This is a genomic window from Leminorella grimontii ATCC 33999 = DSM 5078 (assembly GCF_000439085.1).
GTDB classification, from domain to species: Bacteria; Pseudomonadota; Gammaproteobacteria; order Enterobacterales; family Enterobacteriaceae; genus Leminorella; species Leminorella grimontii.
This window is the reverse complement of record NZ_AUUA01000003.1, coordinates 230,687-287,560: the sequence shown is the minus strand read 5'-3', so window position 1 is coordinate 287,560 and position 56,874 is coordinate 230,687. Positions and strand designations below refer to the sequence as shown.

The following is a 56,874-nucleotide window of genomic DNA, read 5'->3' as shown; positions in this document are numbered from 1 at the left end:
CTCCGTCGTTCATGATCGACCTGGCGCATAAGGATTTGGGTATCGCGCTGGACGTCGCCAACCAGCTTAAGGTGCCAACGCCTCTGGGCGCGGCGGCGCGGGAGGTTTACAGCTTGGCTCGCGCGGCGGGAAGAGGGCGGCAGGACTGGACGGCCATTTTAGCTCAGGTTCGTCAGCTTGCGGGGCGAGCAGCTGATTAACGTAATTCATGAAGAACAGAGAAACACTAAGAGAGACAACTATGCCGTACATATCGGGAAAACAGATGATCCAACGGGCCTGGCTGGGCGGTTACGCCATCGGCGCCTTCAGCGTCCACAATGCCGAAACCATTCGCGCTGTGCTTTTGGCCGCGAAGGAAGAGCGCGCGCCGGTGATGCTTCAAATCGGCCAACGGGTGATAAACACCTTGGGATTACAGCCGATGAAGGCAATGGTGGACGCCTTTATGACCGAGTGCGACGTGCCGGTGTGTATTCATCTGGATCACAGCCGCAGCTTTGAGCAAACCATGCAGGCCGTGCGCGCCGGTTTCCATTCGGTGATGTTTGACGGCTCCCACCTGAGCTTTGACGAGAACGTGAGAATAACCCGTGCGGTCGCCGACGTTTCACACGCTTTGGGCATAGGATGTGAAGGCGAAATAGGTAAAATCGGCGGTACGGAAGACGATATCTCCGTTGATGAAAAAGAGGCCTTTATTACCAGCTGTGAAGAAGCGCTCTCGTTCTCTCAGGGCACTACCGTTGACTATTTGGCCGTTTCCATCGGCACTGCGCACGGTATCTACAAGCAGGAACCCAAGCTGGCGTTCGGTCGACTGGCGGAAATTCGCGACGCGGTGAAAAAACCCATCGTGTTGCACGGCGGCTCCGGCGTGCCCGACGAGCAAATTCGCAAAGCCGTTGAGCTGGGCGTAGCGAAGGTCAACGTGGATACCGAACTGCGTCAGGCCTTTACCGAAGGCGTGTTGGACGTGCTGGGCAACGATCCGCATGAATACACGCTGGCCCTTTCTCTTGGCCGCGGAACGGACTTTATGAAAGAAAGAGTAAAAGAAAAAATTCGCCTGTTTGGAAGCAGTAACAGAGCGGCGGACTTTTAACGCCGCCTTGCAACAGGCTGACTCCGGTTTCTTTTTTATTAGATAAGGTTGCCATTATGAGTAAAGTGACAAATGTCCTGTTCTCGGCCGTAGGCCAGGTAGTAACGGAACACCGCGACGTTGAGGATAAGGCGCTGGCGCCCGGTGAGGTGCGTATCGCTCCCGTTTATATGGGCATCTGCGGCTCCGATCTGCACGTTCTGGCCGACGGCCATCCGTTTGCCAAGCCGCCCATCGTTCCCGGCCATGAAATTGCGGCAAGGGTGACTGAGATTGGCTCGAATGTGACCAACGTCAGCGTTGGCGACCACGTGGTGGTCGACCCGATTATGGCCTGCATGGAGTGCCGCGCCTGTAAGGCCGGGCGCTTCAATCTGTGCGAGCCGCCGCAGGTCGCGGGCTTCCGCGCGCCGGGGTTTGCCCGCTCTTCTCACGTCGTGCCGGCCCGCAATCTCCATATCGCACCCAAGTCGCTGCCGCTTAGCGTGCTGGCCTTCGCCGAACCTGCGGCCTGTGCGCGCCATTGCGTAAACCGGCTGCCGGAAGCGGCGCGGGAAATCGTGCTGGTGATTGGCGCGGGCACTATCGGCCTGTCGGTGGTTCAGGCGCTGCACATTATGGGGGCGCAAAAGATTACCGTCGTTGAGCCGGACGCCAAGAAGCGCGAACTGGCGCTGAAGTTCGGCGCTTCCAGAGCGCTGGCTCCGGGCGAACTGAGCTCCGACGAACGCTTTACCGGCGTTATCGACGTGGTGGCCGCTCAGGCGACGCTGATGGAAGCCTGCACCAAGGTGATGGCGGGCGGCACCGTTATCTGCATGGGCGTACCGAGCGGAAACCGCGAGATCCCGCTGCCGAGCATGCAGCGCTTTGAGCGCGACCTGCTCAGTTCCGGCATGTACGTTCCCGAAGACTTTGACGCGGTGATTGAGTGGCTGGCCGACGGCCGCTTTGATACTCGCGATCTGGTGACGGACGTTTTCCCGGTCGAGCAGGCGTCGCAGGCCTTCGCCAGAGCGAAAGAATCGGACTCTATTAAAGTGCTTATCCAGTTCGATAAGGACTGATTGACTGACGCCCTTGGCTCTCTCCATACGGGGGAGCCTGATTTCAGACTATAACGACAACAATAACACTATTACTGAAATAGTAAGGACACCTCAATGACGTGCTCTACAGCCTTAACGTCTTATCGGATAAGCCGTCCGCAGGACGTGATCGACATCGTTAACCGCAATTCTGCGCTTCGCTCTAACATTGGCATCGTTTTAATCGCGCTGGGAGGCATTCTTATCGATGCCTATCAGGCGGCGATGGTGGGTTTTGGCAACAAATACATTGCCGCCGAGTTCGGCATTTCTCCCGGCCTTGCCGCGACGGTCAACGCTTCAGTGCTGATTGCCGCGCTGGTCGGCGGGCTGCTGGCTAACCGGGTTATCAATACCTTTGGGCAGCGCAGGGCGTTTCTGATTGGTATGGGCCTGTGTACGCTGGGGGCGCTGTCGGTCGCCTTTGCGCCAAACATCTGGTGGGTGCTCGTCGCCCGCGTGATTATGGGCTTTGGCTTAGGCATCGACTTCCCGCTGGCGACCAGCGCGGTAGCTGAACTTCGCGGAACGTCGTCGAAGAAGTCGGGTTCATCGGTAAACCTGTGGCAAATGGGATGGTACGTGTCTACGACGATAGTGTATCTGGTGCTGATCCCGCTGCATTTTGCCGACGTCACGGAAAGCCACCTGTGGCGCTACGGTATCTTTATTGGCGCCGCGTTTGCCGTGCTGGTGATGATCCTTCGCTACGTTTTTATCGGCGAGTCTGCCATGTGGGCGGCTCGAGTAGGTCAGTACGACCTTTCCTGCCGAATACTGAAAGCGCGCTATGGCATTGACGCCGAGGTCGCCGAAAACGTTCAGAAGGCGCAGCAGGTTGAGCAAAAGGCCAAGATTGAAGGCGCTTACTCCGTTTTGTTCAATAAGACCTACCGCCGCCGCACGATCTTGGGCTGCATCGTCGCGACGATGCAGGCGTGGCAGTACAACGCCGTGGGCGTTTACCTGCCGCTGACGCTGGCGGGCATTCTCAGCGGCGGCCTGTCCGGCGCTTTGACGGGCTCGGCGGTGGTTAACGCCCTGTGCGGCGTAACCGGCGGTGCTATTGGTTCGCTTATCGTCAGCAAAGTAGGTTCACGCCGCCAGTCCATGATTGGGTTCGCCATGGTGACGATTGCGCTGCTGGCTCTGGGGGCGCTTGCGACCACTAACCCATGGCTGTCACTGGTACTGTTGGGCTCTATCATCTTCTTCCACTCAGCCGGACCGGGAGGGCTTGGCATGACGATTGCGACGCTCTCCTACCCGCCAAGCATTCGCCCCGCCGGGGTTGGCTTTGCTCGCGCCATCATGCGGACTGGCGCCATTGCCGGGCTTATCTTCTGGCCGATGCTGTGGGGAAGCCTGAACACTCAGGCCTTCTACTGGCTGGCGATTGTTCCTTTCATTGGCTTTGCCACCTGTCTGTGTATCCGCTGGGAGCCGATTGGCGCCAACGTTGACGCCGAGGATGAAGCGGTGCTGGCAGAGCTTAGTGAAAATCGTTCTCGACATGAGTAACGCGCGTCGCCGGCGTTTTGCGCCGGCGGCCTCCGCCGTAGAAGGAAGCAAGCGATGAAGACGAATAATAATAACGGCGCCTCCAACAATCGGCTGTCAGACGCGGCGATGCGTCGGGTGGTCGCCGCCAGCTTTGCCGGCGCGCTGTTGGAATGGTACGACTTCTTTATTTTTGGCACGGCGGCGGGTCTGGTATTCGGGCCGCTGTTCTTCCCACAGGAAGATCCCATCGTAGGCACTATTGCCGCCTTCGCTACCTTTGGCGTAGGCTTTTTGGCGCGTCCGCTGGGGGGCATTGTTTTTGGCCACTATGGCGACAGAGTTGGCCGTAAGGTGACGCTGATTTGGACACTGATTATCGTCGGCCTGTCGACGTTCCTTATCGGCCTGTTGCCGACCTACGCCAGCGCGGGCGTATGGGCGCCGGCGCTTCTGGTCGTGCTGCGGCTGGTTCAGGGCTTCGGCCTGGGCGGTGAGTACGGCGGTGCGGCGCTGATGACCATTGAGTCCGCGCCTGAGCACAAGCGGGGCTTTTTAGGCTCTTTGCCCCAGACGGCGGCTTCGGCGGGCATTATGCTGGCCACCGGCGTATTTGCGCTGTGTAACTGGCTTTTGACGCCGGAACAGTTTATGGACTGGGGGTGGCGTATTCCTTTCATGCTGTCGGCGGTAATGCTGGTGGTAGGAATGTATATCCGCCTGCATACCGAAGAAACCGGCGATTTTAAAAGCGCCAGGCGTGAAAACATGGTGCAAAAGCGTGAGATTCTGACGGTGCCGATGAGCGAAAGGCCGTCGGAGGAGGTTCTTAAAAAAGAATCTCTGCCGATCGTCGAGCTGTTTCGCAAGCATCCGCGCAACATTTTTCTGGCGCTGGGCGCGCGGCTGGCCGAAACCGTCTCTTCCAATATTATCAACGCGTTCGGCATCGCCTATCTCTCAACGCAGCTGGCGATGGACCGACAAATCCCTCTGACGGGGATGCTTATCGCCTCTGCGATTGGGCTGATTTCCTGCCCGCTTATCGGCTGGCTGTCCGATCGCTTTGGCCAGCGCGCTTTTTATACCGCCGGTGCGGCGTTTTGCATCGTTTTCGCTTTTCCGTTCTTCTGGCTTCTGGGAACCCAGCAGCCGCTGGCTATCTGCCTGGCGATGATTATCGGCTATAACTTCGGCCCGACCATGATGTTTGCCGTTCAGCCGACGATGTTCACCCGCATGTTCGGCACTAAGGTTCGCTATACCGGCCTCTCCTTCGCCTATCAGTTCTCCGCCATTTTGGGCGGTATGACGCCGCTTATCGCCTCCTCGTTGCTGGCGCTCGGCGGCGGTAAGCCCTGGCTCGTGGCCGCTTACTTCGCGTTGATTTCCGCCGTTTCGTTTATCTGCGTACGGCTTATTCGCCAGCAGGAAACGCAGTAGGCGAAGACCGTTTTTTAAAGAAATAAGGATTGGGTTATGACAATAAGCACAGAAGAAAGCCCCTACCTGGCGGTTCGCCGCGCGTTTGACGCTCCCTGGCCAGGGCCGAGAGGGGAGAAAATCGAGATTGCCAGCGGCGATTTGCGGGCGGTTATCTATCCGCAGGACGGCTGCCGGATCGCGTCTCTCAACGCGTTTGGCTATGAGCTGCTGCGCCAGTGGAACCCGCAGCGAAGAGCGTTTCAGTACGGCTGTTTCCCCATGATGCCGTGGGTTGGTCGCATGGGCGGAGCCGAGTTGAATTTTGAAGGAAAAAGCTACCCGCTGCCGATGAACAAACCGCCCCACGCGCTGCACGGCATGGCCTGCTTTGGCGCGTGGGAAATTGTTGATGCGTCGCCGACCGAGGCCGCGTTCAGGCTGAAGTTGGATAAGCCCTGGCCGTGGAAGGGCGAGGTGATCCAGCGCTTTTCTCTGAAGGATAACGCGCTGACGGTTAGCCTTTTGGTTAAAAGCGATGGAGAGCGCTTCCCGGCAGCGGCCGGCTGGCACCCGTGGTTCGCCAAATGGACCGGCGACGAGGAATACGTGAGCCAGGCGCCGGTGGGTGCGGCTGACGAACAGCTGCAAGTATCATTTAGCGCCGACTGGCAGGAAGAGCCTGGTGACAACGAGCTGCCCACCGGCAGGCGCATCGCACCGAGGCCTGGCCCGTGGGACGACTGCTTCGGTTTTGAAAACGGCATGTCCGCCGAGCTGCTCTGGCCGGGGAAAGTGCGCCTGACGATGAGCTCGAAAGCGCCATCGATGGTGGTGTTCGACAAACAGCCCGACGCCGCCTGCGTCGAGCCGCTGTCTGGCCCTCCAAACGGCGTAAACACCGCGCCGACGGTAGTGACTAAGGATTCACCGCTGTTTATTGAGAGCCGTTGGGAGATTGCTTCGCTGTAAGCTAAACGGGGCTCTAGTGAGCCCCGTCTTCAGATGGCTAAACCACCTCCAACTGCCCCATCATGCCAAGCGTTTCATGCTCAAGAATATGGCAGTGGTACATGCGAATGCCCTTATGATGCTGGACCATCCTGATGCGCACGCGCTCGTAGGGTTTAAGGTTGACGGTGTCTTTGTGCCCCACGTAGTCGGGTTTTCTCACCTGGTCATTAAGCCGATAGTCCACGACGGTGAACTGCGTGCCGTGCAGGTGGAAGTTGTGGTCCATGTGGGAGTTATTGAAGATTTCCCACTCTTCAACCTCGTTTACCCGGCTGGTTAGATCGATGCGGTTAAGATCGTGCTTCTTGCCGTTGATCAGGAAGTTCATGCCGGACATGCCTTTGCCCATTTCCATAGTTTCCGTGTATTCCAACGTTTTTGTCGCCGTAGGCTGGCCTAGCGCAGGCAGGGTGCGAAGCGGGTTCGGCAGCGTCGGCATATTCCCCTGCGTCATAGAGACTGCCGCCAGAATACGCTCGCCCTCTACGCCGCTGCAGCCCATCTTGCCGCGGTCGTAGGAGAGTGAGCGCAGGTTCTGTTGGCCGGTATTGGTTGGAACAATCAGCACTTCGGCCCGCTCGCCCGGCGTCAGCAGCAGCGCGTCAACCTTGTGCGGTCGCTCAATCAGGCCGCCGTCGGTGCCGATAACGTAAACGTCGGCATCGCTCAGCGCCAGGTTGAGGTAGCGGCCGGAGCAGGCGTTCCACAGTCGAGCGCGGGTTGCGCCGTTGAGCGACATTTGCGGGCGAAGCGCGCCGTTAATCAGCACGAACTGGCCTTCGCGGCCGTTCATCCAGTCCATCATCGAGTTGTCGGCGATCTTTCCATCGGCATTAAGCTTCAGGTCCGAGATAAGCCAGTCCTGTACCGGAATGTGGGACAGTCCGTCCTGCTTCGGCTTGACGATAAAGGCGCCCGCCAGCCCGCGAAAGGCCTGCTCGGCAACGGTGTTGTGGCCGTGGGGGTGATACCAGTAGGTGCCCGCCGAGCCTTGCGGCAAGGTGAAGCGATAGGTGCGGCTTGCGCCGGGGGCGACTTCGTCCTGTGGGTTGCCGTCCTGATCGGGTGGGACGGGCAGGCCGTGCCAATGGAGCGTCGTCGGCTGGGGCAGCTCGTTTTTAAACGTGATTTCAACGGTGTCGCCTTCAAAAACCTCTATCGCCGGGCCGGGGATCTGGCCGTTGTAGGCCCAGAATTCGGTCATCAGGCCGTCAGCCAGCTCAACGCTAACGGGTTTTGCCGTAAGGCTAGCGGTGAATACGCCGCCTTTACCGCTGCGGTTGGCAAGCTTGGGCAGCGCGGGAAGCGGATTTCCCTGCGGCAGCGCCGATTCCGGCAGCAGCTTGCTCGCTCCCATATGGCTGCTCATACCGCCGTTTGGCATGTCGTGGCCCTGCATTTGTCCGTGGTCCATGCCGTGCCCGTTTGATGAGTGGTCCATCGCTCCTCGCTGCGCCATAACGTTGGTGGCGGCCAGGGCGCCTACGGCGGCGGCGATCTTGGTTAAAAACAGTCTGCGATTCATATAAATATCCTCTCTTTTCCGCACGGTAGCGGAGCAGGCGCAGAGCAAAACCCTGCGTCAAAAAGTTACGTTATCTTGGTAATAAAAATAGATTAAAAACGATAACTTCTGGGAGGATGCGGCTCGGGAGACAGCGAGCGGGAAAACTTACGCTGGTTGTCGACGCGGTACGGCTCGCGTTCCGCTTCGCCGCTGAACGTGAGCGAAACGGAAGGAAGCGCAAAGATGCACTGCGCGCAGTGGGCGGCGTCAATGCAGTGGGTTTGACAGGACGTATCGGCTTTTGCTGCTGCGTGATGGTGTTCTGACACGCTAGCTTCCTGACCGGCATGAGCACAGCCGAACGCCGGTGCGGAAAACGCCGCGCCGGAAAACAGCAAAGCCAGGATGAAAAACGTGCCGGTCAGCCAACGTAAATGCATAGCAGCAAGCGCAAAGCCTCAATAAAAGAAAAGCATTGCGGTGAATGTTAACCGTGAGTTACACGCGTTGCAACGCGATTTGCGTTTCTTTAAATAAGGCCTCTTTCAGCATGAGCGGTTTGAAAGAGGCCCTCGGACTACTGTCTTCGCCTGAGAAGAAGCAGGCTGAGCAGGAGGAAAGCGGCGCTGGGCAATAGCGCCCCCAGCATTGAGGGAACGTTGTAGATACTGCTGAACTGCCCAAAAATCTCGTTGAGCACGTAAAAAACGAAGCCGCAGGCGATGCCCGTGACGACCCGCACGCCCATCGGCACGCTGCGAAGCGGCCCGAAGATAAACGACAGGGCCATCAGCATCATCACCGCAACAGATATCGGCGTGAAAATTTTCTTCCAGAACAGCAGAGAATAGCGGTTGGCTTCCAGCCCGCTTTGCTTGAGATACTGGCTGTATTCATACAGCCCGCTGGCGGACAGAGATTCTGGGTTCATAGCGACCACCCCTAGCTTGTCCGGCGTCAGGTTGGTTTTCCACTCTTCGTTTAGCGTTTGAGTGCCGACGATTTTATTCGTCTGGCTTAGGTCTGACTGGTCTACCTGAGACAGTATCCAGCTTTGCTTGTCTTTATCGTACGTCGCCGTACCGGCGTAGCGCACTGATATCAGCTTACGCGCATTGTCGAAGTGGTAGATGCTGACGCCGGAGAGCTCGTTTTGATCGACGACGTTCTGAATGTAGATGAAGTCGTGATTATCCTTTGCCCACATGCCGTCCTTGGTAGACAGCAGCGAGCTGCCGTATAGCATCTGGGCGCGCACGTTGCGCGCCGTCTGTTCGCCGATGGGGGCGACCCATTCGCCGATGGCCATCGTCAGCAATACCAGCGGGATCGCCGTTTTCATCACGGCGCTGGCGATCTGCAGCCGCGTGAAGCCGGAGGCCTCCATGACGACCAGTTCGCTGCGGGTCGCCAACATGCCCAGGCCCAACAGCGCGCCGAGCAGCGCCGCCATGGGGAAAAACACTTCGATGTCCTTCGGCACGCTTAGCAGCGTATAAAGCCCTGCGCCCCAGACGTCATAGTCGCCTTTGCCGGTTTTGCGCAGCTGGTCGACAAACTTGATAATGCCTGACAGGCTCACCAGCATGAACAGGGTGGCCATAATGGTGCTGAAGATAGTCCGACCGATGTAGCGATCCAATACGCTAAACATAGTTATGCCGCTCCCTTCAGTTTTGCACGCAGGCGGCGCATAGGTATGGAGTCCCACAGGTTGAGCATAATGCCCAACGCCAGATAGGCAAGGTTGACGACCCAGGTCCACATCATAGGGTCGATTTTCCCGCGGGCGGCGTTGGACTTAAGGGAGCTTTGCAGCAGGAAATAAAGCAGATACAGCAGCATGGCCGGCAGCATGCTGACCACTCGCCCTTGACGCGGGTTCACTTCGCTTAGGGGAACGACCAATAGCGCCATCAGCGGGACGGAGATGATAAGCGTCAGACGCCAGTTCATTTCGGCCTTGGCCTGATGGGTATCGGTATCCATCAGCGTGCGGAAGCTGGCCTGCTCTACGTCGCCGTCGTCCAGCGTCACTTCCTGATGGCCGATGACGGCCTGATAGTGGTTAAAGTCGGTAATGCGGAAATCGCGCAGCATGGCGGTGCCCTCATAGCGAGTGCCCTTATCCATGAAGATACGCTGGTTGCCGAGGTTATCTGATTCAATGTGGCCCTTGTCCGCCACTACGACGGAAGGGCGCTGGTTGCCGGAAGGGCGAAGCTGCGCCAGAAAAACGTCGTTGAACTGGTTGCCGTCTACGCTGCCGACGAACAGTACGGCGTTGCCGTCCTGCGAGGTTTGAAACTGCCCTTCGACCAGCGCGCCGAGGCTGGGGTTGGCTTTGGCGTCGGCGATGATTTTTTCCTGACTGATGGCCGACATCGGGCTAAACCAAAGCGCATTGACGGCGGCGGCTACGCCCGTTACCACCGAAAGCGCGAGCGCTGAGACCAGCAGAACGTTTTTACTCAGGCCGCAGGCGTGCATAACCGTGATTTCGCTTTCCGAATACAGCTTGCTGAAGGTCATTAAAATGCCAAGAAACAGGCTTAGCGGCAGTATAAGCTGCGCCATTTCCGGAACGCCCAGGCCAAGCAGGGAAAACACCAGGTTTGCCGGAATATCACCATCAACGGCCATAGACAAAACCCTGACCAGTTTCTGACAGAAGAAAATCAGCAACAGGATGAACAGGATCGCGACTTGGCTCTTGAACGTTTCTCGGATCAGATATCTAATGATTATCAAGTTAAATACGCCTGTGAAAACTTGTTTTTTTGCAGGAAAGCCGATACTTTCTTGGTTAATTCGCTATTTTTACTAACATCCACCATAATGGCAGGCATCTCGTAGTAATAAATAGTAGAGCTAATAATAGTATTAATACGCAGAAATATTAACACGAAATGTGTCGTGTTAATGAAAACTTCAGGTGGGCGGTGAGCCGATGGTCATTTTATCCTCAACCGCTTGGCCTTGTCTCTTTAAGATTCAGGAGAGTGCATGGAGTTCAGTGTAAAGAGCGGTAGCCCGGAAAAACAGCGTAGCGCCTGTATTGTCGTCGGCGTTTTTGAACCTCGTCGCTTGTCGCCGATCGCCGAACAGCTGGATAAAATCAGCGATGGCTACATCAGCGCGCTGCTGCGCCGCGGCGAGCTTGAGGGCAAAGTCGGTCAGTCTCTGCTGTTGCACCATGTGCCCAACATTTTGTCTGAACGCATTCTGCTTATCGGCTGCGGTAAAGAGCGCGAGCTGGACGAGCGTCAGTATAAGCAGGTCATTCAGAAGACCATCAACACCCTTAACGATACCGGCTCAATGGAAGCGGTGTGCTTTTTAACAGAGCTGCACGTTAAGGGGCGCAACACCTACTGGAACGTGCGTCAGGCGGTAGAGACGACGAAAGAGACGCTCTACATTTTCGACCAGTTGAAGAGCAATAAGGTTGAGCCGCGCCGCCCGCTGCGCAAGCTGGTGTTCAGCGTGCCGACTCGCCGCGAGCTGACCTGCGGCGAGCGCGCTATCGCCCACGGTCTGGCGATTGCCGCCGGCGTGAAGGCGGCGAAAGATCTGGGCAACATGCCGCCGAACATTTGTAACGCAGCCTATCTGGCCTCTCAGGCGCGTCAGTTAGCGGACGCCTACAGCGACAGCATGGCCACGCGCGTGATCGGCGAACAGCAGATGAAAGAGCTGGGCATGAACGCCTATTTAGCGGTGGGCCAAGGTTCGCAGAACGAATCCCTGATGTCGGTGATTGAATATCGCGGCAACCCGGCGGCTGACGCCAAGCCTATTGTTTTAGTCGGCAAAGGGCTTACCTTTGACTCCGGCGGCATCTCCATCAAGCCTGCGGAAGGCATGGATGAGATGAAGTACGATATGTGCGGCGCCGCGTCGGTTTACGGCGTAATGCGCGCCGCCGCCGAACTTGGGCTTCCGCTCAACATCGTTGGCGTTATGGCCGGCTGTGAGAACATGCCGGGCGGGCGCGCCTATCGCCCCGGCGACGTGCTGACGACCATGTCCGGCCAGACGGTCGAAGTGCTTAATACCGACGCGGAAGGGCGGCTGGTGCTGTGCGACGTGCTGACCTACGTGGAGCGCTTCGAGCCTGACGTGGTTATCGACGTTGCGACCCTGACGGGCGCCTGTATCGTTGCGCTTGGCCACCAGATTTCCGGGCTTATGTCCAACCATAATCCGCTGGCTTCCGAGCTGCTTAACGCCTCAGAACAGGCGGGCGATCGCGCGTGGCGTTTGCCGATGAACGACGAATACCAAGAGCAGCTGGACTCCAATTTTGCCGATATGGCGAACATCGGCGGTCGTCCTGCCGGTGCGATTACCGCTGGCTGCTTCCTGTCCCGCTTTACCCGCAAGTACAGCTGGGCGCATCTGGACATCGCCGGCACCGCCTGGCGCTCCGGCAAGGCCAAGGGCGCAACCGGCCGCCCGGTCGCGCTGCTGACGCAGTTCTTGTTGAACCGCGCCGGTCAAAGCTTTGAAGAGTAACAGCGCTGAAGCACCGCTTCAGCCCGCTGCGCGCCGCAGCCTTAACCGGTAGCGGCGCAGGTTTAAATCCTTCAGAGGCCCGTTCGCGGGCCTCTGACCATTACGTGAAGAGATTCGCTACCGGCCGTTATGAAGAGTGCGACATTCTATATATTGGAAAACGATGACCTGTCGGCAGGCCTGACGCCCGTCGAGGCGTTAACCTGCCATCTTGCCGCGGAGCGTTGGCGCATGGGGAAACGTATCCTTATCGCCTGTGATTCTCAGGCGCAGGCCGAGCGTCTGGACGAAGCGCTGTGGGCTCGCGACGCGTCGTCGTTTGTTCCCCATAGCCTGGTTGGCGAGGGGCCGAAGTACGGCGCGCCGGTTGAGCTGTGCTGGCCGGGCAAGCGCAGCAATATGCCTCGCGATCTTCTGATTAATCTGCAAGTAGCGTTTCCCGACTTTGCCACCGCTTTCTATGAAGTGGTAGACTTTGTGCCCCATGAGGACAGTCTGAAACAGCAGGCGCGCGAGCGTTATAAAGTGTATCGCAGCGTCGGTTTTAACCTTTCGACGGCAACGCCGCCACCTTTTTGAACGACATTAAGAAGACCATGGAAAAAACATACAACCCGCAAGAGATTGAGCAGTCCCTGTATAAGCAGTGGGAAGAGAGCGGCTATTTCAAGCCGAACGGTGATAAAGACAAAGAAAGCTACTGCATCGTCATTCCTCCGCCGAACGTCACCGGCAGCCTCCACATGGGGCACGCTTTCCAACAGACCATCATGGACGCCATGATCCGCTATCAGCGCATGCAGGGTAAAAACACGCTTTGGCAGGCAGGAACCGACCACGCGGGCATTGCGACCCAGATGGTGGTTGAACGCAAGATTGCGGCGGAAGAGAACAAGACCCGTCACGACTACGGACGCGAAGCCTTCATCGACAAGATTTGGCAGTGGAAGGCGGAGTCCGGCGGCACTATTACCCGCCAGATGCGCCGTCTGGGCGCGTCCGTTGACTGGGACCGCGAGCGTTTCACCATGGACGAAAGCCTGTCTGACGCGGTGAAAGAGGTGTTCGTTCGCCTGTACAAAGAGAATCTGATCTACCGCGGCAAACGTCTGGTCAACTGGGATCCGAAGCTGCGCACCGCGATATCCGATCTGGAAGTGGAAAGCCGTGAAACCAAAGGCTCTATGTGGCACCTGCGCTATCCGCTGGCGGACGGCGTCAAGACCGCCGAAGGCAAAGACTATCTGGTGGTTGCTACCACCCGTCCGGAAACGGTGCTGGGTGATACCGGCGTGGCCGTTAACCCGGAAGATCCTCGCTATAAGGATTTGATCGGCAAATTCGTCGTTCTGCCGCTGGTTAACCGCCGCATTCCTATCGTCGGCGACGAGCACGCCGATATGGAAAAGGGCACCGGCTGCGTGAAGATAACGCCAGCGCACGACTTTAACGACTATGAAGTCGGCCGTCGTCATGCCCTGCCGATGATCAATATTTTCACCTTCGACGCCGAAATCCGCGACGTCGCCGAAGTATTCGACACCAACGGCGAACCCAGCGAAGCTTATTCTGCCGAACTTCCCGAAGCGCTGCGCGGCTTAGAGCGCTTCGCCGCTCGCAAAGCGGTGGTCGCCGCGTTTGAGGCTGCCGGTCTGCTTGACGAAATTAAACCGCACGACCTGACGGTGCCTTACGGCGATCGCGGCGGCGTGGTGATTGAGCCGATGCTGACCGATCAGTGGTACGTTCGCACCAAGCCGCTGGCCAAAGTCGCTATCGAAGCGGTAGAAAACGGCGACATCCAGTTTGTGCCGAAGCAGTACGAGAACATGTATTTCTCCTGGATGCGCGATATTCAGGACTGGTGTATCTCTCGCCAGCTGTGGTGGGGCCATCGTATTCCCGCGTGGTACGACGCCGAGGGCAACGTTTACGTTGGCCGCAACGAGGAAGAAGTTCGCAAAGAAAACGGCATTGCGCCGGGCGTTGCGCTTTCTCAAGACGAAGACGTGCTGGATACTTGGTTCTCCTCCGGTCTGTGGACTTTCTCCACGCTGGGCTGGCCGGAAAACACCGAAGATCTGCGTACCTTCCACCCGACCGACGTACTGGTCAGCGGCTTTGACATCATCTTCTTCTGGATCGCGCGCATGATCATGCTGACCATGCACTTTATCAAGGATGAAGACGGCAAGCCGCAGGTGCCGTTCAAGCACGTTTACGTTACCGGGCTGATTCGCGATGAAGAAGGGCAGAAGATGTCCAAGTCCAAGGGCAACGTTATTGACCCGCTGGATATGATTGACGGCATCTCGTTGGAAGACCTGTTGGAAAAGCGCACCGGCAACATGATGCAGCCGCAGCTGGCGGAAAAAATCCGCAAGCGCACCGAGAAGCAGTTCCCGAACGGCATCGAGCCGCACGGCACCGACGCGCTGCGCTTCACGCTGGCGGCGCTGGCTTCAACCGGCCGCGACATCAACTGGGACATGAAGCGCCTGGAGGGGTACCGCAACTTCTGTAACAAGCTGTGGAACGCCAGCCGTTTCGTGTTGATGAACACCGAAGGCCACGACTGCGGCCAGAACGGCGGCGAAATGGCGCTCTCTCTGGCGGACCGCTGGATCCTGGCCGAGTTTAACCGCACGGTGAAGGCCTATCGCGACGCGTTGGACGGCTATCGCTTCGACATGGCGGCCGGAATCCTGTACGAGTTCACCTGGAACCAGTTCTGCGACTGGTATTTGGAGTTGACAAAGCCTGTGATGAACGGCGGCTCCGAGGCTGAGCTGCGCGGCACGCGCCACACGCTGGTGCAGGTGCTGGAGGCGCTGCTGCGCCTGGCGCACCCGATTATCCCGTACATTACCGAGACCATCTGGCAGCGCGTGAAGACGCTTAGAAACATTACGGCAGACACCATCATGCTGCAGCCGATGCCGGAATACGACGAGCGGCTTAACGACGAGCAGGCGCTGGCCGATTTGGAGTGGATCAAGCAGGCGATCGTCGCGGTGCGCAACATTCGCGCCGAGATGAACATTGCGCCGAGCAAGCCGCTTGAGGTGCTGCTGCGCGACGCCGACGCCAATGCGGCAAGGCGCGTTCAGGAAAACGAATCCTTCATCAACACGCTGGCGCGCCTGACGGGCGTTACCGTTCTGCCCGCGGGCGACAAGGGGCCGGTGTCGGTCACTAAGCTGGTGGACGGCGCCGAGCTTTTGATCCCGATGGCGGGGCTTATCGATAAAGAGGCCGAGCTTGAGCGTTTAACCAAAGAGGTGACGCGCATTGAGGACGAAATCGCCCGCATCGAGAGCAAGCTGTCGAACGAAGGCTTCGTCGCCCGCGCGCCGGAGGCGGTAGTCGCCAAAGAGCGCGAAAAGTTGGTTAGCTACGCGGACGCCAAGGCTAAGCTTTTGGAGCAGAAGGCGACGATTGCGGCGCTGTAAGTTGTCGTTAATGTAAAATAAACGCCGGAAGAATAACCTTCCGGCGTTTTTGTTTCTACGCTCAGGCCAGCTATATCGACGCGGAATTAATTCCGTCTAATTCAATAACGCCATGGCGAACGGTAAAACAGACTTCTAGCGCCAGATAATCCTGTTCTACGGGAGCCATAGGGGAATACTCTGAATCCCAGCAAACATAGTTATTATCAGGATTCACTGTTGTAAACGTTAACTTATTTAGCTTTTCAAAATTCATTGTTTGCTCTTATTGATTCCAGATAGCATTCCACCAAACTGAACTACGCCAATAATAGCATTTGTTCCCCATAAGGAACGTGAACATCATGATACTGATGGTTTTTGCGCTGCGATACGGCTGTTGACAGTGCTCTTTTTTTAACCTAGAGTGAAGACAAAGGGTGAGCGGGGTTTCCCCCGCTCTGGCGCTCTAGTTAGCCGGCAAGCTTATTACCAGAAGCACCACGATGATGACTAACCTCATCATGTCCCTTTCCTCTTTAGACCCCTGCTTCGGTAGGGGTTTTCCCGTTTCAGCCCCTTGCTGATCCTTTGTAGTAAAAGAATCTCTTCGTCCGCAGTCGATGTATCTTATTAATGCGGATATTTCACATAGAGGTGGCGTTTAATATATCGATGATTAAATAAGGCCTAGCATTACATCTAAGCAATACTCAATCAGCCTGATAAGTGATGCCAAATATATGCCGAAGGACAGCATTACCCAGTCGAGCTGGGCTCGTAAATAGCTCACGGCTGTTTATTGCGAAGCGTTGCGCAACTTTGAATAACAATAGGAGAGGAGGATTAGCCCTTAAATAAGGGGCAAGCGTTTATTTATATTAAGCGTTAGGCGTTCTGCTAACGAAGTAACGTTTCAATAAGCGGCCACGCCTCACTAAGCGAATCAATTTGCCCATCGGCAATGCCAAATCGCCTGTCGGAACGGGCTTCTGGCGCCGGTATTACGATAACCCGCATCTGGGCCGCCTTGGCGGCTATCGCACCGTTGACCGCGTCCTCAATCACAATACAGCTTTCTGGCTCAACGCCGAGCGCCTCTGCGGCCAGCAGGAACACGGCAGGGTGCGGTTTTCCGTTGATTAGCCCTTCGGCAGAAACGAGATGGGAGAAGTAGTGGGTCAGGCCGAGGGCGCTCAATACGCGTTCTATCTGCTTTTGAGGGGAGGAGGAGGCTACCGCCAGCGGAATGCCGTGCCCGCGTAGCGCGTTAAGCAGCGTTTCTACGCCGGGCATAGGCTCAGGGGCGGATTGAATGCGGTTGCCAACTTCGGTCACGATGTCCGATACGCGTGCCGATATTTCTTGCAGCGGCAGGCCGTAGCGAAGATGGTGCATCGTGAGCACCTTATCAATACGAACGCCTGCGGTGTCCCTAAAGTCTTCATCGGTCAAGCGTATGCCGTAGCGATGAAGATAGATCTCTTTTTCCACCTCGACCCAAACCGGCTCTGAGTCAACCAACACGCCGTCCATATCGAAGATTACGGCTGTCTTCACGTCGCGCCCTCCGTTCTGATGATGTTAATTCCCGCCTGACGATAGCGATAATAGACGTCATCGGGCAGGAGCGCATCGCTGATGATGCAGCTTATCGACAGCAGGGTGGCGACACTGTGGGGCTTAACCTGCTCAAACTTGCTGTGGTCGGCCAAGAGTATCGTCTGGCGGCCGCGCGGAATAAGGGCCTTCTTGACGCCCACCTCAAATACGGTCGAGTTGGTTATTCCATCGTCCAGCGACAGCGCGTCGCAGGACATAAACACTTTATCGGCGGAAAACTGCTTTAGCATATCAACCGCCAGGCTTTCCCCGACGGAAAAGAAGCCGGGGCGGATCATTCCGCCGATGATGTAACTTTCCAACTGGGTGTAGCTGCCGAGCTGGTTAGCGACCTTCACGTCGGTGGTGATGACCTTAGCGGATACGTCAGACAGCAGCTTGGCCAGCGCCAGACAGGTTGAACCGGAGTCCAGCAGAATGCAGTCGCCGGGGGTAATCATGGCTCTGGCGGCTTTGGCGATTTCCTGCTTGGCGACCCGCTGCATGCTCTGTTTGACGTCGAAGATGTATTCCTGATCGACGGTGGATTCGTCAAATTCAATACCGCCGTGGCGCCGCACCATACCGGGGTAACCCTTTGCAATAATGGCAAAGTCGCGTCGCACGGAGGCTTCCGCATAGCCAAACAGCTCTATTGCCTGTCGCGTAGTAATACTCTTGTGTTGCCACAGGTAGTGTAAAAGATTGCGCATTCTGTCTGAGCGTTTGTCACTCATTGGCTATCTCCCTGAACTGGTCTATGCGGCGTGGATAATCGTTAGCGCTGAAAATCGCTCGGCCTAATACCAGATGCCGCGCTCCGGCGGTAAGCAGCATTTTTGCCGACGGCAGAGTGATGCCGCCGTCAGCCCATATTTCACTTGTTGTAAATATCGACGCGGCCTGAGCAACTTTATGCACCAGGCGTTCGTTGAAGGCAAGCTTCTCGCCGTCCGGTTCGCTGGTCATTATCATGACGCTGTCGAGACGGTTGGCGAGGTAATCATAGGGGGCAAGCGGCGTCGCCGGGTTGAACGCCAGCCCCGCTTTGGCGCCGATTTTTCTTGTCGCGGTCAGAATCTCTGACGGATTGTTCAGCGTTTCCGCATGCGCAAAAATCCACTTGGGGCGCAGCGGTGCAAGCCAGGTTACCCAAGGGAAAGGATCGGCCACCATCAGATGGACCGACAGCGGCCAACACGAGGCCGCTGAGATTTGAGTCGCCGTCTTAAGCCCGAAAGTGATATTGCGGATAAAGCTGCTGTCCTCGATGTCCAGATGCAGGGAGGCGATCTCCGAGCCGCAGAGCAACCGTATTTCCTCACCCAGCGCTAAATGATTGGCCGACGCCAGCGAAGGGTGTATGTAAACGACGCTCATAGCGCCAGCGCCTGTAACAGGCGGCAAAGCGAACGATCGTCTTCGGCGCTTTTTATCTTTTCGAGCGTTTCGCTTTGCTCTAAAAGCATCGCGATCCTTTGGATGGTCTTTATATGTCGCTGAGCGTCAGTCGCGCAGATGCTGATAAGCAGCCAAACCGGATCGCACTCTTCGTTTCCAAAAGGAATCGGCTCTTCCAGCGTGGTAAACGCGATACCGTTGCTGAGCGCACCCTGCTCAGGCCGAGCGTGGGGCAGGGCAATACCTGGCGCAATCAGATAATAGGGGCCGTATTCCAACGTGTTGTCGATGATACCCTGTCCGTATTCTTCTCTGGCGTAACCCAGCTCGACCAACGGGGCCGTTGCCAACACGATCGCCTCGCGCCACGAGGGCACGCGGCGTTTCGCCTGTGTGGTGCGACTGTCCTTAATCAACATGGTTGACTCCTTTTAGGGTTGGGATATTGTTAATGCCCCCGAAATCACTTTTGGCGAAGGCTTCGGGGGCCGGTATTTACCGGGATGTAGCCTAAGCGGGGCAGACGCTTTCCGTCTGTTCCCGCTTATTGCCTGATGCGGCGGACGCGTTCCATAAAGCGAGCGACGCGATCGCCGTCGACAAAGTTCTCAAAAATACCGTCCTTCTTGAAATGGGTCGCCGTGACGCAGCCGTCGGCGATGGCCAGCTGTTCGTCCACGTTTTCCAGGCAGACGCCGGTGTTTGCCAGCACGACGGTGTCCGGCACGGTATCTTTCACCAGCTTGAGCGTCGCGGTATCGGTTTTACTGCCGGCGGTCAGTCCGGAAACGCACAGCGCATCCGGGCGATTGTTAAACACCGTTGATTTGGCGATAGCGCGAATGTCGCGTTCTCCCAGATATACCGCCGCCTCAGGTACGATGTTGAACAGGGTTTTAACGCCCTGTGCGCCGATACGATGCTGGTGGCGAATGGTTTCTCCGACGTTGGTGTTCCAGATGCCGAAGTCGCTGGCGTAGGCGCCAGTGAAGATTTCTCGAACGAACAGACCGTCGACCGCTTTCGCCAGATCGAACGAGGCGACCGGATCCCAAAGCACGTTAACGCCGTAGGGCACCTTGATTTCCGACTTTAGCTGACCGACGATCCGCGCCATTGCGGCGGAGGTTTCCGGTTTGACCTTGGTCAGATAGGGCATGCTGAACTCATTGGAAAACATGACGGCGTCGACGCCGCCGCTTTGCAGCGCCATCAGGTCGTCATAGGCGCGATCGACCACCCAGTTCATGCCTTTGCCTTCGTCAAACCCCGGATCTCCCGGCAGGGCGCGGAAGTGACACATGGCGATGACCGCTTTTTCAGTCCCAATGACGGATTTAAGCCAACTCATTATTGATAACTCCTCTTCATGATGTCTTTATTTCGCCGTCACGCTGACAGCTCTTTGTTTCTAAGACCCAGCACCACCAGGCAGACGATGCCGACGGCGATAACCACGCCGATAGCGCCCAGCGCCATGAGCTCGGTTATTGACCAGCCGAACATATTGCCGACCGACAGCGCAGAAATAGACGCCCCGTCGGCTGCAAAGCTAAAGCCGCCGCTTCGGGCCATCTCGGTGAAATAGGGGGCAAAGCGAGTTGCGATAAGCAATACGGTAATCATTACGATGATGCCGCTGACCAGCGTGCGAAGAAGATCGCCGCGGTGAATAACGGTCGCCATACAGATAAAGAACGGCGCAACCGGTAAATCCGCCAGCGGCAGCACTTTGTTGCCCGGTAGAATGCTTGCGATAAGCAGCATAATAGGGATAAGCAGCAGGCCGACGGCGATGGTGGTCGGATGGCCTAAGGTTACCGCCGAGTCCAGACCGATAAACACTTCCCGCCCGTGGAGGTAGCGCTGGAAGAATTTACGCGCGCCGTCGGAAATCGGCATCAGCCCTTCGACAATCAGGCGGATCATGCGCGGAAACAGCACCATGATAGCCGCGACCGTAATCATCAGGCCGGCGGTGCCCTTAAAGTTCTCGCCCGCCGCCAGGCCGAACACCAGCCCCAGTACGACGCCGATAATTACCGGGTCGCCTATCATGCCGAAGCGCTTTTGAATCTCCGTTGCGTCTACGTTGCGCCCTTTCAGGAAAGGGATGTAGCCGTAGAGTTTGTCCAACAGGATAAACAGCGGCACCGAACTTGAGCCATAGCCTTGAGGAATAGAGATGCCGTCCAGGCCGACGATGCTTTGCACCCGCTTGGCGGTGAGGTCAGCCATCTTCAGCGACAGCGCGGCGTGGCAGATAGCCCCTAACACGCCGTAAATCAGGCTGCCGGTCATCAGCTGAACGATGGAGCCGGTAATGGCGAAGTGCCAGTAGTTGTAGATGTCCACGTTCATGGTTTTAGTCAGGCGGGTGACCAGCATGGCGACGTTAAGCAGGAATATCACGGGGATAATCATGGCGCCGATAGCGGTAGCGTAGCCGACGCCGGAAGCGGGGCCTGCGCCGACGTCCAGTACGTGCAGCGTCAGGCCGAAGCGCTCAATCATTACTTTAATCGGCGGGCTCAGGCTGTCTATCGCCATAACGATCACAAGCCCCATGCCGACAAAGCCGATGCCCACGGTGACGCCGGCCTTAATGGCCTGCAGCAGCGGGATCCTGAAGATGAGGCCGATAACGATCATCACGATCGGCACAAATATCGTTCCGCCGAGTGAGAGGATATAGTCAAACATGTCGCCTCCTGCCTATTGGCTCAACAGGGCTTTGACTTGCTCTTTCAGCGCTTCGTCATTAATGCCGGTTAAAAGCGGCGCGCCGTTTAGCGTGGGAATGCCGTAGTCTTTATCGACTTTCATCGACGTGATGATGAGGTCCATACCGCTACAGTTGTAGGGAATTTCGTTTAAGCAGCACTGGGACATCGTGACCGCAATGCCTTGGGACGACAGGTAATCCTGCACCCGCTGGGCGATCATCGTTGAGGTGGACATGCCTGTGCCGCAGGCCACGAGTATCTTTTTCATGATGTTATTCCTCGTTACGTTAACGTGGTGGCAACGCTTGGCCCGAGCGTTAGGGTAATGGCGATGCTCGGCCAAGGCGTGGGTGTGACGGAAGTGCGCTATCAGAGCGCGGGTTTGGCGGCGATGGGAAAACGTTCGCCTTTTTCTTTTGCAACAAAAGTCAGTAGGTGAATACAGTCCGCCAGATCGCGTAGGCTAGCGACTTCGCTGGGCGAATGGGTATAGCGACAGGGAATCGACAGGCTGGCGCAGGGAATGCCGTCCTGCTCCACCTGAATGTAGCCGGTCTCAGTGATGACGCCCGGCGCGACTTCCCGCTGTACGGGAACGCCGTGCTCTTTGGCAATCTGCTCCAAAAAGGCGATGAGCGCGGGCGGCGTAATAAGCCCGGCCAGCGTGCCGCGACCGTGGTAGTTCAGGCAGGTGATGCCCGGCCCTTTATTGATAACGACGTCGGAATAGTCGGCCAGATCGGGCGTGTCGCATGACGGCGTGATGTCGATGCCGATGGCCAGATCCGGGTTAACGCGCTTGAGCACCGGCAAAATGCCGCGAATGTTGAACTCTTCCTGTACTGAGGCAACCAGATAGAGCGCGATATCCAGCTCCTCTTTTGCGACGGCGTCCGCAACGCCCAACAGGGCGGTGCAGCCCAGGCGATCGTCCAGGGCTTTGCTGCAAATCATATCGTTGCCTAGGGCTACCGGCGGGTTGTAGAGGCTGACCGGCGTACCGACCTTAACGCCCATGGCTTCGGCATCTTGCTTACTGGACGCGCCGATGTCTATCCACAGTCTGTCGATCCCCGGTGACTGGGTGCGCTCGTCGCCTTTGCTGAAGTGGTAGGACTTAATGCCAATGCAGCCAGGTACCGGGCCAAATTCTCCGGCCAGTCGAACCGTTGAGCCGGGCATGGTTATCTGCGCCGGGCCGCCCACTCGCTCAAAGCGCAGAAATCCGTTGGCTTCAATTTTTCGCACCATGAAGCCGACCTCGTCCATATGGGCGAAAATCATGAGTCTGAACGCGTCGGGCTTCTGGCTGCCGTAGCGGGCGACCACGTTACCCAGCCTGTCCTGCCAGACTTCGTGTGCGTGCTGCTCAAAGTTGCTTCGCATCTCTTTGGCGATGGCGCCTTCGTGGCCGGAAATACCGTCCAGCGACAGCAGGCGCGTTAGCGTACAGCAAATATTAAAGGCCATCTTTCCCCCTGTAGCGCCGGGATGTCACCGGCAACGTTCAATCAATCATTTCGTGAACGGTTATATGCGCTGAGTGGCGTTAATTTTGTGATTTGCGTCTCTTAAATGGGGAGGGAGAATGAGGTTATGTGTGTTCTGTGATTAATTTCAAAATAAAATAATCATATATAGTGATTGTTAGCGTGAAATGCGCAGCTGTCGTGATTGAACTTCGAGCGAAAGTTGAATTGTTGGAAAAGCGTGTTAATGATTATTTTGCTGCAATTTACGGGCTTTTTAATAAAAGAGAGTGGCTGATAGGGTTACCGACGCATAACGATTTTTTGTCATCGCTGGTGGGGGATGGCCGCTTTGCGATAGGGAAACGACTTTTAGCCCGTCTAAAAAGGGTCAATGTCGTTTCCCGTTAGCTCCGTTTAGAAAATGAAGTAGGCTAGCTGTACAACGCAAAGAGCGGCTATCCCGGCAATGACGTCATCCATCATGATGCCGAACCCGCCGGAGAGGTTTTCATCAAACCAGCGAATAGGCCACGGTTTGAGAATGTCGAAAAAGCGGAAGGCGATAAAGGCGAACAGCATCCAAACGATGCCTGAAGGCAGCGCAATGCAGGCAATCCACATGCCGATAAACTCATCCCAGACGATAGCGCCGTGATCGTGTTCGCCGATGGCGTTAGCCGCGCTGCGGCAGGCCCATACGCCGAGGAAAAAGGCGACGACGAGAATGACCAGATACGCCGGCAGAGAAAACCACTGTAAAAACAGATAATAAAAGGGGATAGCCGCCAGAGAGCCAAAGGTGCCGGGCGCTTTCGGCGATAGCCCGGAACCAAACCCGACGGCAAGCCAGTGCAGCGGATTACGAACGGAGAGGCGATAGAGCTCGGGTTTTATCGTTATACGCAAAGTCAATTTCTTCTTTTAAAGCGGTTCTTCCCGAACCGCTGTGCGTTCGGTCGTTTACAGCATTTCCAGCGGCGTTTTTCTGGCCGGGGGTGGAAATGCGGCGTTTAGCGTGACGTAGTCTTCATGGCTCAGCTCAATGCTAAGGCTTTCAATATTTTCCAGCATGTGCTGAACGTTGGCGGCTTTCGGGATAGTTATCACGTTGTGGTCATGCAGCACCCAGGCAATGGCGATTTGGGCCGGGCTTACGCGATGGCGCAGAGCGACTTCTATCAATGCAGGATGTTCCAGCAGCCTTGCCTGTTCAATCGGAGAGTAGGCCATGACCGGCATGCTGTTGCTGCGACACCACGGCAGCAAATCGTACTCAATGCCGCGCCGAGACAGGTTATACAGCACCTGATTGGTAGCGACCTGCTCGTGGCCTACAATGGTCATCAGCTCTTCCAGGTCATCTACGTCAAAGTTGCTGACGCCCCACTGGCCGATTTTCCCTTGTTCCACCAGGTTTTCCATCGCTTCGGCCGTTTCAGCCAGAGGAATGCGGCCACGCCAGTGAAGCAGATAAAGATCGATGTAATCAGTGCCCAGCCTGCGCAGGCTGGCTTCGCAGGCGTCCATCGTTCCCTTAAGGCTGGCGTTGCCAGGCAGCACTTTACTGACCAGGAACACCTCATCACGGCGGCCCTTTATGGCTGCGCCGACGATCTTTTCGGCGCCGCCGTCGGCATACATCTCAGCGGTATCAATGAGGCTAAGGCCGCGCTCAATCCCCTGCTGGAGCGTGTGGATCTCCTGCTTAAGGTCCGAGTTGCGTTCACCCATAAACCAGGTGCCCTGCCCGAGGACCGGCATTTCGTCCCCGCTGGGCAGCGTGATGTAGCGCATGCGCTGTCTGGCCATTGCTTACCTCCGTTAGGTTATGAATTTAGCCTAGTGACGGGGCTGTTTTTCTTCCTCTTCATCTTCTTCGGCATAGTCTTCGTCTTCATCGCCGTCGCTGCCGTTGGGATCTTCGAAATAGGTGCCCCAGCCGTCATAGTTGACTTCAAAACGCTCGGCGAGCCGAACTAATTGTTCGACCTGCTTATCGATAATGTCGGCGTTAAGCCCCACCTCGCTGATGACGTCGCAGCACAACAGAGTAAGGCCGTCTTCCACTTCAAGCTCTTCCGGGTCGGTAACTTCGTAGCCGAGCTTAAAGGCCTCTACGGCCGCCTTTTCCAGCGAGTCGAAGTCTTCGGCGGAAAAGTGGTGCTCGATTGCGTACAGCGCGTCTGGATCGCTGCCGTCTTCCAGAAGTTCTTCGATGATCAGGCGGGTCTCTTCACGCTGTTCTTCGAGCAGCGCGTTCAGTTCGTCGTTAGCAGTGGCCATGATAATTCTCGCTTGTGATAGTCAGTTATCGCTATTCTCACACAGTGCCCTGATAAGCTCCACCACAAAAGCCAACGTTTTACCTAAACTTAGGTTGATTGTGAATATTAATTCATATAAATTGATTTTAAATTCATCATTGCGTTAAGACGACATAGTCGAGGAGAACCGTCGATGCCTCAGTTTTATCAGCGCCACCTGTTACGGCTGCTAGATTTTAGTTCGCAAGAGATCCACTCGCTGCTTTCTCTGGCCGCCAGGCTGAAAAAGGAAAAAAAGGCAGGAGCCGAAAAGCCGACGCTGTGTGGTAAAAATATAGCGCTTATCTTTGAAAAAGACTCAACCCGTACGCGCTGTGCGTTTGAAGTCGCTGCCTTCGATCAGGGCGCGCGAGTGACCTACTTAGGGCCCAGCGGAAGCCAAATTGGCCACAAAGAGTCTATTAAAGACACGGCACGCGTGTTGGGCGGCATGTACGACGGCATTCAGTATCGCGGCTTTGGCCAGCACATTGTCGAAACGCTGGCGCAGTATTCGGGCGTGCCGGTGTGGAACGGGCTGACCGATGAGTTTCACCCGACCCAAATTTTGGCCGATCTGCTGACCATGCAGGAGTTCTTGCCGCAAAAGGACCTGTCAGAGATGACGCTGGCCTATCTCGGCGATGCACGCAACAACATGGGCAATTCTCTGCTGGAAGGGGCCGCGCTGATGGGTATGGACCTTCGCCTGGTCGCGCCGAAGGCCTGCTGGCCCGATCCTGCACTGGTGGAGGCCTGTCAAAAGGTGGCGGCGAAAACCGGCGCGACCCTGACGTTGACGGAAGACGTAGCCGCAGGCGTAAGCGGAGTCGACTATCTGTACACCGACGTGTGGGTTTCCATGGGGGAGCCTAAAGAGGTGTGGCAGGAGCGCATTCACCAGCTTTTACCTTATCAGGTTAACCGTAAGGTGCTTGAGCTGACCGGCAATCCTCAGGTGAAGTTTTTACACTGCCTGCCGGCTTTCCACGACGACCAGACGACGCTGGGAAAACAGATGGCGCAGCAGTACGGCCTTCACGGCGGGATGGAAGTGACCGACGACGTGTTCGAATCAGAGCACAGTATCGTGTTTGTGCAGGCGGAGAACCGAATGCACACCATTAAGGCCGTGATGGTGGCGACGCTGAACAAAGAGTAGTTCAGGCTATTTCGCGGCGGACAAAAGCCCCAACGACTTGGGGCTTTTACACGTTTAGGAGAAATTAAAGCGCGCACACCAGCATCTTGATAACCGCTTTACGTATCCGCGCCGGTTTACCGACGGCGCAAAGCGGCTTGTGAAGCTCTCCCGGATAGAAGACGATAAAGTCGCCTTCCTGCATCGCAATAAGCTTTTCCTGAGGACAGGACGGTACAAACGCCAGATCTTTTTCCGCCAGCCGGTTTTCCGACGTTTCGGATACCGGCTGGTTGCTAAATCCCATGCCTTCCACGCCGTCCAACACGATCTGAATGTCCAGATAGCGCTCATGATACTCTGCTCGGCGGCTTTCCTGCGCTTGGGTATCGTTATGGGAAATCGTCACGAATGCGTTCTGGCCGTCGATCTCGTACCGGCCGTCCGGCGTATCGCTGGTAATATTTTTCTTAACGAATTCAATGGCGGATTTAAGCTTTTGGGGAAGGTAGGGCGTAAGCTCAAGGTGGTGAATATTGCCGGTAAGCATTATGGGTGTCCTTATAAAATGAAATACCGTTTCATATTCGTTAACTCTATCTCAATAGGCAAGGTTTTTATTCTAAACCGTACACCCGGCGTTACATTAGCCGGATATATCGTACAGTTAAGAAGAATTGAATTTACATCTCAGGGGTTGCCGCTTATGGTACATCTCTCTATGCGCGCCTTATAATGACGCCAATGATCTAAAACTAAAGATACTTAAGGAGCATTCATGTCCCACATTATTAATACCGACAAAGCGCCTGCGGCTATTGGTCCCTACGTTCAGGGCGTCGATCTGGGTAATATGATTATCACTTCCGGCCAGCTGCCTCTCGATCCGAAAACCGGCGAGTTTCCTGCCGACGTTGCCGCACAGGCTCGCCAGTCGCTGGAAAACGTTAAGGCCATCGTTGAAGCTGCAGGCCTGAAGGTTGCGGACATTGTGAAAACGACGGTTTTCGTTAAGGATCTGAACGACTTTGGTACGGTTAACGCTGCCTATGAAGCTTTTTTCACCGAGCATAACGCTCCGTTCCCCGCGCGTTCCTGTGTGGAAGTTGCGCGCCTGCCGAAAGACGCCAAGGTAGAGATCGAAGTTATCGCCGTTCGTCGCTGATATTATAAGCGCTAAGGCTGTTTTGTAAGACGGGCTTTCCCCTTAACGAGAGGAAAGCCTGTTTTTTATGGAAATGCGTTAGCGAGACTTCGCCGCTCGCGTCAGCGTCGCTTGATACACTTTAAACTTGCCGGTCTGCGCCAGCACTTCATGTGAGCCAAAGGCCGCGTCGAGCATGTTGGGATAGGGTAGGAAGGCGTTCGCCACAATGCACAGTCGCCCGCCGACGTGGAGATGTTTCACTGCACCACGGATAAGCGCTTCAGCCGCGTTCAGGTTGGTCTGCAGGCCGTCGTGGAAGGGCGGGTTGGAAATAATCAGGTTGAAGCGCCCCTGAATATCGGAAAAGACGTCGCTGGCGATCGCTTCGCCCTGAAGGCCGTTGGCGGCAAGCGTCGCGCGGGCGGCTTCCAGCGCGGCGGCGTTAACGTCGCTTAACGTAAGCTTTAATCCCGGTGCGGATTTTGCCAGCGCGGCGGCTAAAACGCCCGCGCCGCATCCTACGTCCAGTACGGTTCCCTGAGCGTTTTTAATGGCGGAAAGCAGCAGCCGGCTGCCTACGTCCAGCCCGTCCCGGCTGAATACGCCGGGTAGCGTTTTTACAACAACGCTGTCCATATGATATTCCGACCACCAGGCGTCGAACGCGAAGGTAGCCTGGCGTTCTAGGCGGCAGTGGTACAGCCCGCACCGGCGGGCGCTGTCGATTTTGGCTATGTCGCCGAAGTTCGCCAGTATCGTTTCCGCGCTGCGCACGCCGCTGCGGTTTTCGCCGACGATAAACAGCTCGCTGCCGACGGGGAGCTGGCTTAACAGAGCTTCAAGCTGAAACTGAGCTTCCTGCTTGCTCTTGGGCCAGTAGTAAATCAGCGTGTCGATTCCGTCCGTTAGTTCAGCTTCCGGCAGAAGGCCAAACGTCGCCCGCTCTCCCATCGACTGATGAAGCCGACGCCAGTGGTGGTACTGCGTGCAGTAGGCGCGAACTTCCTTCGCCTCAAAGCGCGCGGCGAGCGTATCCTGTATGTCTCCGGCAAACAGCACGCGGCGTTCGATAAATTCATCGGTGTGGCGCAGCATAACTTCACTGGCCGGGGAATAAGCGGACATGACCTTCTCCTGTGAAACGCCCAAACGCAGTGATTAACGGGCGTGCATAAAGTTGGGCGGGATTATAGTGCGTTATTGCCATTGGCGGAAGCTCACGGGGTTTGTTAGCATACGCGTCGTCATATTGGATTTCTTACTATGGGCAAAACGATGACAACCTCACGTCGCGACTGGCAGCTAGAACAGATGGGCATTCGACAGTATCAGCTGGCCCGGCCGGCCGCGCTGCGCGGCGAAGTTGCCGTGGCGATCCCGGACGACGTAAAGGTGATAGTCATCAGTGAAGCGTTGCCGCAGACGGCTTCACCTCTATGGCAGGATCTATTGAGAGCAATGGCGTTAACGCCAGCGCAGGCGTACTGTTTGACGCTGGATAACGTTATGATGATCCCTGAAAACGTGCGCTGCGCACTCTGGCTGCTGGGGCAAGATACTCCCCCAGCGTTGCCCGATGCGTTAAAGGCGCTCCCTTTGCTTGAGAGCCCGTCGTTGGACGCGCTGTCGGCTAACCCTGAGGCGAAGCGCCTTTTCTGGCAGCAGATTTGTCATCATGAACACCATTTCTTCCCTCACGCCTAACGATCTGTCGTCGGCCTATCAAATTGAGCTGGCCAGTCACGCCTTCCCCTGGACGGAAAAAACGCTGCAAAGCAATCAGGGCGATCGCTACCTTAACCTAAAGCTTGAGGTTGATGGCCAGATGGCGGCGTTCGCGGTGACTCAGGTTGTTCTCGACGAAGCGACGCTGTTTAACATCGCGGTTCATCCGGATTTTCAGAGGCAGGGGCTTGGACGGGCGCTGCTTTCACATCTGATCGAGACGCTAAGCGAGCGTGACGTAATGACGCTGTGGCTTGAAGTACGCGCTTCCAATGAAAAGGCCATTGCGCTTTATCGGTCTTTTGAGTTTAACGAAGTGTCGGTAAGAAAAGGCTACTACCCGTCGGCTGAAGGGCGGGAAGACGCCGTGATTATGGCATTGACGCTGTAATTTAGCGGGCGCGTTGGCGCCCGCAGCGCAGGTCGCTTTGTCGGGCCTATTTAACGATAAGGTCGTTAGCGACTGAGCGCACGCCCTCTACCGTTTTGGTTACGTCGACGGCCGCTCTGGCTTCATCCTGTGAACGAACAAAGCCGCTTAGCTGAACGCGCCCTTTAAAGGTAGTTACGGTGATTTGCGTTGAACGAATGGTTTTTTCTCCCAACAGCGCGGCCTTCACCTTGGTCGTGACGACAGAGTCGTCGATATAACCGCCGGTGCCTTCGGTTTTCTCCGTCGGCGCACAGGCCGCAACGGTGAACGCGATGATAATGGCGCTGAGCAGGGCTGCGATGGGTCTGATTAGCTTCATTTTCATAACTCCTTAGCGATACGCAATAGGTTAAACAGATTGTAGCGCGTTAAAAAACGGCAACGGCCAAAAAGGTTGTCTTTTGATAAATGATAAAACTGCACTATTTACTATAGTCGCAGAATAGCGCAGCGGCGAATCATCTCATTAAATAACGGTGAGTTATGAAATGTAGCATGCTCCTCCTAAAGCGGGAGGAACAGGCCTCGCTGTGCGGGGTTTTTTCTGTCCTTTCCTTCGCCATATGTGTAAAATTCCCTCCCATTGCCAGCGCGATCCCTAAAACCCCGCGCACGTCAGACTGAATTTTTGCTGAGACTACCCGGATGAAAGAAACCACAAAGGCCGCAGAGATTGCGTGCCGACGCACGTTTGCCATTATTTCTCACCCAGACGCCGGTAAAACGACGATTACCGAAAAGGTGCTGCTGTTTGGACACGCGATTCAGACGGCGGGAACGGTAAAGGGCCGCGGCTCGAGCCAGCACGCCAAGTCCGACTGGATGGAGATGGAAAAGCAGCGCGGGATCTCAATTACTACTTCAGTGATGCAGTTTCCCTATAAGTCTCGACTGGTTAACCTGCTGGATACCCCGGGGCACGAAGACTTCTCGGAAGATACCTACCGTACGCTAACCGCCGTTGACTGCTGTCTGATGGTGATCGATGCGGCCAAGGGCGTCGAGGATCGTACCCGCAAGCTGATGGAGGTTACGCGCCTGCGCGATACGCCGATCCTGACGTTTATGAACAAGCTGGACCGTGATATTCGCGATCCGATGGAGCTGCTGGACGAAGTGGAAAGCGAGCTTCGAATCATGTGCTCCCCCATTACCTGGCCTATCGGCTGCGGTAAGCTGTTTAAAGGGGTTTATCACCTGTACAAGGATGAGACCTATCTTTATCAGAGCGGCATGGGCCACACCATTCAGGAAGTCCGCATCGTTAAAGGGCTGGACAATCCGGAGCTGGATGCCGCGGTCGGTGAAGATCTGGCGTCCCAGCTGCGCGAAGAGCTGGAGCTGGTGAAAGGCGCGTCCCACGAGTTCGATCTGGACACCTTCCTGGCAGGCGATCTGACGCCGGTATTTTTCGGCACCGCGCTTGGCAACTTCGGCGTAGACCATATGCTGGATGGCCTGGTCGAATGGGCGCCAGCGCCGATGCCGCGCCAAACCAACGTACGCACCGTTAAGGCCGATGAAGAGAAGTTTTCCGGCTTTGTGTTCAAGATCCAGGCCAATATGGACCCCAAACACCGTGACCGCGTGGCCTTTATGCGCGTCGTTTCCGGTAAGTACGAGAAGGGCATGAAGCTGCGCCAGGTGCGAACCGGCAAAGACGTCACCATTTCCGACGCGCTGACCTTTATGGCCGGCGACCGCTCTCACGTTGAAGAAGCCTATCCGGGCGACATCATCGGCCTGCACAACCACGGTACCATTCAGATTGGCGACACCTTCACTCAGGGCGAAGACATGAAGTTCACCGGTATTCCGAACTTCGCGCCGGAGCTGTTCCGCCGCATTCGCTTAAAGGATCCGCTAAAGCAGAAGCAGCTGCTTAAAGGGCTGGTGCAGCTCTCCGAAGAGGGCGCGGTTCAGGTATTCCGACCTATTGCCAATAACGATCTTATCGTCGGCGCCGTCGGCGTGCTGCAGTTTGACGTGGTGGTTGCTCGTCTTAAGAGCGAGTATAACGTTGAGGCGATTTACGAGTCGGTCAACGTCTCTACCGCCCGCTGGGTTGAGTGCAAAGACGTGAAGAAGCTGGAAGAGTTTAAGCGTAAGAACGAGCTGAATATCGCGCTCGACGGCGGCGACAACCTGAGCTACATCGCGCCAACGATGGTAAACCTCAACCTGACGCAGGAACGCTATCCTGACGTAGAGTTCCACAAAACGCGCGAGCATTGATTTCAAACGTTGCGCTATTTCCATTAATTTCAAACCCGGCATAAGCGCCGGGTTTGTTTTGTGTGGGAATCAGTTACTCGCTACGCACCTTCCACTGCTTGGCTAACTGAGATTTGGTCTCTCCCGCCAGCCAGGCGTTGATGCTTTCCAATAGCTTGGTGTTGTCCTTTTTCACCATGTAAACCTTATGGCTTTCGGTGCCGGGGAACGGCTTTTGGGTTGCCATACACAGGACGCCGGGCTCTTTGTTTTGATAGTAGTCGCCCTCTATCAGGTCAGTGACCATCATGTCAGCGGTGCGATCGCGCAGCGCCTGTAGGTTATCGTAGTTGTCTTTAACGCGGATAACCTGCGCTTTTTTAATGTTTCCATCGACAAAGCTTTGGTTGGTGCCGCCCGGGTTAACCACTACCTTGACGCTGGGGCGGTCAATTTTTTCCAAATCACCCAAAGATCCTGCAACGGCGCAGCTCGCCAGCGCGATTTTGCCGTTAGGCACGATGGGCTTGGTCAGGCCGAACTCTGCTTCACGCTTTGCCGTTGCGGTTACGCCGCCCATGGCGACGTCAAACTTGTCGGCGGCCAAATCGCCGGAAAGCGTAGGCCAACTGGTCAAAACGAATTCGACGTTCAGCTTCAGATCTTTTGCCAGCGCTTTCGCCATATCGATGTCGTAGCCAACCAGCTTTCCATCGGCGTCATGATAGGCCAGCGGTGCGTAGTCCCCCGGTACGCCAACCTTGAGCGTCCCCGATTGTTGAATGTCGGCCATGGTGCGGGCTTCTGCCTGCATGGCGGTAAGGATTAGTACGGAACTCAATAAAACGCGCAGCTTCATAATTATTTTCCTGTCGGTGCTGTGATTGTTGATGTCGCATTAATAAAACACCAATAGCGTGGCAAACGCCAGTAAAACGCGTTGCGCTATCGGGTCGGAGTGCATTTTAATGCAGTGATATATAGCAGTTTTCTAATCTTTTTTGGAATAAAAAAGCCCCGCCTAAGGGCGGGGCCGGGAAGGTCTGATTACAGAATGCGGCTAATCAGGCGGTCGATTCTGATGCGCCTTAATCGGCGGATAAGCTTTCGGATCTTGACCGGATAAAACTGCATGCTTTGCAGCTGTTGGAAGTGATTAATCACGAAAGTGTGAGTGCGGATAAGCTCCAGCTCGCGCAGGCTGTCTTCCTTTAGCTCTTGCTTGGGGTCATGGATAAGGATGGCGTTTTCCAAATCCAGATGCCAGGCCCGAGGGTTCAGGTTGTTGCCCGTTATCAGCATCCAGCTGTCGTCGACCCACATTCCCTTCAGGTGATAGGTGTTATCTTCGTCTTTCCACAGGCGAACCGTCAAAAGGCCTTCGTCAACGTAGCGCTGCAGGCGCGTTACGAAGCGACGCAGGTTGATTTCGTACAGGTAAGGCAGTGCGCCGATGATTTTGAACGGCTGATCTTCTGGAATATAGAAGTCGTTTGCGGTTTTATCGCCAACGATGATTTCAACCTGCTTGCCCTGACGAAGCAGGCCAATGATGTTTTTCACCAGCGGCGCGGGCAGGTTGAAGTAAGGCGTACAGAGCGTGAGCTTACTCTCCGCGCTGTTCATCAGGCGGTCGATAACCTTATTGAGCGGGCTGTGGCGACCAAGCCCGACCAGCGGCGTAACGGACAGCTCTTCATTAGTCGCGCCGTTCTCAAACTCATAGCCGTTCTGGCGCAGGCTTTGGCGAAATTTTTTGATATCGCCTTTGATTTCCGGGCTGCGCGGGCGATCGTGGCAGTCGAGATTTCTCACCGCTTCGGCCGGCAGCAGATGCTGCTTAACGTAATCCACCATGCTGGTAGCAAGCGTTGGGTTAGTAATCAGCTGATAGCGATCGTAGCGGTATTTGTCGTGGCGGTGCAGATAAACGTCGTTGACGCTGGCGCCGGTGTAGGCGACGGTATCGTCAATGATGCTGCCCTTGAGGTGTAACACGCCCAGCGCTTCTCGCGTGTTGACCGGAACGCCATAAACGGGAACGCATACGCCGGGGTGTTGTTCAGCCATTTTACAGTACCAGTCTGCATTGGTGCTGCTGGCGGCATCGCCGATTCGGCCGCGCTGGGCGCGGTGCCAATCGACCAGAATAGCGACTTCGAGCTCCGGGCGTTGCATTTTTGCCCGATAGATGGCCGATAGGACGTCAATCCCTGCGTCGTCTTGTTCAAGATAAAGAGCAATCAGATAAATGCGTTTTTCTGCACGGCCTATCAAATCAAGCAGCTGGGTGCGATAGTCGCTTGGGCTTGATAATATTTTAATATTATCAATTTGTTGTGAAATTTTAGGCAGTTGTGCAAGGTGTTGTTGAGATTTCTTACGTTTAAATGATGACAACATCACAGAGCATTCTTCTCTTGTTGAGTTACGGCCGTTGCCATAACGAGCAATAACAATAATTAACTAAGTCGGATCGCGTAATACTATCACCACTCGTCGTGAAAGTGACGAAAAAAACCGAATGAATCTGGTAAAACTGCCGCAGATGTAACATTTTTTCCGAGTCTTGTTTTTTATCTCAATGATAGTTATGGCTATTTTTAACCTTCTTTTTCGCCATCACCAGAGGCTCAGTCAGCGACGTTCTCCAACGGCACGTTGGCTTTTCCCGCCAGATAGCGCCGCCTGAACTCGCTAAAGTGGGCTGCGAGACGATCGGCGGCTGGCGTTTCTCCAGCAAGGCGCAATAGGCTGACGGCCACTTCCGCCGTGCAGAGCTGTTCTTTATGGCTGGCTTCTCGAAGGCGGTAATCCGAGCTTTCCAGACTTTCAATCGACAGCACGGGCAGGCCGTCCAGATAGGGGCTCTTGCGAAACATCTTTCTTGCTTCGGTCCAGGTGCCGTCAAGGATAATAAACAGGGGACGCTTGCCCGATTCGGGGGCAACTTGCGTCGTCACGCGTTCAGGAGCGGCGTAGGAGGCCGGAAAAATAACGTAGGGCTGATAATCCTGCGAATTTAGCAGAGCGAGCAGCTCGGCCGACGCTTCGGTACGAGACCAGAGAAAAGCGGCCGTATCCGGCAGCACGTCGGCGATAAGCCGACCGGTGTTGCTGGGCTTAAGCGGCTCGGTATCGTACATCACCAGGCAGAAGCGGCAGTCGGCGCGACTGACTGAAAGCGTATGGCACAGGCAGAGCTTCTTGGACAGTAGGCAGCGTGGGCAGCGAATAACGCGGCATCCGCGAGCCCGAAACGGGCGGGTCGCCTGAGCCAAGCGCGCTTCTCGCAGTTTGAGTACGGCGTTGCCGTCTACGCCGCTGAGCGTATTAATAGAAGAAAGCGCATCGTTTTCCATTGCTATTCACCGTGCCTATAAAACGAAAAAGGCGCATGATAACGGATCGTGCGCCTGAATCATCGGGTTTTTTCAGGTTTTTAGCCTAACGATTCGTCCAGCCACTGGTTGAATGGCTCTTTAGGCATAGCGCCGTTCAACATATCGACGCGCTGGCCGTTTTTAAACACCATAATGGTAGGTATACTGCGAATGCCGAAGCGTGCGCTGAGGGCGGGTTCTGCTTCGGTATCGACCTTGATGAAGCGGATTGAGTTGGCCCTTTCCTGCGCGACGTCTTCAAAGATAGGCGCGAAGCTGCGGCAGGGGCCGCACCAGGGAGCCCAGAAGTCGATAACGACGGGCAGATCGTCGTTTAACAGCGCATCGAAAGAGGATGCCGTTGCGTTAATAACCTCTCCGTCAAAAAGCGAATGCCCGCAGCGGCCGCACTTGGCGTCTTCTTCCAGACGATCTTCAGGGACGCGGTTTTTGGTCTGACAGGAAGGACAAAGCGTATTCATGTATTACCTCAGTCGATATTACGTAGGACGGTATCGCGGTAAGTATGGTCAACGCTTCGGATATCGACAACGGGATTTTATCGATAGCTATAATAGTTTTAGGCTTAGGCCGATTCATTAGTGGCTAACTACCGCGACATCGGGTAATCTTCGCGCCGGATGCGATGGTGAAGTGGAGAAAGTAATTATGAGCGACGCGTTTAACGGCAAGAGCGGCAAGGTTAAAGTGATGTACGTCCGCAGCGAGGACGACAAAGACAACAGCAAAAGCGATAAACGTCCGGACAGAAGTCGCGGCGGCCAAAAGAGCGCCGGTCGCGGCGATCGTGAACGCGAGCGCGCTCCCCGCTGGGGCGACGAACAGCGTCCGCGCGCACCGGTACGTAAAGCGGATGAAAAGCCCCCTCGCTCTGCGTGGCAGGCAAGGCTGCAGGACGCCAGCGAACCTGAACCGTTTGACCACGGCGGCATCGCCGGCAAAAGCCAGGTCGATCCGGCCCAGCTGCGTAAGCAGCGCGAAGAAGAGAGCAAGGTTTACGGTGAGAACGCCTGTCAGGCGCTGTTCCAAAGCCGACCTGAAGCGATCGTTCGCGCCTACTTTGTCCAGTCCGTCACGCCGCGCTTTCGCGACGCTCTGCGCTGGATGGCGGCCAACCGTAAGGCCTATCACGTCGTTGACGAACAGGAACTGGCTAAAGTATCGGGCACCGAACACCACGGCGGCGTCTGCTTTCTGATTAAAAAGCGTGCGGGCCTGAGCGTTGCTGACTACCTGAAAAGCGCATCGTCTAACGACTTCGTGCTGGTGCTGGACAACGTCGGCAACCCCCATAACCTGGGTGGCATGATGCGCTCATGCGCATTTTTTGGCGTTAAGGGCGTATTGCTGCGCGATCCGGGCCAGCTTGAGTCCGGCGCGGCGGTGCGTACGGCGGAAGGCGGTGCGGAGCGCCTGTCAGCGATCGGATGCGATGACTTTTCACAGGCGCTGGACGAATTCCAACGCGCCGGCTATTCCGTCGTCGTCGTCGGCAAGGGCGAAGGAAAGAACGAGACGCTGTCAACGCTTTCATTCCCGGCCAAGACGGTGCTGGTGCTGAGCGAAGAGCGCGACGGGCGTTCCAGCCTGGCGGCAAAGCAGTGCGATATTAACGTTGAGGTTGACGGCTCAGGCCAGTTGGAAAGCCTGAACGTGTCGGTCACGGCGGGCGTGCTGCTGGCGGCCTGGTGGCGTCAGTTTGGCACGAAATAATAGAGCGACAACATACTGATTAAAGAAGGGGCGAAAGCCCCTTTGTTCGTTTTAATCATCAGTTATTGGTGCCAAGCGGAGAATACGCTGACGCTATTGGTGGTAGCGCTTTAGCTGAGTTATTTCTGCGTTGGCTGTACACATCATGAAGTACTTGTAGGCCAGTTCATCAGGAGAACCCTTGTTTTCCAGTGCGAATTGAAATGCTTCATCCATAAGATCGCTGATTTCTTTATCGCCTCGTTGGAAGATGTTCCCATATGACGTTTTGAATGCCGGTAGGTCAGCTGCCGTTAACTTCTCTGCGGCAACTCTATAGCTTATTTTGGAAAGAAAGTAACAGATCCTTGAATAGGAAAAAGCCTCTTGGCTAACGGTGGCTATGATCTCTTTATTCTGCTTGTTGTAATAGAGGCTGACTCCACCAAAGACAATGGCTGCTGTTATGAGTATATTGATCCATCTCATATTTAATTCCTTTAAATTCCATTTTAAAGCGAAAGCTATTGTCTGTTTATAGCTTATCCGCATGATGCAACAGCACGAACTTATCCCATAGCTCTTCGTTGGTCTCCCGGTGCTCAGGGTCATGAATAATCGTGTTGTCGATAGGGCAGACCTTCATGCAGGTCGGCTCGTCGTAGTGACCGACGCATTCGGTGCAGCGAGCGGGATCGATTTGATAAATCTCGTCCTCCATGGAGATAGCCTGATTGGGGCACTCCGGTTCGCACATATCGCAGTTAATACAGCTTTTTTTTATCAATAACGCCATTACGCTAAGCTACCAAAATACGCTAAATGTCTGTCGGGAAGGCGGCAAGAGGAAGTGTTTAGACATATTTCCCTTATGTTGCGCCGGGCCCATAGTATACGCTGATTTTCTTTAACAGCGGGAGCCTTCTGAAACGCTTCCTTACCGAACGCCTCATCCCATAGCGATAAATGCGCGTAAAAACGATATACTTTCTTTAATTTCCCCAATGCAATCAACAGGAGCACCGCTTTGTCCGACGGTAACGCAAAGCCACGTCACGTATTCTTCGATCTGGACGGTACGCTGCACCAGCAGGATCTGTTCGGCAGCTTTATCCGATATTTGGTAAGAAGCCTGCCGGCTAACCTACTGCTGCTTGTCCCGCTTTTGCCGATTGTCGGGCTGGGGCTTCTGGTTAACGGACGTTCGGCGGGCTGGCCGGTGAGCCTGATGCTGTGGGCGATGACCGCCGGGCATGCGCAGGGCAAGCTCAACTGGCTGATGGAGCGCTTTGTGACGGACATAAAGAGCCAGTTGATTCCCTTCCCGCAGGTGTTGGAGCGGCTGGCGGAATATCTCGACGATGAAAACACCACCGTCTGGCTGGTGACGGGCTCGCCTCAGCCGCTGGTGGAAGCGGTTTATGAAGACGCTTTCTTTTTGCCTCGCGTTAACCTTGTGGCTTCCCAAATCGTTTACCGCTGCGGCGGTTGGACTATTTCAATGCGCTGTCTGGGGCGAGAAAAGGTGAAGCAGCTTGAGCAGCGCTTGGGCAAGCCGCTCGCGCTTTATAGCGGATACAGCGACAGCGAACAGGACGATCCCGTGATGTTGCACTGCCTTCACCGCTGGCGAATCGATCCTCAGGGAAACATGAAGGCGCTGACTGACGATGATATCTCCGGCGCTAAGCGGAGCGGCAGGCCATGATGAGTCGCGACAATGATGAGAACTGGATGCGCTATGCGCTACAGCTTGCCGAACGCGCGGATGAAGAGGGGGAAATCCCGGTCGGCGCGGTGCTGGTGCTGGATAACCGAATTATCGGAGAAGGCTGGAACCGGCCGATTGGTCGTCACGATCCGACGGCGCACGCGGAAATTGCGGCGCTAAGGCAGGGGGGCGAAACGCTGCAAAACTACCGCCTGCTGGGCGCAACGCTCTATGTGACGCTAGAGCCCTGCATTATGTGCGCGGGCGCTATGGTGCACAGCAGGATTAGTCGACTGGTCTACGGCGCGAGCGACTTCAAAACCGGCGCGGCGGGCTCTCTTATCGACATTCTTGGCCATCCGGCAATGAATCATAAAGTTGAAGTGACCGCTGGCGTACTGGCCGAGACCTGCTCGTCCCGGCTTAGCGACTTTTTTCGCCGCCGCAGAGAGGAAATCAAAGCGAAAAAAACGCGGGCTGCGTCCGGCGAACTTTAATTTTATGCCGGAGTTCGCGCTTGGTTATTGCGCCGGGTGCGCAAGCTGATCGGGCGTCACGGCAGGATAAGCGCCTGCCGCTCTCGCCCCCGCAGCGTCGATGACGTCAGTCAGAGGAATTCTCGCCGTACGCTGTGCTTTTTCCTTTTCCTGAAGATAGCCGATCAGGCTTATCTGATAGCGCCGAATGTTTTCTACGAACTGATACGCCTGATAGCCTCGCGCATAGCCGTATCGCGTCAGGCTATAATATTTTTTCTGCGTGAGCATCGTCAGCCGTTTTTTAACCTCTGCCCAGCTGTTGGGGTCGCCGCCCTGCTGCTCGGTTAGGCTTCTGGCGTCCATCATGTGGGCAAACCCCATGTTGTAGGCGACCAGCGCAAACCAGATTTTCTCATCTTCAGCAATAGTCTCCGCAGCTTTTCCATCAGCTGTTCAAGATAGACTAATCCGCCGCGTATGCTTTGTTCCGGATCGAGGCGATTGGTAACGCCGAGAGAATCGGCCGTGTTGCGGGTCAGCATCATTATTCCCCTAACGCCGGTAGACGACGTGGCGGTCGGATTCCAGTGGGACTCCTGATAGGCGATAGCGGCCGCCAGCCGCCAGTCTATCTGTTTAGAATACTGTTCAAACAGAGGCCGCAGGTTGGGGAGCACGTTGTCTACGGCATTAAGAAACGTTCGAGTGTCCACATAGTTAAACTCACCCACGTGGCCGAGGTATTTCTCTTCGAGCTTGGCCAACGAGCCGTCCTCGTTAATCTGGTTAAAGAAGTCGAGCATGGCGGCGTTCAGGCTGTTATCGTCGCTTTTATAGGTATACCACACCACAGGCTCCTCTTCGGTGATGTCAAAAGCGACGGCCAGATTGGGGTAAATGCGCTGGAGGATGGCAATGGTCACCGAGTCAGCGATGGTGTAATCCAGCTCGCCGCTGGCGACCTGCTTGAGCAAATCCGTAGAGGAAAGCGTCGATGAGGTTTCCCACGTAAGGTCGGGATAGGCGCTTTTTTTAAGCTGGTGCAGCGTTGAGATACTGGCCGAACCAGAGACGATGCTAAGGCGCCCCTTCAGGTTTTCCAGCGACGACGGTTTGGCCGCATTTTGTCTATATACCAGCTGTTGCGAAACGGAATAGTAGGCAGGACCGGCGCTCAGCGCCTTCATCCTTTCCTGATTGAAAATAAGCCCGGCGGCCAGCATGTCGGTTTTACCGTTTTCCAACCCTTTAAACAGGTCAGTCACGTTGCGCTGAGTCTTTATGTTGAGCTTGACGCCAAGATAGTCGGCGAACATTTTCGCCAGCTCGTAGTCCAGCCCCTTAACGCCGCCGTCGTCTTGATAGTAGTAGGGCGCTGCGCGAAGGGTATCTACGTTGAGTTCACCGCTGGCGATAATTTTCTGTAACCGGGTACCGCCGTCATGTTTCCAGTACAGCATGGGCCAGAGCGCCAAGGCTAGCAAGAGGGTGATAACGCCAATAAAGAAGTAGTTAGTTTTTAACGGCTTCAATAGTTTTTCTCTATACTCGTCATGCTTCAAGCGACAAATGGTGATTAACGGCTATGGGGGCGATCATCCCAGAACGGTGAGTCGTTTTATCTTTGATTTGTAATGCGTTTATACTTATTTTTCTACTTTTTCTACTCGGTTTTTATTCAGGCTTTGTCTAGCGCCGAGCGGTGCTTTCGACGGGCCAGGCGCCATTTTGCTTAAGCGTTCAGCGCTTGGCAAATAGTATATGACGCATTCTGGGGATCGTTCGCATAAATAATGAACACGCAAACGGTTTCGTCGGCGGGCGCGATTCTCTATAATGTAGCCAGTTTTTTTCTCCTAGCCTTAGACCAGAGATATTCTCACTATGGAAATTTTCCGCGGCTCGCCTGCTTTATCTGCATTTCGTATCGCTAAGTTGCTCTCCCGCTGTCGTGAACTTCGCCTGCCCGTCAGTGATATTTACGCCGAATACCTCCATTTTGCTGAACTGAATGCCCCGCTGAGTGAAACGGAGCGGGAAACGTTAAAACGGTTGCTTAAATACGGCCCCTCTTTGGCGGAGCATGAGCCCGAGGGCCAGCTGCTGTTGGTGACCCCAAGGCCCGGCACTATCTCTCCGTGGGCTTCTAAGGCAACGGATATCGCCCACAACTGCGGGCTGAACCAGATTCGTCGGCTTGAGCGCGGCATCGCCTACTACGTGCAGGCGCCTACTCTCGACGACGAACAGCGTCGAGCGCTGGCCGGCCTGCTGCATGACCGGATGATGGAGTCCGTATTTAGCGACGTTTCGCAGACCGAGGCGCTGTTTGCCCGGCACGCGCCGATGCCGCTGGTCGAAATTGATGTCTTGGGCAAAGGGAAACGGGCGCTTGACGATGCAAACGAAAGGCTGGGGCTGGCGCTGGCGCCGGACGAAATCGACTATCTGCTCGATGCTTTCACGCGACTGAACCGCAATCCGACGGACGTTGAGCTTTACATGTTCGCTCAGGCCAACTCGGAGCACTGTCGCCACAAGATTTTCAACGCCGACTGGATTATTGACGGCAAGGCGCAGCCGAAGTCGCTGTTCAAAATGATAAAGAACACCTTTGAACAAACGCCGGACTACGTGCTGTCCGCCTATAAAGACAACGCCGCCGTGATGGAAGGTTCGGCGGTAGGGCGCTTCTTTGCCGAGCCGGGCTCTGGCGTGTACGACTATCATCAGGAAGAGGCGCATATTCTGATGAAGGTGGAAACCCATAACCACCCGACGGCGATTTCCCCCTGGCCGGGGGCGGCGACCGGTTCCGGCGGTGAAATTCGCGATGAAGGCGCTACGGGGCGCGGAGCCAAGCCGAAGGCGGGCCTGGTTGGCTTTTCCGTATCTAACCTGCGCATCCCCGGTTTTGAACAGCCTTGGGAGCAGGACTTCGGTAAGCCGGATCGCATCGTTACCGCGTTGGATATCATGACGGAAGGGCCGCTGGGCGGCGCCGCGTTTAACAACGAGTTCGGCCGCCCGGCGCTGCTGGGCTATTTCCGCACCTATGAAGAGATGGTGGATAGCCACAACGGCGCGGAGCTGCGCGGCTACCATAAGCCCATCATGCTGGCTGGCGGTATCGGCAACATTCGCGCCGAGCACGTAAAGAAAGGAGAAATCAGCGTTGGCGCCAAGCTTATCGTGCTCGGCGGGCCGGCGATGAACATCGGGCTGGGAGGCGGAGCCGCTTCTTCAATGGCCTCCGGCCAGTCTGACGCCTCTTTGGACTTTGCCTCCGTGCAGCGCGATAACCCGGAAATGGAGCGCCGCTGTCAGGAGGTTATCGACCGTTGCTGGCAGATGGGCGATGAAAACCCGATCCTGTTTATTCACGACGTGGGCGCGGGCGGCCTGTCTAACGCCATGCCGGAGCTGGTAAGCGACGGCGGAAGGGGCGGACGGTTCGAGCTGCGCGACATCCTGAGCGACGAGCCGGGCATGAGCCCGCTGGAGGTGTGGTGCAACGAGTCTCAGGAGCGCTACGTTTTAGCCGTTGCGCCGGAGCAGCTGCCGCTGTTTGACGCAATTTGCCGACGCGAAAGAGCGCCCTATGCCGTTATCGGAGAAGCGACGGAAGAACAGCATCTGTCGTTGCACGACAGCCACTTTGAAAATCTGCCTATCGACCTGCCGCTTGACGTCTTGTTAGGCAAAACGCCGAAAATGACCCGCGACGTGGCCACGCTTCAGGCAAAGGGGAAACCGCTGGTGCGTGAAGGCATTGAGCTTGAAGAAGCCGTAAAGCGCGTCCTTCACCTTCCCGCCGTAGCGGAAAAAACCTTTTTGATTACCATCGGTGACCGCACGGTGACCGGCATGGTCGCTCGCGATCAGATGGTCGGGCCGTGGCAGATCCCGGTAGCGGATTGCGCGGTCACAACCGCCAGCTATGACAGCTACTACGGCGAAGCGATGTCTCTGGGCGAACGGACCCCTGTCGCGCTGCTGGACTTCGCCGCCTCGGCGCGCATGGCCGTGGGGGAAGCGCTGACCAATATTGCCTCTGCGCAGATCGGCGAGCTAAAGCGCGTGAAGCTTTCGGCTAACTGGATGGCGGCCGCCGGGCATCCGGGCGAAGACGCCGGCCTATATGAAGCGGTTAAGGCGGTGGGTGAAGAGCTGTGCCCTGCGCTGGGGCTGACTATCCCGGTGGGTAAAGATTCGATGTCGATGAAAACCCGCTGGCAGCAGAACGACAAGGACGTTGAAATGACGTCGCCGCTGTCGCTGGTGGTTAGCGCCTTTGCTCGCGTAGAGGACGTTCGCGGCACCGTTACGCCGCAGCTGCGTACCGATAAAGGGGACGCGACGCTGCTGCTTATCGATCTTGGCGAAGGGCGCAACGCGCTGGGCGCCACCGCGCTGGCGCAGGTGTATCGCCAGCTCGGCGACAGGCCTGCCGACGTCAGAAGCGTAGATAGGCTCGGCGCCTTCTTTAATACCGTACAGGCGCTGGTGGCCGATCGTAAGCTTCTCGCCTATCACGACCGTTCCGACGGCGGCCTGCTGGTGACGCTGGTGGAAATGGCGTTTGCGGGCCACTGTGGGCTGACGCTGGATATCGCCTCGCTGGGCGACGACGCGCTGGCTGCGCTGTTTAACGAAGAGCTGGGCGCGGTGATCCAAGTCGCCGACGCGGATCTGGCCGAGGTTGAGGCACTGCTGTCTCAGGCCGGGCTTGGCGGCTGCGTGCACCACCTCGGCCGTGCGGTAGTCGGTGATGAGATTGTTATTCGCAGCGGCGATGCCGCCGTCTACCGGCAGAGTCGCCAAACGCTGCGCGTCTGGTGGGCGGAAACCACGTGGCAGATGCAGCGCCTGCGGGACAACCCTCAGTGTGCGGACATGGAGCATCAGGCCAAGCAGGACGCCAACGACCCCGGCATGAACGTAAAGTTGAGCTTCTCGCCGAAAGAGGACGTCGCCGCGCCTTACCTGCTGAAGTCAAGGCCGCACATCGCCGTGCTGCGCGAGCAGGGCGTCAACTCTCACGTTGAAATGGCCGCGGCTTTCCATCGCGCCGGCTTTGAGGCGATTGACGTTCATATGAGCGACCTGCTGTCAGGCAACGTCGGTCTGGAAGGATTCCAGGCGCTGGTGGCCTGCGGCGGCTTCTCCTACGGTGACGTGCTGGGCGCAGGCGAAGGGTGGGCCAAGTCGATTTTGTTCAACGAGCGGGTGCGCGAGCAGTTCACTCGCTTTTTCCACCGCCCTGACACGCTGGCGCTGGGAGTGTGCAACGGCTGTCAGATGATGTCGAACCTCAATGAGCTTATGCCGGGGGCTTCCCACTGGCCGCGCTTTGTGCGCAACCTCTCCGAGCGTTTTGAAGCGCGATTCAGCCTGGTTGAAGTAGTAGACAGCCCCTCTCTGTTGCTAAAAGGGATGGCAGGCTCTCGGCTGCCGATCGCCGTTTCTCACGGTGAAGGTAGGGTGGAAGTGCGCGATGCGCAGCACCTTGGCGCGCTGGAAAGCGCAGGGCTGGTTGCCATGCGCTACGTTAACAATCGCGGTGAGGTAACGGAAGATTACCCGGCTAACCCGAACGGCTCGCCTAACGGCATTACGGCGGTGACCAACCTTGACGGTCGGATCACGGTTATGATGCCGCACCCTGAGCGGGTTTTCCGCACCGTCAGCAACTCCTGGCATCCTGAAGAATGGGGCGAAGACGGGCCGTGGATGCGGCTGTTCCGTAACGCCCGCAGGCAGCTAGGCTAATTCTTTCTCGAACTTATCGGGTTAGAACATAAAAATCCCTCACACGATATGTGAGGGATTTTTTATCGCATTGATTTAAAAATTGTTTTTTATAGTGTTGGTAAACGCAGACAGTCGGTGGTTTTGAGTGTCTCAAAAAAGAGACATTTAATTCATTGATTTTTATAGCGGTATTTGGGGTGTGAAAAGGGTGTCTGTTTTTAGAGACACAAATTGTGATTATGATCGGATAAATTTCACCAGAAGCGCTGCTCATTTCAAAGCCAATATTATTTTTGTTTTATATATCAGTGAATTAATTTAAATTTTAAAAGTTGGCACGACAAGTGCATTAGTTTATACGTCGCTCATTCACCTTTTTATGTCAGAACGCGGTAACGTGACGCTACATAAGCCTTAGAATGACGCCAAAGCCATGGTGCCTATCGTCAATTGAACCGATATCAACCGCGCAAGCGGCTTATCAAACTCAGGACGACACGTTGAGTGAGGCGCCAGCCCTTAATGTCATGCTGTGATGAAACGTATTTCATCAATATTTGACACTTCGGATGTTATTCGTCCGGTTTTCCGATGACGGCGTAGCCTCATCACCTTGCGGACGACGTTGAAGGACATCCACGTATTTTTCTCGGGTGATAGATAATTATCTGAGATAAGCAAATAACATTCTATCAGGCACTTAACCATTTTTGGATAAGTGCCTTTTTTTTGCTTTAACGCGCTAAAATCTTTACTGAAGTTGGGCAATAACGCTGTTTTCTTCCGCTCAGGTCGGATAGCATCGTTATCGGTTTGATATCGTTATGAGAGTGCCTCATTGAAAAAGTTTAGCCGTTTCCCCCGCTCCCTACGCCAACTGGTGCTGTTGGCCTTCCTGTTGGTGCTGCTTCCGCTGCTGGTGCTGGCGTGGCAGGCCTATAAGAGTCTGGATCTGCTTAGCGAGCAGGCTGCGGACATTAACAGCACGACGCTTAGGGACGCGCGCCGCAGCGAGGCGATGACTAACCTGGCGCTAAGCATGGAGAGAAGCTACCGTCAGTACTGCGTACTGGGGGACGAGACGCTGGAAAAGCTCTATCAGGAGCAGCGCCAGCAGTACGCCAGCATGCTGGACGTTCATGCCGCCGTGCTTCCCAACGAAGAGCTTTATAAATCCCTCAAGAAGCTGCTAAACGATTTAGGTAAAATCCAGTGCAAAAACAGCGGCCCGGACGATGCATCCTCGGCGCTGCTGATCCAATTTTCCAAAACCAGCAATGAAATGGTGCAAACGACTCGAGGCATCATTTTTTCCCGCGGCGAGAAGCTACAGCAGGCGATCGCAGATAAGGGCTATTTCTTTGGCCAGCAGGCGCTTTTACTGTTTTTGCTCAGCGTCCTGCTGGTTTTCCTGTTTACGCGTATGATAATAGGGCCGGTCAAGCAGGTGGAGCGGATGATAAACCGCCTGGGTGAAGGTAAAAGCCTGACCTCGCTGGCGGCGTTCAAAGGGCCGCGTGAAATTCAATCGCTGGCGCAGCGCATCGTTTGGCTAAGCGAGCGCCTGTCGTGGCTGGAGTCGCAGCGACACGAGTTTTTGCGTCATATCTCTCACGAACTGAAAACGCCGCTGGCCAGCATGCGTGAGGGTACAGAACTGCTGCTGGATCAGGTTGCCGGGCCTTTGACGGAAGACCAGAAGGACGTCGTCGCCATTCTCGACAACAGCAGCCGCGATTTACAGCGGCTGATAGAGCAGCTGCTTGACTACAATCGATATCAGGCGGATGCGAGAACGGAGAAATCCCATATCGATCTCGAGCTGATGGCGTCGGAGGTTATCGCGGCCCACAGCCTTCCCGCACGCGCCAAACTGATGACTACCGAATGCCGACTGGCGCAGAGCGAATGCTGGGCAGAATCACCGCTGTTGAAACGGGTGCTTGATAATCTCTACTCCAATGCGGTGCACTATGGCGAGGAATCCGGTACTATCTGGATTGTGAGTCAACGAGTCGGCCAAATGATTCAAATAGATGTCGCCAATACCGGTGAAAAAATACTGCCGCAGGAAAAAGCGATGCTGTTTGAACCCTTCTATCAGGGAAGTCGTCAGAGAAAAGGCGCCGTGAAGGGCAGCGGGCTGGGGCTTAGCATTGCCCGTGACTGCATTCGCCAAATGGAGGGCGAACTGCATCTGGTTGACGTAGACTATGCCGACGTGTGTTTCCGCATTGAGTTACCTTTATCCATTGAGAAGTAAAAGATAATGCCTAAGAGTTCTGCCAGAACCATAACAGCAAAAGAAAAGGCGAAGAACGCGCGCTGCCGACTGAAAAGTAAAATCGGCGGCGCTTTACTGCTGTCAGCATTCGCCCTGTTGAGCGGATGCGTCGAACGCGGCGTGGTTGACGCCGCTTCCGGAGAAATAAAGTATGAATCGCCCGATCGTAAAGTGAACGACTACTCGCGCGTGCGCTGCGACGGCGATATCTGGAAAAGCCAAAACGATGAAACCAATGCCAACGGGCTCTATTGGCTGAGGCTGATTAGCTGTGCCGGAACCTTTACGCCGACGCAGGCGCGAGCGCAGTCTTACGGCTACGACGGCACGAAATGGGACGGCGTGTTTAAGCGCGCGATCCTGCTTTCCAAGCTGGATTTAGGCAACGCAGAGCGGCGCGGCGCATTGGAACAGCTAAAGAATTTTCAGGCAACCTATCCCGACAGCGTCTATTCGCTGGTTCAGATGTGGCGCAGCGAGCAGCAGCTCCAGCTAGGCCTTCAGGAAGAAAGGGCGCGCGCTCAGCGTCAAAAAGAGGGCGCGGAATCGCAGATAGTCGACCTCCAGCTTCAAATGGTGGAGATTAAGCATCAGCTGCACGAAACAACCCGTAAGCTGCAAAACCTGACCGACATCGAGCGCCAGCTTTCCTCCCGCAAGCTGACGCAGGGCGAGTCGCTGCCTCCGGTCAATGCGCTGCCTCCTCAAAATCCGAACGCGGGCTCGGCGGTAAATGAGCCTAAGCCTCAGCCGGTAGAAGCGGCGGCGCCGAAGGTGGATGAAAAGGTTGAAGAGAAGGCGGCTCAGCCAGCCAAGGCCCCTCAGGAACCGGCAGTTGCTGAACCTAAAGCAGAGATTAAAAGCAGCGGTGCTTCAACAGAAACAAAGCAGCCTGAAAAACCGGCCGCCGCAGCGCCTGAGTCCAAGCCTGCGCCCAAATCTGAGACAAAGGTAGAGAAGCCCGCGCAGCCGGCTCAAAGCCAGCCTGCGCAGAGTGAAGCCGCACCTGCGGCGCAAAAGCCCTAATGCGGTGACGGATGAAAGGAGTTTGCTGAAATGACACAGCGTAAAACCGCCAGTCTATTGTTGGTTGATGACGACCCCAGTCTGCTTAAGCTGCTGGGAATGCGCCTGACCAGCGAGGGATTTAACGTCACAACGGCGGAAAACGGTCAGGAAGCGCTGCGGCGTTTGGCCAGAGAGCAGGTCGATTTGGTGATAAGCGACCTGCGGATGGACGAGATGGACGGCATGGCGCTGTTTGCCGAAATACAAAAGCGCCAGCCGGGCATGCCCGTCATCATCCTGACGGCGCACGGTTCTATCCCCGACGCCGTGGCTGCAACCCAGCAGGGCGTATTCAGCTTTTTAACCAAGCCGGTAGATAAAGACGCCTTGTATAAGGCGATCGACGACGCGCTGGCGTTAAAAATACCCGCCAGCGCCAGCGACGACGGTTGGCGAGAAGAGATAGTCACCCGCAGCCCGACGATGCTGCGCCTGCTGGAACAGGCAAAGATGGTGGCGCAGTCCGACGTCAGCGTACTGATTAACGGCATGAGCGGTACCGGTAAAGAGGTGTTGGCGAAGGCTATCCACCGCGCCAGCCCGCGCGGCGGCAAGCCGTTTATCGCGATCAACTGCGGCGCGCTGCCCGAACAGCTGCTTGAATCAGAGCTGTTTGGCCACGCCAAGGGCGCGTTTACCGGCGCGGTCAGCAGCCGGGACGGCCTGTTTCAGGCGGCAACCGGCGGTACGCTGTTTCTCGATGAAATCGGCGACATGCCTCTTGCGCTGCAGGTCAAGCTGCTGCGGGTATTGCAGGAGCGTAAGGTCAGGCCGCTGGGCAGCAATCGCGATCTGGACATCGACGTGCGCATCATTTCCGCGACCCACCGCGATTTACCTAAGGCGATGGCCAAGGGCGAGTTCCGTGAAGATCTCTACTACCGTTTGAACGTCGTAAACCTGAAGATCCCCGCGCTCAACGAACGCTCGGAGGATATTCCCCTGCTGGCGGAGCACCTGCTGCGCGAGTCCGCCAAGCGCCATAAGCCGTTTGTAAAAAGCTTTTCCACCGACGCAATGAAGCGCCTGATGGCCGCCAGCTGGCCGGGCAACGTGCGCCAGCTGGTAAACGTGATAGAGCAGTGCGTCGCCTTGACCAGCACGCCGGTGATTAACGAATCTTTGGTGCAGCAGGCGCTGGAAGGGGAAAACACCGCGCTGCCGACCTTTGTTGAAGCGCGCAACCAGTTTGAGCTGGTTTACCTGCGCAAGCTCCTGCAAATGACCAAAGGAAACGTGACCCACGCGGCCAGAATGGCGGGCCGAAATCGAACCGAGTTCTACAAGCTGCTTTCGCGCCACGAGCTGGATGCGAACGATTTTAAAGAGTAGGCTTTTTAATTCTCAGGACGGTCATTTATACTGCCGTCCTCATTACCCGATAGCGAAAGTGAATTGATATGAGTAAAGCGCTTTCTATTGCATTAGCGCAGTTGAACTGGCTGGTTGGCGACATCGAAGGAAACGCCGATCGGATGCTCCGCACCGTTGACGAACAGCGGCAGGCCGGAGCGGATATCGTCATGTTTTCGGAGTTGGCGCTGACGGGCTATCCGCCGGAAGATTTACTCTATCGCGACGACTTTTATCATCGCTGCGATGAACAGCTTGAGCGCCTGCGTGAGGCTTCCAGCGACGTTGCCGTTATCGTTGGCCATCCTTGGCGGGCGGACGGCAAGCTTTATAATGCGCTGTCGATGTTCTGGCAGGGGGCGCTTCTGGTGCGTTACTACAAGCAGCAGCTTCCCAACTACGGCGTGTTTGACGAGAAGCGCTACTTTAGCGCGGGCAATGAGAGCTGCTGCATTGAGTTCAAAGGCTATCGGTTAGGCTTGCTCATCTGCGAAGATCTTTGGTTTAACGGGCCGGTCGACGCGCTTAAGGCGCTCGAAGTCGATCTTATACTGTCGATTAACGCGTCGCCCTATAATCGCGAAAAGCCCTACATTCGCAACCAGCTGCTGTCTGAGCACGCGCGCCGCACCGGCATTCCGCTGGTTTACTTAAACCAGGTAGGCGGGCAGGACGAGCTGATTTTCGACGGCTGTTCCAAAGCGTTTAATGCAGACGGCGTTATGACTCACAAACTGGCGCCGTTTAACGAAGAAGTGCGTCGGATTGCTTTTCAAAACGGCCAGCTCGACGCGATGACGATTCCCGAGCAGCCGTCCGACCTTTCGCTGATTTACGATGCGCTGGTGCTGGCGGTGCGCGACTACGTGACGAAAAACGGCTTTAAGGGGGCGATCCTCGGGCTGTCCGGCGGGATTGACTCGGCGCTGACGCTGGCGATTGCCGTCGACGCGCTGGGGAAAGACAAGGTTCAGGCGCTGATGATGCCGTTCCGCTATACCGCCGAAATGAGCATTGAAGACGCGCGGGAAGAGGCGGAGCTGCTTGACGTCGAGTTTGACGTGGTGTCCATCGAGCCGGTGTTTGACGCATTCATGGGGCAGCTTTCTCCGCTGTTTGCCGATACGCGCCGCGACACGACGGAAGAGAACCTGCAGGCCCGCTGCCGGGGCGTTATCCTGATGGCGCTTTCCAACAAGCGCGGCCGTCTGGTATTGACCACCGGTAATAAAAGTGAGATCGCCGTAGGGTATTCGACGCTTTATGGTGATATGGCCGGCGGTTTTGATGTATTAAAAGACGTACCGAAAACGCTGGTGTTTAAACTTTCAGAATATAGAAACACGCGTTCTTACGTTATTCCGCAACGCGTTATCGACCGCCCGCCGTCGGCGGAGCTGGCGCCCGACCAGAAGGACGAGGACAGCCTGCCGCCTTATCCTATACTGGACAGGATCCTGGACGGCTACGTCGAGCGCGACATGTCGGTCGAAGAGCTGGTGGCGGAAGGATTTGACGAGGCGGTAGTGCGTAAAGTAATCCGCCTGGTGGATATTAACGAATACAAGCGTCGTCAGTCGCCGGTGGGCCCAAGGATCACCGCGCGCAACTTCGGTAAAGATCGGCGTTATCCGATTACTTCAGGCTTCGGCCGCAAAAACTGGTAAGGGCTCGACTTTAATGAAAAAAATTGACGCGATTATTAAACCGTTCAAATTAGACGACGTTCGCGAAGCGCTGGCGGAAGTCGGCATCACCGGTATGACCGTCACGGAAGTGAAGGGGTTCGGCCGTCAGAAAGGCCATACCGAGCTGTATCGCGGCGCCGAGTATATGGTGGACTTCCTGCCCAAGGTAAAAATTGAAATCGTCGTGCCTGACGACATCGTCGAGGTATGCGTTGAAACCATTATGAAGACCGCCCAAACCGGTAAGATCGGCGACGGAAAGATTTTTGTCTTTGACGTGGCGAGGGTTATCCGCATTCGCACCGGCGAGCAGGACGAAGACGCGATTTGATGCAATAGAAAAGCCGCTGCAAAACAGCGGCTTTTTTGTCACCGATAGCCCGCGCTACAGCACCTTATGCGGGCCGAACACCTCATAGTGCAGGCGCTCTTTCGCTACGCCCCGGTCAGTTAGCTGACGAGCGGCGGACTGCATAAAGGCCAGCGGGCCGCAGAAGTAGAACTCCGTTTCGGGTGGAAACGCTTCGTTTATGGCCTCCAGCGAGAGCAGCCCTTCGTGATGCGCTATCGATCCGGCGATTGAATTGCGATACCAGACGTGGCAAACGGCGTCAGGCAGAGTGCGGCAGGCGTCAGCGGCCTCCTGCCTGAAGGCGTGGCGCTCTTCGCTGTCGGCGGCGTGCAGCCAGTAGACCTTCCCCTTATGCTGACGCTGTTTTAGCGTATTGAGCATGGCGAGCATCGGCGTTTGCCCGACGCCGCCGGAAAGCAGCGCGACGGGCGCGTTTGGAGGCACGTCCAGCCAGAAGTCGCCATAGGGCGGCGCCAGATGAATCACGTCCCCCTGCTGCGCCACGTCGTGCAGATAGCGGGACACTTTCCCTTCATCTTCACGTTTAACGGCGATGCGGTAGGAATGTCCGTTAGGCGCGTGCGTTAGCGAATACTGTCTGATCTCCTGGTTGTCCATATCGTCGCTGCGAATATAGACGGCGACGTACTGGCCCGGCCTGAAGTCTGAAACCGGCTGTCCGTCCGTCGGGACGAGGGTAAAGCTGGTAATTACGTCACTTTCGCGCCGCTTCTCTTCAATGCGGAAAGGACGAGTGCCTTGCCAGCCGCCCTGAGTTTCCACCCTGTCCTGATAGATTTCACTTTCACGATTGATAAATACGTCGGCCAGCACCTGATAGGCTTTTCCCCAGGCGTCGAGCACGTCCTGTCCGGGGCTTAGCATTTCGTCGATAGTCGCCAGCAGGTGGTGGCCGACGATAGCGTACTGTTCGGGGCGGATGCCGAAGCTGGCGTGCTTTTGTGCGATGCGCTCAACGGCAGGCAGCAGGGCGGGGAGGTTTTCGATGTTTGCGGCGTAAGCGCAGATGGCGTCAAACAGCGCCTCTCTCTGCGCGCCGCTAAACTGATGGCTCAGGTTGAAGATGTCCTTTAGCTCTGGATTGTGGAGGAACATACGGTCGTAAAAATGGGCGGTTAGCGCCGGACCGGTTTGGGCAAGGACCGGGATTGTCGCCTTAACGGTGGCGATAGTTTGGCCGTCTAGCATGATGCTTCCTGTCGTTGGATTTAACATGCATTTAAAATATATGTTTATATTGATCTATGTCAATAACTTTCTTTACAGACGATCTTGTCGGGTTAACCTACTGACGAAGTGGAAAAAACGTGTTGGTATAAGATAAACATCGGTATTAGGTAGTTTTTCCTGAGAATATTCGGATGTATTCGACGGAAAGCCCCGCAGGCAGTGGAAGCAATCGTTTGCTATAAAAGCGGTTGAGGGGTCTATTTAACAACATGAAAACATATTACACTGAGGCAGGTCACACTTTTAGGCGTTGATTAATACTATTCAGGAGATGCGGATGTTAAAGCGAGAAATGAACATTGCCGATTATGATGCCGAGCTGTGGGCGGCGATTCAAAAAGAAAATGTTCGCCAAGAAGAGCATATCGAGCTGATTGCTTCTGAAAACTACACCAGCCCGCGCGTTATGCAGGCTCAGGGTACTCAGCTAACCAACAAGTATGCAGAGGGCTATCCGGGCAAGCGCTACTACGGCGGCTGTGAGTACGTCGACATCGTTGAACAGCTGGCGATCGATCGCGCTAAAGCGCTGTTCGGCGCCGACTACGCTAACGTGCAGCCGCACTCCGGTTCTCAGGCTAACTCCGCCGTTTATATGGCGCTGCTGAATCCGGGCGATACCGTGTTGGGTATGAATCTGGCCCACGGCGGCCACCTGACCCACGGTTCCCCGGTTAACTTCTCCGGCAAGCTTTACAACATCGTGCCTTACGGCATCGATGAAAGCGGCCACATCGACTATGACGATCTGGCCCGCCAGGCGCAAATCCACAAGCCGAAGATGATCATCGGCGGCTTCTCCGCTTATTCCGGCATCGTCGACTGGGCCAAGATGCGTGAAATCGCCGACGGCATCGGCGCCTATCTGTTTGTCGACATGGCCCACGTCGCGGGCCTGGTTGCCGCCGGCGTTTATCCAAACCCGGTCCCTCATGCGCACGTGGTGACGACGACGACCCACAAAACGCTGGCCGGCCCGCGCGGCGGCTTGATTCTGGCGAAAGGCGGCGATGAGGAGCTGTACAAGAAGCTGAACTCTGCCGTCTTCCCCGGCGGTCAGGGCGGCCCGCTGATGCACGTGATTGCGGCCAAGGCCGTGGCGCTGAAAGAGGCGATGGAGCCAGAATTTACCGTCTATCAGCAGCAGGTAGCCAAGAACGCGAAAGCGATGGTTGAAGTCTTTAAATCTCGCGGCTACAAGATTGTCTCCGGCGGAACCGACAACCACCTGATGCTGCTGGACCTGGTCGATAAAGACATCACCGGTAAAGACGCCGACGCCGCTCTGGGGCGCGCTAACATTACCGTGAACAAGAACAGCGTGCCGAACGATCCGAGAAGCCCGTTTGTCACCTCCGGCGTGCGCATCGGTACCCCGGCCGTCACCCGCCGCGGTTTCAAAGAAGCCGAAGTGCGCGAGCTGGCGGGCTGGATCTGCGACGTGCTGGACAACATCAACGATGAAGCGGCTATTGCAGCCGTGAAGGCGAAAGTGCTGGATATTTGTAAGCGCCATCCGGTTTACGCGTAATTATTCGTTTCTAACAGACATAGGCCTCGGAATATTTCCGAGGCCTATTTTTTTATGGTCAATTTGTATCGTCAGTTATGATTTATAAACGAGAAAGCTTAGGCTGTGCCCTGCAATTGCGGGACATAACTTGGTATAAGCATGTAAAATCATTTGATGAATATTCTCATTTACGCTATCTCTGTGGCGATAGCCGTGGAGAGTCAATCAGTAGAAATTTCAAAAGGAGAGGCGGATGAAAAAGCATAACCCCGGGTTTGAAGCACTGTGTGAAGCAGCTCGCAAGCAGGTTAAAGAAGCCAGCGTTGAGCAGGTAAAGGAGATGATGGACAACGGTACTATCCCGCTGGTGCTGGACGTGCGTGAAGAGAGCGAGTGGGGGAAAGACCACCTGCCGGGCGCTCGCCACCTTGGGCGCGGCGTTCTGGAGCGCGACATTGAAACCGTCGTTCCCGATAAGGCGACGCCGATGGTGCTCTACTGCGGCGGTGGCTATCGTTCCGCGCTGGCGGCTGAGAGCCTGCAAAAAATGGGCTATACCGGCGTGATTTCCATGGACGGCGGTTACCGCGGTTGGAATGAAGCCGGTTACCCGCTGGTAAAAGAGTAATCCGCTGGGTATGACGCCGCTAATGCGCTACGCCGCAATGGCGCTATGCCTGATGCTGTCGCCTTTAGCGGCTGCGCATCCGCACAGCTTCATTGATATGGAAGCCCGACCGGTGGTGAAAGAGCTGACGCTGGTCGGCGTTCAAGTCACGTGGGAGATGGACGAACTGACGTCGGCTGAGCTGCTGCTTGACGCAGCGATGGCAAAAGATAACCCCACGGTTTGGCAGAGCATGGCCGATGAGCTGATGGAAAATACGCAAAATCAGCTCTACTTCACCTATATGCATTACGACGGCAAACCCGTGCGCTTGGGCGAAAAGGCCAACAACTATTCTCTGTCGCGCCACGGCAATCGGGCCGTGTTCACGTTTGTCATGCCGTTAGCCAAGCCTTTAGCCTTGGCGGGGCATACGATAACGATGTCCACCTATGAGCAGAGCTACTATGTCGACATCCGCTATCCGTCGGCGAAAGGCTTTCAACTGCCGAATGAAATCGCCCACCTGTGCCGCGTTGACGTTAACACGCCTAAGCCTGACACCTCGCTGTTGGCTTACGCCCGGTCATTGGATAAAAAGGACGCACCGCCTGAAGACATGATGCTAGGCCGCCGGTTCGCCCAAACGGTGACGATGGTATGTCGCTAAACGTCATCCCCGCCAGCGCACCTCCCTCCGGCTGGAAAACCTTCTGGCCTCTATTGCTGTGCGCTGCGCTTTTGCTTGCTCTGGGCGCCGCGCTGTGGCTGCACTGGCAGGACGCGCTGCTGCAAAGCTCGCTGTGGCAAAAGGCGCTGCACCAGCGGCTGGTTTCTCTATTGCAACAGGTGGTGGAAAATCCGCTGAACGCCGGCGCGATGCTGATGCTTTTCAGCTTTATTTACGGCGTGCTGCACTCGGCGGGGCCGGGGCACGGCAAGGTGATTATCGCCACTTATCTGGCGACTCATCCGCTAAAGCTGAAGCAGAGCCTGAGGCTGACGCTGGCTTCCTCTTTGGTTCAAGGCATAGTTGCCATTGTGCTGGTGACCGTTGTGCTGTCCGTCCTTCAGCTGTCTACCCGCATGGTTCACCAGAGCGGCTTTTGGTTGGAGAAGGGGAGTTACCTGCTGGTAGCCCTGATAGGTCTGATGCTGTGCTATCGGGCCGCAAAGAGGATGATCACCCTTGTTCGTTCGTCCCGGCGAGCGCCTTTGCAGATTTCCGCTATCAGACCGCTTGAACCAATGCACGTTCACGGGCCAGACTGCGGCTGCGGCCATCGTCATCTGCCGACGGCACAGGAGATGGAGGCCAAAGGCGGTTGGAAAACCACGCTGGCTATCGTGTTGTCTATCGGCATGCGCCCCTGTTCAGGGGCGATTGTGGTGCTGCTGTTTTCTAAGGTTTTAGATATTTATTACTGGGGAATGGCGGCGGCGATAGCGATGTCGTTCGGTACCGCCGCGACGATTTCTCTACTGGCGCTGCTGGTTCACAGCGCGCGCCGTTTGGCGCAGCGATTGACCGTTCGCGGCCAGTCCCCCGCGTGGGGAAGCATTGCGGTTTCCAGCCTGTCCCTGCTGGGCGGGGCGCTGTTGATTATCGTAGGCGTGATGCTGTGGGCGTCGGTATCGCCCGCGGCGTCCGGCGGGCTGCGGGCGTTTGGCGGATGATGAAAGAGAATATGAAAAGAATCTACGCTCACCGGGGCATGTCGTCTCTGGCGCCGGAAAACACCCTGTTGGCCTTCAGGCTGTGCGCCGAGCACCGGGTGGCGTGGTTTGAGTGCGATATCGACATATTAAGCGACGGCACCATCGTGGTTTTTCATGATGATACCTTGGAACGCTGCACCGACGGCAGCGGGCCGCTGTTTGCCCAAACGCGGGCGTCGTTGAATACGCTGGACGCCGGAAGTTGGTTTAGCCCACGGTTTGCCGGCGAACGCGTGCCGACGCTGGCGCA

Annotated in this window: 55 protein-coding genes and 1 pseudogene (2 of these 56 only partly in view); 29 read left to right on the top strand and 27 right to left on the bottom strand. The window is 55.9% G+C overall.

The genetic code is table 11. The features are described 5' to 3' along the window. The 6 genes from yihU to G544_RS0108220 all read left to right on the top strand — a co-directional run. On the top strand, positions 1-200 hold the 3' portion of the coding sequence (gene yihU / locus G544_RS0108245; protein ID WP_027274155.1) for a sulfolactaldehyde 3-reductase. Its footprint begins 688 nt before the window's first position; the window shows 200 of its 888 coding nt (coding positions 689-888); the start codon falls outside the window, past its left edge; it ends in the stop codon at positions 198-200. 41 nt (positions 201-241) lie between these two features. Then, positions 242-1,105: a class II fructose-bisphosphate aldolase gene (locus tag G544_RS0108240; RefSeq protein ID WP_027274154.1), complete on the top strand. Its 864-nt coding sequence runs from the start codon at positions 242-244 to the stop codon at positions 1,103-1,105. Positions 1,106-1,161: 56 nt separating this feature from the next. Beyond that, positions 1,162-2,172, top strand: coding sequence for a zinc-dependent alcohol dehydrogenase (locus G544_RS0108235; protein WP_027274153.1), 1,011 nt, complete (start codon positions 1,162-1,164; stop codon positions 2,170-2,172). Between the two features lie 96 nt (positions 2,173-2,268). After that, positions 2,269-3,714, top strand: a complete 1,446-nt coding sequence (locus G544_RS0108230; protein ID WP_027274152.1) for an MFS transporter — start codon at positions 2,269-2,271, stop codon at positions 3,712-3,714. A 54-nt stretch (positions 3,715-3,768) separates the two neighbouring features. Continuing rightward, positions 3,769-5,136 carry an MFS transporter gene (locus tag G544_RS0108225; RefSeq protein WP_051155641.1) on the top strand — a complete coding sequence of 456 codons (1,368 nt, stop codon included), beginning with the start codon at positions 3,769-3,771 and terminating at the stop codon, positions 5,134-5,136. 36 nt (positions 5,137-5,172) lie between these two features. Continuing rightward, complete coding sequence (locus G544_RS0108220) at positions 5,173-6,087, top strand: aldose epimerase family protein (protein WP_027274150.1); 915 nt, start codon at positions 5,173-5,175, stop codon at positions 6,085-6,087. A gap of 37 nt (positions 6,088-6,124) precedes the next feature. Here G544_RS0108220 and G544_RS0108215 read toward each other — a convergent pair whose 3' ends face one another. The 4 genes from G544_RS0108215 to lptF form a co-directional block, all read right to left on the bottom strand. Further along, positions 6,125-7,654, bottom strand: coding sequence for a multicopper oxidase family protein (locus G544_RS0108215; protein WP_027274149.1), 1,530 nt, complete (start codon positions 7,652-7,654; stop codon positions 6,125-6,127). Between the two features lie 92 nt (positions 7,655-7,746). Next, positions 7,747-8,076, bottom strand: a complete 330-nt coding sequence (locus G544_RS0108210; RefSeq protein ID WP_027274148.1) for a hypothetical protein — start codon at positions 8,074-8,076, stop codon at positions 7,747-7,749. A 137-nt stretch (positions 8,077-8,213) separates the two neighbouring features. Then, positions 8,214-9,290, bottom strand: coding sequence for an LPS export ABC transporter permease LptG (gene lptG, locus G544_RS0108205; RefSeq protein WP_027274147.1), 1,077 nt, complete (start codon positions 9,288-9,290; stop codon positions 8,214-8,216). 2 nt (positions 9,291-9,292) lie between these two features. After that, positions 9,293-10,387 carry an LPS export ABC transporter permease LptF gene (lptF, locus tag G544_RS0108200; protein ID WP_027274146.1) on the bottom strand — a complete coding sequence of 365 codons (1,095 nt, stop codon included), beginning with the start codon at positions 10,385-10,387 and terminating at the stop codon, positions 9,293-9,295. A 255-nt stretch (positions 10,388-10,642) separates the two neighbouring features. On the opposite strand from lptF, the gene pepA reads away from it, so the two are divergent. From pepA to G544_RS0108185, 3 genes are all read left to right on the top strand, one after another. Next, the gene (gene pepA / locus G544_RS0108195) at positions 10,643-12,154 is read left to right on the top strand and encodes a leucyl aminopeptidase (protein WP_027274145.1); all 1,512 of its coding nucleotides are present in this window, start codon (positions 10,643-10,645) and stop codon (positions 12,152-12,154) included. A gap of 129 nt (positions 12,155-12,283) precedes the next feature. After that, the gene (locus G544_RS0108190) at positions 12,284-12,733 is read left to right on the top strand and encodes a DNA polymerase III subunit chi (RefSeq protein ID WP_027274144.1); all 450 of its coding nucleotides are present in this window, start codon (positions 12,284-12,286) and stop codon (positions 12,731-12,733) included. Positions 12,734-12,750: 17 nt separating this feature from the next. Beyond that, positions 12,751-15,606, top strand: a complete 2,856-nt coding sequence (locus tag G544_RS0108185; protein ID WP_027274143.1) for a valine--tRNA ligase — start codon at positions 12,751-12,753, stop codon at positions 15,604-15,606. Between the two features lie 448 nt (positions 15,607-16,054). Here G544_RS0108185 and G544_RS22140 read toward each other — a convergent pair whose 3' ends face one another. From G544_RS22140 to G544_RS0108140, 9 genes are all read right to left on the bottom strand, one after another. After that, on the bottom strand, positions 16,055-16,111 hold the full coding sequence (locus G544_RS22140; protein ID WP_134389254.1) for a type I toxin-antitoxin system Ibs family toxin: 57 nt from the start codon (positions 16,109-16,111) through the stop codon (positions 16,055-16,057). Between the two features lie 374 nt (positions 16,112-16,485). Then, positions 16,486-17,145, bottom strand: coding sequence for a hexitol phosphatase HxpB (gene hxpB / locus G544_RS0108175; RefSeq protein WP_027274141.1), 660 nt, complete (start codon positions 17,143-17,145; stop codon positions 16,486-16,488). After that, positions 17,142-17,924 (bottom strand): DeoR/GlpR family DNA-binding transcription regulator, encoded by a 783-nt coding sequence (locus G544_RS0108170; protein ID WP_027274140.1) that lies wholly within the window; start codon positions 17,922-17,924, stop codon positions 17,142-17,144. The genes hxpB and G544_RS0108170 overlap by 4 nt, the downstream gene beginning before the upstream one ends. Continuing rightward, positions 17,917-18,567, bottom strand: coding sequence for a beta/alpha barrel domain-containing protein (locus tag G544_RS0108165; protein WP_027274139.1), 651 nt, complete (start codon positions 18,565-18,567; stop codon positions 17,917-17,919). Before G544_RS0108165 ends, G544_RS0108170 begins: the two co-directional genes overlap by 8 nt. Then, a complete protein-coding gene (locus tag G544_RS0108160; protein WP_027274138.1) occupies positions 18,564-19,004 on the bottom strand; it encodes a PTS sugar transporter subunit IIA in 441 nt (146 codons plus the stop codon). Before G544_RS0108160 ends, G544_RS0108165 begins: the two co-directional genes overlap by 4 nt. A 128-nt stretch (positions 19,005-19,132) precedes the next feature. Next, entirely contained in the window at positions 19,133-19,939 is an 807-nt protein-coding gene (locus G544_RS0108155) for a BtpA/SgcQ family protein (RefSeq protein ID WP_027274137.1), read from the bottom strand. Between the two features lie 38 nt (positions 19,940-19,977). Next, on the bottom strand, positions 19,978-21,291 hold the full coding sequence (sgcC, locus tag G544_RS0108150) for a PTS sugar transporter subunit IIC SgcC (protein WP_027274136.1): 1,314 nt from the start codon (positions 21,289-21,291) through the stop codon (positions 19,978-19,980). A 12-nt stretch (positions 21,292-21,303) separates the two neighbouring features. Next, complete coding sequence (sgcB, locus tag G544_RS0108145) at positions 21,304-21,582, bottom strand: PTS sugar transporter subunit IIB SgcB (RefSeq protein WP_161624114.1); 279 nt, start codon at positions 21,580-21,582, stop codon at positions 21,304-21,306. 101 nt (positions 21,583-21,683) lie between these two features. Then, positions 21,684-22,784, bottom strand: coding sequence for a M42 family metallopeptidase (locus tag G544_RS0108140; RefSeq protein WP_027274134.1), 1,101 nt, complete (start codon positions 22,782-22,784; stop codon positions 21,684-21,686). A gap of 200 nt (positions 22,785-22,984) precedes the next feature. Between G544_RS0108140 and G544_RS22135 the strand changes: the two genes are divergently transcribed. After that, entirely contained in the window at positions 22,985-23,194 is a 210-nt protein-coding gene (locus tag G544_RS22135) for a hypothetical protein (RefSeq protein ID WP_134388984.1), read from the top strand. A gap of 6 nt (positions 23,195-23,200) precedes the next feature. Here G544_RS22135 and G544_RS0108135 read toward each other — a convergent pair whose 3' ends face one another. The 3 genes from G544_RS0108135 to rraB are packed head-to-tail and all read right to left on the bottom strand — an operon-like array spanning position 23,201 to position 25,069. Beyond that, on the bottom strand, positions 23,201-23,686 hold the full coding sequence (locus G544_RS0108135; RefSeq protein WP_211218900.1) for a phosphatidylglycerophosphatase A family protein: 486 nt from the start codon (positions 23,684-23,686) through the stop codon (positions 23,201-23,203). 60 nt (positions 23,687-23,746) lie between these two features. Then, on the bottom strand, positions 23,747-24,595 hold the full coding sequence (locus G544_RS0108130; RefSeq protein ID WP_027274132.1) for an aldo/keto reductase: 849 nt from the start codon (positions 24,593-24,595) through the stop codon (positions 23,747-23,749). A gap of 30 nt (positions 24,596-24,625) precedes the next feature. Then, entirely contained in the window at positions 24,626-25,069 is a 444-nt protein-coding gene (gene rraB / locus G544_RS0108125; protein ID WP_036023602.1) for a ribonuclease E inhibitor RraB, read from the bottom strand. A gap of 174 nt (positions 25,070-25,243) precedes the next feature. On the opposite strand from rraB, the gene argF reads away from it, so the two are divergent. Continuing rightward, entirely contained in the window at positions 25,244-26,251 is a 1,008-nt protein-coding gene (argF, locus tag G544_RS0108120; protein ID WP_027274130.1) for an ornithine carbamoyltransferase, read from the top strand. Positions 26,252-26,315: 64 nt separating this feature from the next. Here argF and G544_RS0108115 read toward each other — a convergent pair whose 3' ends face one another. Further along, positions 26,316-26,780, bottom strand: a complete 465-nt coding sequence (locus tag G544_RS0108115; RefSeq protein WP_027274129.1) for a NanQ anomerase/TabA/YiaL family protein — start codon at positions 26,778-26,780, stop codon at positions 26,316-26,318. A 228-nt stretch (positions 26,781-27,008) separates the two neighbouring features. On the opposite strand from G544_RS0108115, the gene ridA reads away from it, so the two are divergent. Then, complete coding sequence (gene ridA / locus G544_RS0108110) at positions 27,009-27,395, top strand: 2-iminobutanoate/2-iminopropanoate deaminase (RefSeq protein WP_027274128.1); 387 nt, start codon at positions 27,009-27,011, stop codon at positions 27,393-27,395. A 78-nt stretch (positions 27,396-27,473) separates the two neighbouring features. On the opposite strand, the gene rsmC is transcribed toward ridA, so the two are convergent. Further along, positions 27,474-28,502: a 16S rRNA (guanine(1207)-N(2))-methyltransferase RsmC gene (rsmC, locus tag G544_RS0108105; RefSeq protein ID WP_027274127.1), complete on the bottom strand. Its 1,029-nt coding sequence runs from the start codon at positions 28,500-28,502 to the stop codon at positions 27,474-27,476. Positions 28,503-28,652: 150 nt separating this feature from the next. Here rsmC and G544_RS0108100 point away from each other — a divergent pair, with 150 nt between their 5' ends. Together G544_RS0108100 and rimI are read left to right on the top strand one after the other, a co-directional pair. Continuing rightward, positions 28,653-29,081 (top strand): DNA polymerase III subunit psi, encoded by a 429-nt coding sequence (locus tag G544_RS0108100; RefSeq protein WP_036023701.1) that lies wholly within the window; start codon positions 28,653-28,655, stop codon positions 29,079-29,081. Further along, positions 29,053-29,493, top strand: a complete 441-nt coding sequence (rimI, locus tag G544_RS0108095) for a ribosomal protein S18-alanine N-acetyltransferase (RefSeq protein ID WP_027274125.1) — start codon at positions 29,053-29,055, stop codon at positions 29,491-29,493. Before G544_RS0108100 ends, rimI begins: the two co-directional genes overlap by 29 nt. A gap of 46 nt (positions 29,494-29,539) precedes the next feature. On the opposite strand, the gene G544_RS0108090 is transcribed toward rimI, so the two are convergent. Continuing rightward, positions 29,540-29,854: a BON domain-containing protein gene (locus G544_RS0108090; protein ID WP_027274124.1), complete on the bottom strand. Its 315-nt coding sequence runs from the start codon at positions 29,852-29,854 to the stop codon at positions 29,540-29,542. Between the two features lie 326 nt (positions 29,855-30,180). On the opposite strand from G544_RS0108090, the gene prfC reads away from it, so the two are divergent. Further along, complete coding sequence (gene prfC / locus G544_RS0108085; protein WP_027274123.1) at positions 30,181-31,770, top strand: peptide chain release factor 3; 1,590 nt, start codon at positions 30,181-30,183, stop codon at positions 31,768-31,770. A gap of 73 nt (positions 31,771-31,843) precedes the next feature. Here the strand turns inward: prfC and G544_RS0108080 are convergent, their stop codons facing one another. The 4 genes from G544_RS0108080 to trxC all read right to left on the bottom strand — a co-directional run bounded on the left by G544_RS0108080 (position 31,844) and on the right by trxC (position 35,614). After that, a complete protein-coding gene (locus tag G544_RS0108080) occupies positions 31,844-32,608 on the bottom strand; it encodes a transporter substrate-binding domain-containing protein (protein ID WP_027274122.1) in 765 nt (254 codons plus the stop codon). 188 nt (positions 32,609-32,796) lie between these two features. Beyond that, entirely contained in the window at positions 32,797-34,152 is a 1,356-nt protein-coding gene (gene pssA, locus G544_RS0108075) for a CDP-diacylglycerol--serine O-phosphatidyltransferase (RefSeq protein WP_027274121.1), read from the bottom strand. 230 nt (positions 34,153-34,382) lie between these two features. Beyond that, positions 34,383-35,111 (bottom strand): tRNA-uridine aminocarboxypropyltransferase, encoded by a 729-nt coding sequence (locus tag G544_RS0108070; RefSeq protein WP_051155640.1) that lies wholly within the window; start codon positions 35,109-35,111, stop codon positions 34,383-34,385. Positions 35,112-35,191: 80 nt separating this feature from the next. Continuing rightward, complete coding sequence (gene trxC, locus G544_RS0108065; RefSeq protein WP_027274119.1) at positions 35,192-35,614, bottom strand: thioredoxin TrxC; 423 nt, start codon at positions 35,612-35,614, stop codon at positions 35,192-35,194. 187 nt (positions 35,615-35,801) lie between these two features. On the opposite strand from trxC, the gene G544_RS0108060 reads away from it, so the two are divergent. Next, positions 35,802-36,866 (top strand): tRNA/rRNA methyltransferase, encoded by a 1,065-nt coding sequence (locus tag G544_RS0108060; RefSeq protein WP_027274118.1) that lies wholly within the window; start codon positions 35,802-35,804, stop codon positions 36,864-36,866. A 93-nt stretch (positions 36,867-36,959) separates the two neighbouring features. Here the strand turns inward: G544_RS0108060 and G544_RS0108055 are convergent, their stop codons facing one another. Both G544_RS0108055 and G544_RS0108050 read right to left on the bottom strand, forming a co-directional pair. Next, positions 36,960-37,334, bottom strand: coding sequence for a hypothetical protein (locus G544_RS0108055; RefSeq protein WP_027274117.1), 375 nt, complete (start codon positions 37,332-37,334; stop codon positions 36,960-36,962). Between the two features lie 46 nt (positions 37,335-37,380). Further along, complete coding sequence (locus tag G544_RS0108050; protein WP_027274116.1) at positions 37,381-37,641, bottom strand: YfhL family 4Fe-4S dicluster ferredoxin; 261 nt, start codon at positions 37,639-37,641, stop codon at positions 37,381-37,383. 231 nt (positions 37,642-37,872) lie between these two features. Between G544_RS0108050 and yfhb the strand changes: the two genes are divergently transcribed. Both yfhb and tadA read left to right on the top strand, forming a co-directional pair. After that, positions 37,873-38,553, top strand: a complete 681-nt coding sequence (yfhb, locus tag G544_RS20230; protein ID WP_051155639.1) for a phosphatidylglycerophosphatase C — start codon at positions 37,873-37,875, stop codon at positions 38,551-38,553. Beyond that, complete coding sequence (gene tadA / locus G544_RS0108040) at positions 38,553-39,053, top strand: tRNA adenosine(34) deaminase TadA (protein ID WP_027274115.1); 501 nt, start codon at positions 38,553-38,555, stop codon at positions 39,051-39,053. The genes yfhb and tadA overlap by 1 nt, the downstream gene beginning before the upstream one ends. Before the next feature lie 24 nt (positions 39,054-39,077). Here tadA and mltF read toward each other — a convergent pair. Further along, positions 39,078-40,567: pseudogene (gene mltF, locus G544_RS20225) on the bottom strand (membrane-bound lytic murein transglycosylase MltF). A 352-nt stretch (positions 40,568-40,919) separates the two neighbouring features. Here mltF and purL point away from each other — a divergent pair. The 6 genes from purL (at position 40,920) to glnB (ending at position 51,513) form a co-directional block, all read left to right on the top strand. Further along, positions 40,920-44,807 (top strand): phosphoribosylformylglycinamidine synthase, encoded by a 3,888-nt coding sequence (gene purL, locus G544_RS0108030; RefSeq protein ID WP_027274114.1) that lies wholly within the window; start codon positions 40,920-40,922, stop codon positions 44,805-44,807. Between the two features lie 820 nt (positions 44,808-45,627). After that, the gene (locus tag G544_RS0108025; RefSeq protein ID WP_027274113.1) at positions 45,628-47,052 is read left to right on the top strand and encodes a HAMP domain-containing sensor histidine kinase; all 1,425 of its coding nucleotides are present in this window, start codon (positions 45,628-45,630) and stop codon (positions 47,050-47,052) included. Between the two features lie 6 nt (positions 47,053-47,058). Continuing rightward, entirely contained in the window at positions 47,059-48,099 is a 1,041-nt protein-coding gene (locus G544_RS20220; RefSeq protein ID WP_051155638.1) for a hypothetical protein, read from the top strand. Positions 48,100-48,129: 30 nt separating this feature from the next. Continuing rightward, positions 48,130-49,473 carry a two-component system response regulator GlrR gene (gene glrR / locus G544_RS0108015; RefSeq protein ID WP_027274112.1) on the top strand — a complete coding sequence of 448 codons (1,344 nt, stop codon included), beginning with the start codon at positions 48,130-48,132 and terminating at the stop codon, positions 49,471-49,473. Positions 49,474-49,541: 68 nt separating this feature from the next. After that, positions 49,542-51,161, top strand: a complete 1,620-nt coding sequence (locus G544_RS0108010) for an NAD+ synthase (RefSeq protein WP_027274111.1) — start codon at positions 49,542-49,544, stop codon at positions 51,159-51,161. A 13-nt stretch (positions 51,162-51,174) separates the two neighbouring features. After that, a complete protein-coding gene (gene glnB, locus G544_RS0108005) occupies positions 51,175-51,513 on the top strand; it encodes a nitrogen regulatory protein P-II (protein WP_027274110.1) in 339 nt (112 codons plus the stop codon). A gap of 54 nt (positions 51,514-51,567) precedes the next feature. On the opposite strand, the gene hmpA is transcribed toward glnB, so the two are convergent. Then, a complete protein-coding gene (gene hmpA, locus G544_RS0108000; RefSeq protein WP_027274109.1) occupies positions 51,568-52,743 on the bottom strand; it encodes an NO-inducible flavohemoprotein in 1,176 nt (391 codons plus the stop codon). A 319-nt stretch (positions 52,744-53,062) separates the two neighbouring features. On the opposite strand from hmpA, the gene glyA reads away from it, so the two are divergent. From glyA to G544_RS0107975, 5 genes are all read left to right on the top strand, one after another. Continuing rightward, complete coding sequence (gene glyA, locus G544_RS0107995; RefSeq protein WP_027274108.1) at positions 53,063-54,316, top strand: serine hydroxymethyltransferase; 1,254 nt, start codon at positions 53,063-53,065, stop codon at positions 54,314-54,316. A 235-nt stretch (positions 54,317-54,551) separates the two neighbouring features. Further along, complete coding sequence (locus G544_RS0107990) at positions 54,552-54,926, top strand: rhodanese-like domain-containing protein (RefSeq protein WP_027274107.1); 375 nt, start codon at positions 54,552-54,554, stop codon at positions 54,924-54,926. Between the two features lie 10 nt (positions 54,927-54,936). After that, complete coding sequence (locus tag G544_RS0107985) at positions 54,937-55,575, top strand: DUF1007 family protein (RefSeq protein ID WP_027274106.1); 639 nt, start codon at positions 54,937-54,939, stop codon at positions 55,573-55,575. Continuing rightward, positions 55,566-56,582: a nickel/cobalt transporter gene (locus G544_RS0107980; RefSeq protein WP_027274105.1), complete on the top strand. Its 1,017-nt coding sequence runs from the start codon at positions 55,566-55,568 to the stop codon at positions 56,580-56,582. Before G544_RS0107985 ends, G544_RS0107980 begins: the two co-directional genes overlap by 10 nt. Positions 56,583-56,593: 11 nt before the next feature. Beyond that, positions 56,594-56,874, top strand: the beginning of a protein-coding gene (locus G544_RS0107975; protein WP_027274104.1) for a glycerophosphoryl diester phosphodiesterase. Its footprint extends 445 nt past the window's final position; the window shows 281 of its 726 coding nt (coding positions 1-281); it begins with the start codon at positions 56,594-56,596; the stop codon falls past the right edge of the window.

Excerpts from the sequence above, each read along its gene's own strand:
- G544_RS0108240 (WP_027274154.1), top strand. The coding sequence starts at position 242 with ATGCCGTACATATCGGGAAAACAGATGATCCAACGGGCCTGGCTGGGC.
- G544_RS0108235 (WP_027274153.1), top strand. The coding sequence starts at position 1,162 with ATGAGTAAAGTGACAAATGTCCTGTTCTCGGCCGTAGGCCAGGTAGTA.
- G544_RS0108230 (WP_027274152.1), top strand. The coding sequence starts at position 2,269 with ATGACGTGCTCTACAGCCTTAACGTCTTATCGGATAAGCCGTCCGCAG.
- G544_RS0108225 (WP_051155641.1), top strand. The coding sequence starts at position 3,769 with ATGAAGACGAATAATAATAACGGCGCCTCCAACAATCGGCTGTCAGAC.
- G544_RS0108220 (WP_027274150.1), top strand. The coding sequence starts at position 5,173 with ATGACAATAAGCACAGAAGAAAGCCCCTACCTGGCGGTTCGCCGCGCG.
- G544_RS0108215 (WP_027274149.1), bottom strand. The coding sequence starts at position 7,654 with ATGAATCGCAGACTGTTTTTAACCAAGATCGCCGCCGCCGTAGGCGCC.
- G544_RS0108210 (WP_027274148.1), bottom strand. The coding sequence starts at position 8,076 with ATGCATTTACGTTGGCTGACCGGCACGTTTTTCATCCTGGCTTTGCTG.
- lptG (WP_027274147.1), bottom strand. The coding sequence starts at position 9,290 with ATGTTTAGCGTATTGGATCGCTACATCGGTCGGACTATCTTCAGCACC.
- pepA (WP_027274145.1), top strand. The coding sequence starts at position 10,643 with ATGGAGTTCAGTGTAAAGAGCGGTAGCCCGGAAAAACAGCGTAGCGCC.
- G544_RS0108190 (WP_027274144.1), top strand. The coding sequence starts at position 12,284 with ATGAAGAGTGCGACATTCTATATATTGGAAAACGATGACCTGTCGGCA.
- G544_RS0108185 (WP_027274143.1), top strand. The coding sequence starts at position 12,751 with ATGGAAAAAACATACAACCCGCAAGAGATTGAGCAGTCCCTGTATAAG.
- G544_RS0108170 (WP_027274140.1), bottom strand. The coding sequence starts at position 17,924 with ATGAGTGACAAACGCTCAGACAGAATGCGCAATCTTTTACACTACCTG.
- G544_RS0108165 (WP_027274139.1), bottom strand. The coding sequence starts at position 18,567 with ATGAGCGTCGTTTACATACACCCTTCGCTGGCGTCGGCCAATCATTTA.
- G544_RS0108155 (WP_027274137.1), bottom strand. The coding sequence starts at position 19,939 with ATGAGTTGGCTTAAATCCGTCATTGGGACTGAAAAAGCGGTCATCGCC.
- sgcC (WP_027274136.1), bottom strand. The coding sequence starts at position 21,291 with ATGTTTGACTATATCCTCTCACTCGGCGGAACGATATTTGTGCCGATC.
- sgcB (WP_161624114.1), bottom strand. The coding sequence starts at position 21,582 with ATGAAAAAGATACTCGTGGCCTGCGGCACAGGCATGTCCACCTCAACG.
- G544_RS0108140 (WP_027274134.1), bottom strand. The coding sequence starts at position 22,784 with ATGGCCTTTAATATTTGCTGTACGCTAACGCGCCTGCTGTCGCTGGAC.
- G544_RS0108130 (WP_027274132.1), bottom strand. The coding sequence starts at position 24,595 with ATGGCCAGACAGCGCATGCGCTACATCACGCTGCCCAGCGGGGACGAA.
- rraB (WP_036023602.1), bottom strand. The coding sequence starts at position 25,069 with ATGGCCACTGCTAACGACGAACTGAACGCGCTGCTCGAAGAACAGCGT.
- argF (WP_027274130.1), top strand. The coding sequence starts at position 25,244 with ATGCCTCAGTTTTATCAGCGCCACCTGTTACGGCTGCTAGATTTTAGT.
- G544_RS0108115 (WP_027274129.1), bottom strand. The coding sequence starts at position 26,780 with ATGCTTACCGGCAATATTCACCACCTTGAGCTTACGCCCTACCTTCCC.
- ridA (WP_027274128.1), top strand. The coding sequence starts at position 27,009 with ATGTCCCACATTATTAATACCGACAAAGCGCCTGCGGCTATTGGTCCC.
- rsmC (WP_027274127.1), bottom strand. The coding sequence starts at position 28,502 with ATGTCCGCTTATTCCCCGGCCAGTGAAGTTATGCTGCGCCACACCGAT.
- G544_RS0108100 (WP_036023701.1), top strand. The coding sequence starts at position 28,653 with ATGACAACCTCACGTCGCGACTGGCAGCTAGAACAGATGGGCATTCGA.
- rimI (WP_027274125.1), top strand. The coding sequence starts at position 29,053 with ATGAACACCATTTCTTCCCTCACGCCTAACGATCTGTCGTCGGCCTAT.
- G544_RS0108090 (WP_027274124.1), bottom strand. The coding sequence starts at position 29,854 with ATGAAGCTAATCAGACCCATCGCAGCCCTGCTCAGCGCCATTATCATC.
- prfC (WP_027274123.1), top strand. The coding sequence starts at position 30,181 with ATGAAAGAAACCACAAAGGCCGCAGAGATTGCGTGCCGACGCACGTTT.
- G544_RS0108080 (WP_027274122.1), bottom strand. The coding sequence starts at position 32,608 with ATGAAGCTGCGCGTTTTATTGAGTTCCGTACTAATCCTTACCGCCATG.
- pssA (WP_027274121.1), bottom strand. The coding sequence starts at position 34,152 with ATGTTGTCATCATTTAAACGTAAGAAATCTCAACAACACCTTGCACAA.
- G544_RS0108070 (WP_051155640.1), bottom strand. The coding sequence starts at position 35,111 with ATGGAAAACGATGCGCTTTCTTCTATTAATACGCTCAGCGGCGTAGAC.
- trxC (WP_027274119.1), bottom strand. The coding sequence starts at position 35,614 with ATGAATACGCTTTGTCCTTCCTGTCAGACCAAAAACCGCGTCCCTGAA.
- G544_RS0108060 (WP_027274118.1), top strand. The coding sequence starts at position 35,802 with ATGAGCGACGCGTTTAACGGCAAGAGCGGCAAGGTTAAAGTGATGTAC.
- G544_RS0108055 (WP_027274117.1), bottom strand. The coding sequence starts at position 37,334 with ATGAGATGGATCAATATACTCATAACAGCAGCCATTGTCTTTGGTGGA.
- G544_RS0108050 (WP_027274116.1), bottom strand. The coding sequence starts at position 37,641 with ATGGCGTTATTGATAAAAAAAAGCTGTATTAACTGCGATATGTGCGAA.
- tadA (WP_027274115.1), top strand. The coding sequence starts at position 38,553 with ATGAGTCGCGACAATGATGAGAACTGGATGCGCTATGCGCTACAGCTT.
- purL (WP_027274114.1), top strand. The coding sequence starts at position 40,920 with ATGGAAATTTTCCGCGGCTCGCCTGCTTTATCTGCATTTCGTATCGCT.
- G544_RS20220 (WP_051155638.1), top strand. The coding sequence starts at position 47,059 with ATGCCTAAGAGTTCTGCCAGAACCATAACAGCAAAAGAAAAGGCGAAG.
- glrR (WP_027274112.1), top strand. The coding sequence starts at position 48,130 with ATGACACAGCGTAAAACCGCCAGTCTATTGTTGGTTGATGACGACCCC.
- G544_RS0108010 (WP_027274111.1), top strand. The coding sequence starts at position 49,542 with ATGAGTAAAGCGCTTTCTATTGCATTAGCGCAGTTGAACTGGCTGGTT.
- glnB (WP_027274110.1), top strand. The coding sequence starts at position 51,175 with ATGAAAAAAATTGACGCGATTATTAAACCGTTCAAATTAGACGACGTT.
- hmpA (WP_027274109.1), bottom strand. The coding sequence starts at position 52,743 with ATGCTAGACGGCCAAACTATCGCCACCGTTAAGGCGACAATCCCGGTC.
- glyA (WP_027274108.1), top strand. The coding sequence starts at position 53,063 with ATGTTAAAGCGAGAAATGAACATTGCCGATTATGATGCCGAGCTGTGG.
- G544_RS0107990 (WP_027274107.1), top strand. The coding sequence starts at position 54,552 with ATGAAAAAGCATAACCCCGGGTTTGAAGCACTGTGTGAAGCAGCTCGC.
- G544_RS0107985 (WP_027274106.1), top strand. The coding sequence starts at position 54,937 with ATGACGCCGCTAATGCGCTACGCCGCAATGGCGCTATGCCTGATGCTG.
- G544_RS0107980 (WP_027274105.1), top strand. The coding sequence starts at position 55,566 with ATGTCGCTAAACGTCATCCCCGCCAGCGCACCTCCCTCCGGCTGGAAA.